The organism is Kitasatospora sp. NPDC001309, from assembly GCF_042896295.1.
Lineage (GTDB): Bacteria > Actinomycetota > Actinomycetes > Streptomycetales > Streptomycetaceae > Kitasatospora.
Window position 1 is genome coordinate 1 of the sequence record NZ_JBIAXC010000046.1, and the last position, 55,769, is coordinate 55,769.

At 73.9% G+C, this 55,769-nt stretch carries 52 protein-coding genes; 22 read left to right on the forward strand and 30 right to left on the reverse strand.

Annotation, left to right across the window (positions count from 1 at the left end; genetic code table 11):
- Positions 1-450 precede the first annotated feature (450 nt).
- From ACFY2K_RS34100 to ACFY2K_RS34110, 3 genes are all read right to left on the reverse strand, one after another.
- Positions 451-1,440, reverse strand: a complete 990-nt coding sequence (locus ACFY2K_RS34100; RefSeq protein ID WP_387716503.1) for a phospholipase — start codon at positions 1,438-1,440, stop codon at positions 451-453.
- Between the two features lie 191 nt (positions 1,441-1,631).
- Positions 1,632-1,910, reverse strand: a complete 279-nt coding sequence (locus ACFY2K_RS34105; RefSeq protein ID WP_375893569.1) for a hypothetical protein — start codon at positions 1,908-1,910, stop codon at positions 1,632-1,634.
- 204 nt (positions 1,911-2,114) lie between these two features.
- On the reverse strand, positions 2,115-3,173 hold the full coding sequence (locus tag ACFY2K_RS34110; protein WP_380644427.1) for a helix-turn-helix domain-containing protein: 1,059 nt from the start codon (positions 3,171-3,173) through the stop codon (positions 2,115-2,117).
- Positions 3,174-3,422: 249 nt separating this feature from the next.
- Here ACFY2K_RS34110 and ACFY2K_RS34115 point away from each other — a divergent pair, with 249 nt between their 5' ends.
- Both ACFY2K_RS34115 and ACFY2K_RS34120 read left to right on the forward strand, forming a co-directional pair.
- Positions 3,423-4,142 (forward strand): hypothetical protein, encoded by a 720-nt coding sequence (locus ACFY2K_RS34115; RefSeq protein WP_380530606.1) that lies wholly within the window; start codon positions 3,423-3,425, stop codon positions 4,140-4,142.
- Between the two features lie 27 nt (positions 4,143-4,169).
- Entirely contained in the window at positions 4,170-4,784 is a 615-nt protein-coding gene (locus tag ACFY2K_RS34120; RefSeq protein WP_380409308.1) for a TetR/AcrR family transcriptional regulator, read from the forward strand.
- Between the two features lie 73 nt (positions 4,785-4,857).
- Here the strand turns inward: ACFY2K_RS34120 and ACFY2K_RS34125 are convergent, their stop codons facing one another.
- Together ACFY2K_RS34125 and ACFY2K_RS34130 are read right to left on the reverse strand one after the other, a co-directional pair.
- Positions 4,858-6,066 carry a cytochrome P450 gene (locus tag ACFY2K_RS34125; RefSeq protein ID WP_375893562.1) on the reverse strand — a complete coding sequence of 403 codons (1,209 nt, stop codon included), beginning with the start codon at positions 6,064-6,066 and terminating at the stop codon, positions 4,858-4,860.
- Between the two features lie 136 nt (positions 6,067-6,202).
- Complete coding sequence (locus ACFY2K_RS34130; RefSeq protein ID WP_387716506.1) at positions 6,203-6,544, reverse strand: hypothetical protein; 342 nt, start codon at positions 6,542-6,544, stop codon at positions 6,203-6,205.
- Positions 6,545-6,654: 110 nt separating this feature from the next.
- Between ACFY2K_RS34130 and ACFY2K_RS34135 the strand changes: the two genes are divergently transcribed.
- The 3 genes from ACFY2K_RS34135 (at position 6,655) to ACFY2K_RS34145 (ending at position 11,451) form a co-directional block, all read left to right on the forward strand.
- Entirely contained in the window at positions 6,655-10,137 is a 3,483-nt protein-coding gene (locus ACFY2K_RS34135; protein WP_387716508.1) for an NACHT domain-containing protein, read from the forward strand.
- 107 nt (positions 10,138-10,244) lie between these two features.
- Positions 10,245-10,826 (forward strand): hypothetical protein, encoded by a 582-nt coding sequence (locus ACFY2K_RS34140; protein ID WP_387716510.1) that lies wholly within the window; start codon positions 10,245-10,247, stop codon positions 10,824-10,826.
- Positions 10,827-10,863: 37 nt separating this feature from the next.
- Entirely contained in the window at positions 10,864-11,451 is a 588-nt protein-coding gene (locus ACFY2K_RS34145; RefSeq protein WP_380530588.1) for an SMI1/KNR4 family protein, read from the forward strand.
- Positions 11,452-11,470: 19 nt separating this feature from the next.
- Here ACFY2K_RS34145 and ACFY2K_RS34150 read toward each other — a convergent pair whose 3' ends face one another.
- On the reverse strand, positions 11,471-12,205 hold the full coding sequence (locus tag ACFY2K_RS34150) for a hypothetical protein (protein WP_380530585.1): 735 nt from the start codon (positions 12,203-12,205) through the stop codon (positions 11,471-11,473).
- A 96-nt stretch (positions 12,206-12,301) separates the two neighbouring features.
- On the reverse strand, positions 12,302-12,715 hold the full coding sequence (locus ACFY2K_RS34155; protein ID WP_380530581.1) for a hypothetical protein: 414 nt from the start codon (positions 12,713-12,715) through the stop codon (positions 12,302-12,304).
- 166 nt (positions 12,716-12,881) lie between these two features.
- Here ACFY2K_RS34155 and ACFY2K_RS34160 point away from each other — a divergent pair, with 166 nt between their 5' ends.
- Positions 12,882-14,477, forward strand: coding sequence for a phytoene desaturase family protein (locus ACFY2K_RS34160; protein ID WP_387716512.1), 1,596 nt, complete (start codon positions 12,882-12,884; stop codon positions 14,475-14,477).
- A gap of 49 nt (positions 14,478-14,526) precedes the next feature.
- On the opposite strand, the gene ACFY2K_RS34165 is transcribed toward ACFY2K_RS34160, so the two are convergent.
- Entirely contained in the window at positions 14,527-15,213 is a 687-nt protein-coding gene (locus tag ACFY2K_RS34165; RefSeq protein WP_380644420.1) for a hypothetical protein, read from the reverse strand.
- A gap of 312 nt (positions 15,214-15,525) precedes the next feature.
- Here ACFY2K_RS34165 and ACFY2K_RS34170 point away from each other — a divergent pair, with 312 nt between their 5' ends.
- The 4 genes from ACFY2K_RS34170 to ACFY2K_RS34185 all read left to right on the forward strand — a co-directional run bounded on the left by ACFY2K_RS34170 (position 15,526) and on the right by ACFY2K_RS34185 (position 18,858).
- A complete protein-coding gene (locus ACFY2K_RS34170) occupies positions 15,526-16,080 on the forward strand; it encodes a TetR/AcrR family transcriptional regulator (RefSeq protein WP_375893548.1) in 555 nt (184 codons plus the stop codon).
- Positions 16,081-16,358: 278 nt separating this feature from the next.
- Positions 16,359-17,135 (forward strand): hypothetical protein, encoded by a 777-nt coding sequence (locus tag ACFY2K_RS34175; RefSeq protein ID WP_380530569.1) that lies wholly within the window; start codon positions 16,359-16,361, stop codon positions 17,133-17,135.
- Positions 17,136-17,150: 15 nt separating this feature from the next.
- Entirely contained in the window at positions 17,151-17,828 is a 678-nt protein-coding gene (locus tag ACFY2K_RS34180) for a class F sortase (RefSeq protein WP_380530567.1), read from the forward strand.
- Positions 17,829-17,883: 55 nt separating this feature from the next.
- A complete protein-coding gene (locus ACFY2K_RS34185; RefSeq protein WP_387716515.1) occupies positions 17,884-18,858 on the forward strand; it encodes a hypothetical protein in 975 nt (324 codons plus the stop codon).
- 7 nt (positions 18,859-18,865) lie between these two features.
- Here the strand turns inward: ACFY2K_RS34185 and ACFY2K_RS34190 are convergent, their stop codons facing one another.
- The 4 genes from ACFY2K_RS34190 to ACFY2K_RS34205 all read right to left on the reverse strand — a co-directional run bounded on the left by ACFY2K_RS34190 (position 18,866) and on the right by ACFY2K_RS34205 (position 23,042).
- The gene (locus ACFY2K_RS34190) at positions 18,866-19,780 is read right to left on the reverse strand and encodes a DUF4436 family protein (RefSeq protein WP_380593689.1); all 915 of its coding nucleotides are present in this window, start codon (positions 19,778-19,780) and stop codon (positions 18,866-18,868) included.
- Positions 19,777-21,009: an agmatine deiminase family protein gene (locus ACFY2K_RS34195; RefSeq protein ID WP_380593688.1), complete on the reverse strand. Its 1,233-nt coding sequence runs from the start codon at positions 21,007-21,009 to the stop codon at positions 19,777-19,779. The genes ACFY2K_RS34190 and ACFY2K_RS34195 overlap by 4 nt, the downstream gene beginning before the upstream one ends.
- A 223-nt stretch (positions 21,010-21,232) precedes the next feature.
- On the reverse strand, positions 21,233-22,030 hold the full coding sequence (locus ACFY2K_RS34200; protein ID WP_375893537.1) for an ABC transporter ATP-binding protein: 798 nt from the start codon (positions 22,028-22,030) through the stop codon (positions 21,233-21,235).
- Positions 22,023-23,042 carry an ABC transporter ATP-binding protein gene (locus tag ACFY2K_RS34205; RefSeq protein ID WP_380644417.1) on the reverse strand — a complete coding sequence of 340 codons (1,020 nt, stop codon included), beginning with the start codon at positions 23,040-23,042 and terminating at the stop codon, positions 22,023-22,025. Before ACFY2K_RS34205 ends, ACFY2K_RS34200 begins: the two co-directional genes overlap by 8 nt.
- A 134-nt stretch (positions 23,043-23,176) precedes the next feature.
- Between ACFY2K_RS34205 and ACFY2K_RS34210 the strand changes: the two genes are divergently transcribed.
- A complete protein-coding gene (locus ACFY2K_RS34210; protein WP_387716518.1) occupies positions 23,177-24,430 on the forward strand; it encodes an RNA-guided endonuclease InsQ/TnpB family protein in 1,254 nt (417 codons plus the stop codon).
- Between the two features lie 46 nt (positions 24,431-24,476).
- Here ACFY2K_RS34210 and ACFY2K_RS34215 read toward each other — a convergent pair whose 3' ends face one another.
- The 5 genes from ACFY2K_RS34215 to ACFY2K_RS34235 all read right to left on the reverse strand — a co-directional run bounded on the left by ACFY2K_RS34215 (position 24,477) and on the right by ACFY2K_RS34235 (position 30,458).
- Complete coding sequence (locus tag ACFY2K_RS34215; RefSeq protein ID WP_380522735.1) at positions 24,477-25,349, reverse strand: ABC transporter permease; 873 nt, start codon at positions 25,347-25,349, stop codon at positions 24,477-24,479.
- The gene (locus tag ACFY2K_RS34220; protein WP_387716520.1) at positions 25,346-26,305 is read right to left on the reverse strand and encodes an ABC transporter permease; all 960 of its coding nucleotides are present in this window, start codon (positions 26,303-26,305) and stop codon (positions 25,346-25,348) included. Before ACFY2K_RS34220 ends, ACFY2K_RS34215 begins: the two co-directional genes overlap by 4 nt.
- Positions 26,302-27,951, reverse strand: a complete 1,650-nt coding sequence (locus tag ACFY2K_RS34225) for an ABC transporter substrate-binding protein (RefSeq protein WP_375893529.1) — start codon at positions 27,949-27,951, stop codon at positions 26,302-26,304. The genes ACFY2K_RS34220 and ACFY2K_RS34225 overlap by 4 nt, the downstream gene beginning before the upstream one ends.
- 148 nt (positions 27,952-28,099) lie before the next feature.
- A complete protein-coding gene (locus ACFY2K_RS34230; RefSeq protein ID WP_375893527.1) occupies positions 28,100-29,104 on the reverse strand; it encodes an agmatine/peptidylarginine deiminase in 1,005 nt (334 codons plus the stop codon).
- 151 nt (positions 29,105-29,255) lie between these two features.
- The gene (locus ACFY2K_RS34235) at positions 29,256-30,458 is read right to left on the reverse strand and encodes an agmatine deiminase family protein (RefSeq protein WP_375893526.1); all 1,203 of its coding nucleotides are present in this window, start codon (positions 30,456-30,458) and stop codon (positions 29,256-29,258) included.
- 263 nt (positions 30,459-30,721) lie between these two features.
- On the opposite strand from ACFY2K_RS34235, the gene ACFY2K_RS34240 reads away from it, so the two are divergent.
- The gene (locus tag ACFY2K_RS34240) at positions 30,722-31,294 is read left to right on the forward strand and encodes a TetR/AcrR family transcriptional regulator (RefSeq protein ID WP_380593684.1); all 573 of its coding nucleotides are present in this window, start codon (positions 30,722-30,724) and stop codon (positions 31,292-31,294) included.
- Between the two features lie 46 nt (positions 31,295-31,340).
- Here the strand turns inward: ACFY2K_RS34240 and ACFY2K_RS34245 are convergent, their stop codons facing one another.
- Entirely contained in the window at positions 31,341-31,505 is a 165-nt protein-coding gene (locus tag ACFY2K_RS34245) for an FCD domain-containing protein (protein ID WP_380593683.1), read from the reverse strand.
- 14 nt (positions 31,506-31,519) lie between these two features.
- Here ACFY2K_RS34245 and ACFY2K_RS34250 point away from each other — a divergent pair, with 14 nt between their 5' ends.
- The 5 genes from ACFY2K_RS34250 to ACFY2K_RS34270 all read left to right on the forward strand — a co-directional run bounded on the left by ACFY2K_RS34250 (position 31,520) and on the right by ACFY2K_RS34270 (position 36,659).
- Positions 31,520-32,737, forward strand: a complete 1,218-nt coding sequence (locus ACFY2K_RS34250) for an agmatine deiminase family protein (protein ID WP_380593682.1) — start codon at positions 31,520-31,522, stop codon at positions 32,735-32,737.
- 103 nt (positions 32,738-32,840) lie between these two features.
- The gene (locus ACFY2K_RS34255) at positions 32,841-33,419 is read left to right on the forward strand and encodes a TetR/AcrR family transcriptional regulator (protein WP_387716523.1); all 579 of its coding nucleotides are present in this window, start codon (positions 32,841-32,843) and stop codon (positions 33,417-33,419) included.
- Between the two features lie 339 nt (positions 33,420-33,758).
- Entirely contained in the window at positions 33,759-34,796 is a 1,038-nt protein-coding gene (locus tag ACFY2K_RS34260) for an agmatine/peptidylarginine deiminase (RefSeq protein ID WP_375893511.1), read from the forward strand.
- 64 nt (positions 34,797-34,860) lie between these two features.
- Positions 34,861-36,054, forward strand: a complete 1,194-nt coding sequence (locus tag ACFY2K_RS34265) for an agmatine deiminase family protein (protein WP_375893509.1) — start codon at positions 34,861-34,863, stop codon at positions 36,052-36,054.
- A gap of 158 nt (positions 36,055-36,212) precedes the next feature.
- Positions 36,213-36,659: a hypothetical protein gene (locus tag ACFY2K_RS34270; RefSeq protein WP_380528728.1), complete on the forward strand. Its 447-nt coding sequence runs from the start codon at positions 36,213-36,215 to the stop codon at positions 36,657-36,659.
- A 158-nt stretch (positions 36,660-36,817) separates the two neighbouring features.
- Here ACFY2K_RS34270 and ACFY2K_RS34275 read toward each other — a convergent pair whose 3' ends face one another.
- Positions 36,818-38,026, reverse strand: a complete 1,209-nt coding sequence (locus ACFY2K_RS34275; RefSeq protein WP_387716525.1) for an agmatine/peptidylarginine deiminase — start codon at positions 38,024-38,026, stop codon at positions 36,818-36,820.
- Positions 38,027-38,190: 164 nt separating this feature from the next.
- Here ACFY2K_RS34275 and ACFY2K_RS34280 point away from each other — a divergent pair, with 164 nt between their 5' ends.
- Positions 38,191-38,829: a TetR/AcrR family transcriptional regulator gene (locus ACFY2K_RS34280; RefSeq protein ID WP_380405135.1), complete on the forward strand. Its 639-nt coding sequence runs from the start codon at positions 38,191-38,193 to the stop codon at positions 38,827-38,829.
- Between the two features lie 102 nt (positions 38,830-38,931).
- Here the strand turns inward: ACFY2K_RS34280 and ACFY2K_RS34285 are convergent, their stop codons facing one another.
- On the reverse strand, positions 38,932-39,858 hold the full coding sequence (locus ACFY2K_RS34285; RefSeq protein WP_387716527.1) for a DUF4436 family protein: 927 nt from the start codon (positions 39,856-39,858) through the stop codon (positions 38,932-38,934).
- Positions 39,859-40,144: 286 nt separating this feature from the next.
- Here ACFY2K_RS34285 and ACFY2K_RS34290 point away from each other — a divergent pair, with 286 nt between their 5' ends.
- Positions 40,145-41,896, forward strand: coding sequence for a protein kinase (locus ACFY2K_RS34290; RefSeq protein WP_387716529.1), 1,752 nt, complete (start codon positions 40,145-40,147; stop codon positions 41,894-41,896).
- A gap of 85 nt (positions 41,897-41,981) precedes the next feature.
- On the opposite strand, the gene tatA is transcribed toward ACFY2K_RS34290, so the two are convergent.
- Positions 41,982-42,263, reverse strand: coding sequence for a Sec-independent protein translocase subunit TatA (gene tatA, locus ACFY2K_RS34295; protein ID WP_380528736.1), 282 nt, complete (start codon positions 42,261-42,263; stop codon positions 41,982-41,984).
- A 243-nt stretch (positions 42,264-42,506) separates the two neighbouring features.
- Here tatA and ACFY2K_RS34300 point away from each other — a divergent pair, with 243 nt between their 5' ends.
- From ACFY2K_RS34300 to ACFY2K_RS34310, 3 genes are all read left to right on the forward strand, one after another.
- Entirely contained in the window at positions 42,507-43,709 is a 1,203-nt protein-coding gene (locus tag ACFY2K_RS34300) for an agmatine/peptidylarginine deiminase (protein WP_380528738.1), read from the forward strand.
- 94 nt (positions 43,710-43,803) lie between these two features.
- Complete coding sequence (gene ureA, locus ACFY2K_RS34305; protein WP_387716532.1) at positions 43,804-44,562, forward strand: urease subunit gamma; 759 nt, start codon at positions 43,804-43,806, stop codon at positions 44,560-44,562.
- A complete protein-coding gene (locus ACFY2K_RS34310; RefSeq protein ID WP_387716534.1) occupies positions 44,559-46,283 on the forward strand; it encodes an urease subunit alpha in 1,725 nt (574 codons plus the stop codon). Before ureA ends, ACFY2K_RS34310 begins: the two co-directional genes overlap by 4 nt.
- A gap of 25 nt (positions 46,284-46,308) precedes the next feature.
- Here the strand turns inward: ACFY2K_RS34310 and ACFY2K_RS34315 are convergent, their stop codons facing one another.
- The 9 genes from ACFY2K_RS34315 to ACFY2K_RS34355 form a co-directional block, all read right to left on the reverse strand.
- Entirely contained in the window at positions 46,309-47,682 is a 1,374-nt protein-coding gene (locus ACFY2K_RS34315; RefSeq protein ID WP_380644019.1) for an NADase-type glycan-binding domain-containing protein, read from the reverse strand.
- A gap of 3 nt (positions 47,683-47,685) precedes the next feature.
- Entirely contained in the window at positions 47,686-48,252 is a 567-nt protein-coding gene (locus ACFY2K_RS34320; protein WP_380528746.1) for a phage tail protein I, read from the reverse strand.
- Positions 48,249-50,210, reverse strand: coding sequence for a putative baseplate assembly protein (locus ACFY2K_RS34325; protein WP_387716536.1), 1,962 nt, complete (start codon positions 50,208-50,210; stop codon positions 48,249-48,251). Before ACFY2K_RS34325 ends, ACFY2K_RS34320 begins: the two co-directional genes overlap by 4 nt.
- Positions 50,210-50,662: a GPW/gp25 family protein gene (locus tag ACFY2K_RS34330; RefSeq protein ID WP_380528750.1), complete on the reverse strand. Its 453-nt coding sequence runs from the start codon at positions 50,660-50,662 to the stop codon at positions 50,210-50,212. Before ACFY2K_RS34330 ends, ACFY2K_RS34325 begins: the two co-directional genes overlap by 1 nt.
- Positions 50,659-50,970, reverse strand: a complete 312-nt coding sequence (locus ACFY2K_RS34335) for a PAAR domain-containing protein (protein WP_380405161.1) — start codon at positions 50,968-50,970, stop codon at positions 50,659-50,661. The genes ACFY2K_RS34330 and ACFY2K_RS34335 overlap by 4 nt, the downstream gene beginning before the upstream one ends.
- A gap of 89 nt (positions 50,971-51,059) precedes the next feature.
- Positions 51,060-52,838, reverse strand: a complete 1,779-nt coding sequence (locus ACFY2K_RS34340) for a VgrG-related protein (RefSeq protein ID WP_380593508.1) — start codon at positions 52,836-52,838, stop codon at positions 51,060-51,062.
- On the reverse strand, positions 52,835-53,557 hold the full coding sequence (locus ACFY2K_RS34345; RefSeq protein WP_360244219.1) for a LysM peptidoglycan-binding domain-containing protein: 723 nt from the start codon (positions 53,555-53,557) through the stop codon (positions 52,835-52,837). The genes ACFY2K_RS34340 and ACFY2K_RS34345 overlap by 4 nt, the downstream gene beginning before the upstream one ends.
- 50 nt (positions 53,558-53,607) lie before the next feature.
- Positions 53,608-54,033, reverse strand: coding sequence for a phage tail protein (locus ACFY2K_RS34350; RefSeq protein WP_375893480.1), 426 nt, complete (start codon positions 54,031-54,033; stop codon positions 53,608-53,610).
- An 80-nt stretch (positions 54,034-54,113) separates the two neighbouring features.
- Positions 54,114-54,452 carry a hypothetical protein gene (locus tag ACFY2K_RS34355; protein ID WP_380593509.1) on the reverse strand — a complete coding sequence of 113 codons (339 nt, stop codon included), beginning with the start codon at positions 54,450-54,452 and terminating at the stop codon, positions 54,114-54,116.
- Between the last annotated feature and the right edge of the window lie 1,317 nt (positions 54,453-55,769).

Here is a 55,769-nt window from a genome sequence, read left to right on the forward strand (position 1 = left end):
CCTGAGGCCGGGGATGTCAACATATCTGGCGTTGACTTTTGGCACGCTGTTGAGTTCTCAAGGAACGGACGCTTCCTTCGGACCGCCTTCCAGCGTTCCCTCCGGGCGCTTCGTTCTTTCGTGTTTCAAGCTTATCAGATGTTTTCCGCTCCGTTTTCCGGGGCTTCGTCATCCAACTCGCCGGTGCCTTCCGGGGTTTGATGCCCCGTTCGACGTTTCAAACTCTAGCCGAGCCCCGCTCCGAAAAGCGAATCCGGCCGCAATCCCGATAACCAGGCATGCCGAAGTCGGCCTGTGCTGTTTCTCGTGGATTGGCCACCCCGGAACCGTCCGCGCCATCGCGTGTCCGGTGCTCCCTGTCGGGCGACTGGGAGACAGTACCCCTACTTCTCGCCCGAAACAAATGCCCGGCCCCGGGCCGCGCGGGAGCGGTCCGGGGCTGACGGTCCCCTACTTGAAGAGGCGGTCACCGCTGTTGGCCATCCGGTGGGTGCCGCTGTGGCGGTTGACCCAGTCGCGGACGAGGTTGATCGCGTTGGCGCACTGCCAGGTGTCGTCGTACTCCCGCACGCCCGTGAAGGCGCCGTAGCCCGCGATGATGCCGTCGACCTGGGCGTCGCCGAGGAGCTTGTCCACGTACCAGGGGTCGTTGTAGGTGGTCGTCCAGGACAGCGTGGCGGCGAGTCGGCCGGCTGCCCGGTCGGCCGCTCCCTTCTTCAGTTCCGCGCAGGTGTTCCAGGTGGCCTCGGTGCAGTTGCCGAACCCGTTCTTGATGTCGGTGTCGCCGTAGTCCATCGCCCGGCGGCCGACCGGGATGCCGGCACCGGAGCTGTTGAAGGCGCCGACGACCTTGTCACGGGCCCCGGTGGTGGTCATGCCCTCCAGACGGCCGAGCTTGCCCTCCAGGCTCTTCCAGCCGCGGCCGCCGACGTCGGGGGTGTTGCCGCCGTGGTACTCGAAGAAGCCGTAGAGGACCTGGATGCCGGCGGCGGTCAGCCGCTGTGCCTTGTCGTGGAGGCCCGCGACGCTGCAGGTGCGGTTGGGCTCCTCGCCGCAGTAGTTGGGGTCCTTGATGTCCAGCCAGACCAGCGACAGCCGGCGGCCCGCGTTGGCGTTGGAGAGGATGCGGTCGATCATGCTGTCGAAGCTGGGGCCGAGCCGGTTCTCCCCGGCCGAGGAACAGTCGTGGTAGGCGCGCCACTCGTTCGGGTTCCACCAGGCGCAGACGTCGATCTCGATGCCGTTGGCGCCGTGCTTGAGCGCCGCGTCCACGCCGTCCAGGGTGTCGACCCGGTGGGCGATGGCGTAGATCGGGTGGCGCTGGTCGGCCGCGGCGGCCGGGGAGGTTCCGAGCGCGGTGCCGCCGATGATCCCGCACAGCGTCGCGGCCAGCGCGGGAACCATCCGCACGCGGGCGCCGGTCCTGAGGTGAGTGGTCAAGAAAGGCACTCCTTCTCGTCCGTGTTCTGAGGTGAACATGACCGAACGTGCCAACTGTACGTCGTCGAACGGTGGATGGGGCCTGAACCCGATCACCGGCGGTTCGGCCTCCACCGTCCGCAGACACCACCGAGCCCCGGAGTACTTCTCCGGGGCTCGGCGGGACCTCACGGCGCGGGCGGTCGCAGCTCCTAGACCGGGGCGAACGCGTACCACTTGGTCAGGGCGTACTCGCAGTCGAAGACGCCGAGCTTGTTGATGCTCCCCACCCAGGAGATGCACTCCTGGGCGGATCCGAACGGGCCCCAGGAATCGATCGCGACGTGGCCGGCGTTCGGGCTGAACGCGTACCAGTTGTGCTGGGCGTACTCGCAGTCCCAGAAGCCCAAGTTGCCGTAGTCCGCGACGTACTGCGTGCACTCCTGAGCGGATCCGAACGGGCCGTAGGAGCCGATGGGGTTGGCGGCCACAGCGGCAGCATGCGCAGGGGCCGGCGCCGGGGCCGGGGCCGGGGTCGCCGCGCCGGCGCTCGCGGCGCCTCCGACCAGGGTGGCCACGGTCAGGACCCCCGTGGCGGTGAGTGTGGCGATTGCCCTCTTCATCGATGACCTCCAGGTCGTGGCTGATCTGATCCGGTGACACGGGCATTCCGGGCGGGGCTCCCCGTGCACGTCTCACGCTAGGTCGGCGGTCCGGTGGTGGAATGCGCGACGAGTCTCCGACCCTGTGCGCAGCGTCTCCTCGACCGTCGGCCCGGGTAGGGCCCGGCGGCGCTGTTCGCGTGGGGAGAGGCCGTACGCGGCTTTGAACGCGCGGCTGAACTCGGAGGGGTTGGGGATGCCGCAGCGGGCGCCGATGGCGTGGACCGGCACGGCCATCAGGGCCGGGTCGACGAGGTCGCGGTGGGCCTTCCTCAGCCGCTGGCGGCGGATGAACCCGCTCACGGTCTCCGCCTGGGAGTGGCGCGCGAAGAGGCGGTGCAGGTGGCTGACGGAGATGTGGTGGGCGGCGGCGACCACGGGCGGGGTGAGTCCGGGGTCGTGCAGGTTGGCCCGGACGAATGCGCGGATGGTCTCCACCAGGGCCTGCTGCCGGGCCTCCAGGGGCAGCGTGCGCTCGGCGTCGAGCTCCCCGGCGATCCAGGCCGACATCAGGTCGAGCACCACCGTGCCGAGGCGGGACGCCTCCGCGGGCTGGAGGGCGGCGGCCTGGCGCTCCAGCCCGAGGAGGAACTGCGCCAGCAGCGCCCCTGTGCCCTCCCGGCCGGAGAGCCTGCGGCCGAGCAGGTCACGCATCCGGTGCGGGGGCACCGGCAGCAGCGACACGGGCAGGTCGATCCCCACCCCGACGACGTCCGGACCGCTCCCGCCCGGGGCCCGGTCCCCGAACATCCGCGCATCGTGCGGGGTGGAGCTGTCGACGAGGGAGAAGTCCCCGGCGCCGAACGTCTCCGCCTGGTCCCGCCCCCGCCGGAGCGCGTGGGTTCCGGAGGTCAGCAGCGTCAGGTAGCACAGCTCCTGATCCGAACGCCGGATCATCCGCTCCGTACGCCAGAACCGCGCCGACGGGAACGACGAGCCCACCAGCACCACCGGTCCCAGCTCGAAGAGCCGCACCTGCCAGGTGAAGTCGTGTGCGTGAGCACTCGTCGCCTCGCACTCCCTCCTCCTGGCCAGCCCGTCCCGCCAGCACTCGAAACCGTCCTTCGCCGACAAACCCTCACCCTGGAGCATGCTCGTCCCTTGCGCGAACATCCCGTCCCTTCCAGACATGCCTGACATGCCTCCCCTGTCGAATCGGCGAGGCCCTCCCCGGTGCATTGTCACGCCACCGTCAAGATGAGGCGCTGCCGCGTCCCACCGCCTCGTTTGACCTCGAACGGGCCGGGCCGCGAGCATGACCGTGACCGCCGGGGAGGGACCGTGACACAAGACACCGCAGGACAGTTGACGAACCGTCGACGACGGAACCGCCTGACCGCCGTGGCAGTCGTGGCCGTCCTCGGCGGCGGCGTCGCGATCGCGATCAACGCGTGGATGGATCGGGGCCCGGAAACCCGGGTCAGCCAAGGCCCCGTGGCCGGCTACCCGCTGCTGGTCAGCTCCGACGGCCTGACCCTGACGCTCAACATCGGCTGGGGGTGCGAGGAACGGCCGGAGCTCGTGGCCCACGAGTCCACCGGCACGGTGACGGTCTCCCTGCGGCACACGGTCCGTCCGGGGTTCTGCGACCCGGGCGGCGCCGCGCAGATCACCACCCGCCTGAGCGAACCCCTCGGGACGAGAACGCTCGACGACGCCACGGGCAAGCCCGCCGTCCACTTCGACGAGCGCAAGCTCCTCCGGCCCGCGTTCCTCCCGGAGAACTACTACCCCGCCCCCGCGGGCAGGATGGTCTACCTGCCCGGCCTGGCAGCAGTCCCGACCGACACCCCGGCCTGGGCCGTCCGGTACACCCTGGGCACGGAGCCCGACACACAAGGGAGCCTGATCATCGGCCAGACCCTCCGGAGCAGCACACCACCGCCCGGCAAGGCCGCCACCGTCAAGGGCCTCCCGGCGAGCATCACGCACGCGGACTCCCCAGGTGGCCCCCATTCACTGACCTGGTCCGACGGCACCTACACCTTCGTCGTCACCACCGGCGGCCCCCCGCGGCTCACGGACGAGGAACTCGTCCGCGTGGCGGAGGGCCTCGGGTAGCGGCCGCTGCGGCGATAGGGTGCCGGGATGGTCCCCGACGCTCCCCGGCTGCTGCGCGCCGACGCCGCCCGCAACGCGGAGAAGATCATCCGGGCTGCCCGGGAGGTCTTCGCCGAGCAGGGCCCCGACGCCCACCTCGACGACGTGGCGCGCCGGGCCGGCCTCGGGGCCGCCACGCTCTTCCGCCGCTTCCCCGACAAGGCCGCGCTCCTGCGGGCCGTGCTGGACCAGCGCTTCGACGAGCACGTCCGGCCCGTCATCCAGGCCGCCGCCCACGATCCCGATCCCGCGGGCGGGCTGGCCCGCGTGCTGGCGGCGGCTCTGGAGTCGGTGGCCGGCGACTACAACGTGCTGGCCGCCGCCCGCGCCGCCGGCGTGCTGACCCCGGCGACCGGTGAGGAGTTCTTCGCCGCCCTCGACGTCCTCCTCGCGCGCGGTCAGGCAGCGGGCGTGCTCCGCACCGACCTCGTGCCCGACGACCTGCACCGCGTCGTCGTCATGCTGGTCTCGGTGCTGTGGACGGTGGACCCGGGTGAGGGCGGCTGGCGCCGGTACCTGGCCCTGGTCCTCGACGGCCTCTCCCCCACCGGGGCCCGCCCACTGCCCTGCCCCGCCCCCGCGCTGCGCACCCGCACGCCCTGACGGCTTACGGCTGAGGGCTGAGGGCTGACGTCAGACCTCGGACGTCAGAGGTCAGACGTCAGACGGCCCCCGTTCACCACAGCACCGGCACCTCGCCGATGCCGCCCGCCAGCCGTTCGGAGTGGTCGCGCAGGCTGCGCGCGTCCACCGCCAGCCGGAGGCCGGGGAAGCGTCGGACCAGCGCGGTCAGCGCGATCTGCATCTCGGTGCGGGCCAGCGCGTTGCCGATGCAGTAGTGGCCGCCGTGCCCGAAGGCCAGGTGGGCGTTGGGGGAACGCGACGGGTCGAAGGTGTCCGGCTCCTCGAACGCCCGCCCGTCCCGGTTCGCGGCGTTGATCGCCACCAGCACCGCCTCGCCCCGCGCGATCGCCGTCCCCGCGACGGTGACCTCCTCGCGGGCGTAGCGGGTCAGGCCCAGGGCACCGGGCGCGGCCATCCGCAGGACCTCCTCCACGGTGGCGCGGGCCGATCCGTCGGGGTCGGCGGCGAAGCGGTCGCGCCGGGCGGTGTCGCTCAGCAGGAACAGGACTCCGAGGTCGATCCGGGTCGACGTCGTCTCGTGGCCCGCGAACAGCAGTCCCACCGCCAGGCGGGTCATCTCCTCCTCGGTGAAGGACGGGTCCTGTGCCTGGACGGCCAGGATGTCGCTGATCACGTCCTGTCCCGGCCGCTTGCGCTTGTCCTCGGCGACCGCGGCCACGTACGCCTCGAACTCGGCCATGGCCGCGGCCCCGTCGGCCCCGCCGTACAGCGCGGCGATCCGCTCCGACCAGCCGCGCAGCAGCTCCCGGTCCGCGACGGGCACGCCCAGCAGCTCGCAGATCACCATCACGGGCAGCGGGAAGGACAGGTGGCCGTGCAGGTCGACGGCGCGGCGCGGATCCCCTGCGCGCTCCTCCTCCATCCCGTCCAGGCAGGACGCGGCGAGTTCCCCGATCCGCTCGCCCAGCCGCCGCATCCGCGGCGCGCTGAACGCGGGTGCCAGCATCCGCCGCATCCGGGCGTGCTCGCGGTCCTCCTCCTCGGGCGTGGGGGCGGGGCGGGTGTGCAGGGCCGAGGCCGAGATCCTCGGGGAGTCCGCGGTGTCGGGGCGCAGCCGGGAGAACCGGGTGTCGCTCAGGATCTCCCGGGCTTCCTCGTAGCGGGTCACCAGCCAGGCCGGGTCCCCGGCGGGTGTCGTCACCCGGGTGATCGGCCCTTCCTCGCGCAGCCGCGCGAGCAGCGGCGCCAGGTCCAGGGCGTTGGGACGTTCGAAGGGTAACTGCGGTGCGGGCGCGTTCATGGTCTCTCCTCACGAACACTCTGCGGAGCGGCTCTCTCCTGCCCACTCGGGGCCGGGGTGGACGAACGAGGCCCGGACCCAACAAGTGAGAGTCAGCTCTCTCTTGTGGCGAGCGTAACACCGCCGGTACGCACAGTCAGCCTCCCCGCCGCCCTTTCAGCCGCTCCGACGTCGGCCGATCCGAACCCGACCGCTCCGACGTCGGCCGCTCCGACGTCGGCCGATCCGACGTCGAACGGTGCCCGTCGTGCGTCCGCGGCGGTTCCCGGAGCCACGCGCTCGCCGCCATCACCGCGGCCCGGTGCCGTGACTCCGTCCCCGCGACGGCCGTCTCGACCTGCCGGGTGCGCTCCGCCTCCCGCCGCACGGCCTCCCGGTAGCGCAGCCAGCGGCGCGCCACCGCGGCGATCACCACCGGAACCGTCACGGCTGCCGCCCGGGCACCGTCCAGACCGTTCACCACCGCGTCGAACACCATCGCGCCGCTCCCCCGTCACTCGTCGAAACCGATGCGACAAACCCTCCACCTGCGGCGGGATTTCCCTCTAGCGTGAGGAAACTCTGCGGAAACCCATGGAGAGCGGGCTGATGGCGAACGGACGGCCGAGGAAGACCGAGCAGCGCGAGCGGCCCGAACTGGCCGAACTCGCCGAGTGGTTCCGCTCGGCGCTGCGAGCCGCCGGACACGTCAGCGTCCACGCCTTCCTCAAGGCCCCCCGTGCGCCCGGCGCCCCGGTGGCTCCCGACAAGAACACCGTGTACGACGTCCTGGGCGCCCGCCGCCTCTGCCGACGGCAGGCGGCCGAGCAGCTCGCCGCGGCGCTCGGCCACCCCGCGGAGGCCGTCGCCTCCCTGTGGAGTCGCGCCGAACGGCAGTCGAGGCTGGCGGAGCGCGCCCGGCGCCACGCGACGCGCGGGGCAGGCGTCAGGAACGTGGAGTGGACGGACATCCCCCTGCCCGACCCGTGGCTGGAGGACCTGCTGCGCAGCCAGGCCGCCGCCGCCGAGCAGTTCCCCTACGACCTGCTCGGCGTCGTCAGACCGCCGCTGTCCGAGGTCTACGTCGAGCAGGACGTCCAGCCCCTGCCGCAGGGCCCCGAGAAACCGGGGCAGGAGGCCGCCCGGCGGCCCCACCCGTCGGCCTCGACCCTCGCCGAGGCCCTGGCGACGCACGACCACCTCTTCATCACGGGCGGTCCGGGCACCGGCAAGACCACCCTGGGCCGGCACCTCGTGCGGCAGGTGGCCAGGTACTGGCTGTGCGAGGACGAGGACGGCGGGGCACAGCCCTGGTACCCGAGCGCCGTGGTCGCCGTCCGGATCGCCTCGGCGGACCTCCATCTCCCCCAGGCCTGGTACCGGCAGTTGAGCGAGGCGGTGAACCGCAGCGGCACCCAGACCGAGCCCGTGCACCACGAGCGGTTCGCGAGCCGCCCGCACGGCGTCCGGTGGCTCGTCGTCGTCGACGGCCTGGACGAGGTGTCCTCACCGGTCATCCGGCACAACGCCCTGCGGAAGCTCGCCGAACAGATGCCGCCCGGCGGGCACTTCCGGTTCGTCATCACCTCCCGCCCCCTCCCGCAGGGCGAGCTCGAACCCTTCGAGGACCTGCCGGGCATCGGCTTCTACACCCTCAAGGGATTCGACACCGACCAGCAACTCGCCTTCGCCGAGCGCTGGTTCCGGGCCCAGGGATCGGACGACGCCGCCGTCCACGCCCGGCGGTTCCTGGACGAGGTCGACGAGGCCGGTCTGCAGGAGGTGCTCCGGGTGCCGCTGCTGGCGACCATCGCGGCCGCCTTCCGCAGCCGCAACCCGCGCGCTCCGCTGCCCCGCGGCCGGGTCGACCTGTACGAGGCGTTCCTGGACCAGCTCAGGACCGCCCGGGAGGGGAACCGAGCGGTCACGAAGCGGTTCGTCGAACGCTGGGAGCAGCGGGAGCTGGGCCCCATGGCCGCGTGGCTGCTGGAGCACCGCGACCGGTTGGTGACCCACCTCGCCTGGGCGCGGCTCAAGGGGTCGCCGGAGACCTCGCTCGTCGGCGAGGCCCGGACGTGGCTGGCGGACCGACTCCCCTCCGGCCTGCGCTGGCCCGAGGGCGCTGACGGTGAACTCGGGCAGTTCCTGGCGCAGAGCGGTGTGCTCTCCTTCGACGGCACCGAGTTGTCCTTCCTCCACCAGTCGTTCGCCGAGTTCCTCGCCGCCCGGGACGAGGCGCCGGGGATCCCCTCCGACTTCCCCGGCCTCGGCCCCTGGGCCGCCGCCGCCACCAGCGCCGGCGCCCGCAACCAGATGCTGTTCACCTGTGCCCTCTGGGCGCGGCGGCCCGGCAACGACGTCGGCCTGATCGTCCGCCACCTGCTCGCCGGCGAGCTGCAGCACCGGGTCATGGCACTGCGCCTGGTCACGGCGGGCGTACCCCTGGGCGAGGCGCTCGAACAGTCGGTGATCGACCGCCTGACGGACTTCGCCGGTGACGAGAGGTCGCGGTTCGCCACGTCCGACGCCGAGGTCCTCGCCGAGCTGTCCCAGCTGCGCGGGAACCGCCGGCTCGCCGCCCGCCTTCGCACCGTCGCGCAGGCGGAGGGCCTCCCGCCGTCCCTGCGCACCGGGGCGGCCGCCGCGCTCGCGAACGTCGCCTCCCTCCGGGACGGCATCACCGCCCTGGAGGGCCTGGCCTCGACCGGGACGCCGGAGACCGTGCTGCTGTGCTGCCGGCACCTCGCCTCGCTCGACCCCTCGGGCGGGCCGTTCCGGACCGAGGCCCTGAGGCGTCTGCTCACCGCTCCGCGCGTCTCCGTCTGGGACCGGCTGACCGCCGGGGACCTGCTCCTCGCCGAGGGCAGCACCGAGGGCCTGGTGGACCTCGCCCGGTCCGTCCTGACCGGCCCCGAGCACAACGACCAGCGCCTGGAGAGGGCCGGCGAACTCTGGTTCGACGTCGACGGGGCGGACGCCGCCGAGGAGGTCGCCCGGATCATCGGAGCCCGGAACGACTCCCAGATCTGGTCGGCCCGGGGCCTGATCCTCACCCTGCTCCGGTTCGGGCGCACCGACGAGGCCGCCCCGCTCACCCGACGCTTCCTCGACGAATCGATCAGCAGCGACGACAACAGCGACGTCGTGACGGCGTGGGTCGAGACGGAGGGCGCCGCCGGAGCCGACCGCATCGTCGGGTTCCTGCGCGAGGCCTCGGTGTGGAACGCGGACGAGCGCCCGAGCATCGCCCACGACCTGCTGCGCGAGGGATTCGCCGCGCAGGCACTCGAACTGGTCCGGACGGGCCTCGGTGCCACGACCCGGCGGAGGTACAGCCTCCAGCTGGAGTTCATGGTCCTCGTCAGGGCCCTCGGCCCGGACGCGGCGGACGAGGTGCGGCACTGGCTGGAGAGACTCGACGGGAAGCCCGAGGACCACGCGACCGCCCTCGGGCTGCTGCTCGAAGCCGGTGCGGCGCCCGCCGCCGTCCTGCCGCTCGCCCTCCGCGTGCTCCGGCAACCCGGCAGCAGCACCAAGGCGTTCGTGAACGCCGCCCGCGTCGTGCTGCGCCACGACGGCGCGTCGGCCTGCGAGGAGGTCCTGGACGCCCTGGAGGCCCGCCCGTACGGCGGGGCGGCGCTGCGCACGGAGCTCCTGCCCGTCCTGGTCGAACACGGACAGGACAAGGCCGTCATGGAGCTGGGGCGCCGGCTGCTCGACGACCCCGGTCTGACCGGTCCGGAGCTCCGGGCCGTCGTCCGGTCGTGGGCGGCCGTGGCCGGCGCGGGGGGCGTTCGGGAGGTCCTCGGCCGCGTGTCGGCCTCCCTCGGCACGATCGGCCGGGTCGCCGAGACCGCCTCCCTCCTGGCCGGCGCAGGACTCGCCCAGGAGGCCGTCCCCCTGTGGTGCCGCGTCTGCACGACGCCGGGCGCCGCCGACGAGACCCGGTGGCGGGCCCTGCAGTCACTGATCGCCGCGGGAGCCCACGACGCGGCCGACCGGGCACTGCGTCAGGCACTGACCGCGCCCGCCTCCCCGGCGGAAACCCTCGCCCTGCGCCGACTCCACGCCTGGCTGACGGCCACGGAATGAGCGGAGCGGGGGAGCTACCGGAGCCTTCGCCCCGGACCCGGGCGGCGCGGCATCCCGTTGTCGGAGGGGCGTGACACCATCACGGCAACACGACAAGGGGGCCACCGATGAGTTTCCTGGGCATGTGGTGTCTGGTCCCCGTACGGCCCGACACCGTCGCGCGGTACGCGCCGGAACTCGCTCCCGTCATCGAGGCGGAGGCCGCGCTCCAGGCGTCCACGGACCTCCTCCGGTGGTGGCGGGCCGGCGGCAGCACCCCGGAGGCGCTGGACCGCTTCATCGATCTCACCGCACCGTCCGCACTGGACGAGCGGATCTGCACCGTCTACGAGGCCTGGGAACAGGGCTACGACAAGTCCCTGCCGCACGTCGTGGCCTCCGCCCGCAAGGCCTACCCGGCCTCCGCCATGGCCTTCGCCCTCGGCCCGCAGCGCTTCGCGCGCCTGCCCGGCTGGTTCGGCGACCTCCTCCTCACCCCGGAACAGGTCGTGCAGACCCTTCCCGCCGTCGAACGCGCCTACGACTGGACCCCGCAGAGCCGGCACCAGGCCGAACTGCTCCTCACCGCCGCCCTCCACGACGAGGGCGGCCGGGACGACATCACCGCCCTGCTCGACGGCGTACCCCCGGTCTGGCGCGCGGCGGCGAACGCCGGCCACGGCCTGCTCGGAGCGCAGTTCATCCCCTGACACGCTCTAGGGTGACGGGGACGAGAGAAGACCCACCATGGACCCCCGCATACCCCGTCTGCGGCGCAAGCTGGCCGCGATCCCGTTCCAGCCGCTGCGCAGCCACTCCTTCGGGGAGGAGCAGCACAGGTTCCGCCTCGGACCGAAGGTGTCGGAAGCGCGGATCGCTGCGTTCGAGGCCGAGCACGGCGTCGCCCTGCACAGCGCCCACCGGCAGTTCCTCAGGTACCTCGGCGGCTCCGGCGCGGCACCGTTCTACGGCCTCGTTCCACTGGAGCGGTGCTCCCTGCTGGTCATGGAGCCGCGCGGAGAGCCGGGGACGCCCCGGGGCTTCGACCGCCCGGCGGCCGGGTCGCACGATCGCGACCTCTTCCTCCACATCATCGAGATGGGCTGCACCGACGTGTGCGTCATCGCGGTGACCGGGCCCCTCACCGGCCGAGTCCTCGTCGGCAACGGCGACGGGCACTGGGGGCCCAACGTCTCCTCCGCCGCCGACTTCCTCGACTGGTACGAGCGCTGGCTAGACCAGATGAGCGCCGGGCTCGACAACCGGGCGCTGGAACTCACCTCGCCCCGGCTTCGCGGCCATCCACACCGGCATCGGATGGCCCCGGAGCTGTGACTCCCCGCAACGGCCGAGGTCAGTGCTGGTCCAGCTCCGGGTAGTAGCCGCGTTGGTAGGTGGACAGTCCGTAGATGCTCAGCTGGCCGCCGCCCCTGCAGATGACGCAGACCTTCCTGGCCTGGCATTCGCCGCAGCGGCGCTTGCCCTCGGGCAGGCGGGGCCGCCAGCCGCGGCCGCGGCAGAGGAGGCAGAGGCCGAGGCCGTCGCACTCGTAGCAGAGGACGTAGCCGGGTGTCAGGGTCTCGGGCGTGCGCACCGGCTCCGGGTCGGGTTCCGGGTCGGGTTCCGGGTCGGGTTCCGGCTGGGGCTCCGGCACCGGGTGCGGCGCCGGTTGCGGGGTGTGCAGGGCCAGGTCCGCCGTCTGTCCGCGGAAGACCACCGCTGGGGTGTCGTCGCTCGTCAGGACGCGGATGGTGCTGCCGTCCCGGCGGGCGAGGACGACCGTCCAGACCCTCCCGTCGTCGTCCAGCCGTGACGTCGTGACGTCCCAGCCGGCCGCGTCGAGGAGGGAGACCGCCCGGTCGGACGTCTCGGCGGCGGTGGCGGCCTTCGGACGGTTGCCCTGGTACGCCAGCGCGTGGTGGTGGCGCAGCGGATCGGGCCGGTCCGTGATCTCCGGCTCCGGCTCGCCGAGTGCGAGTCGGCGGAGGTGAGCACGAACGGTCAAGTCCTTGACCAGTATGACCAGTTGCCCGTGCAGGGACCGACCCAGCCGGTCCAGTTCCTCACGTGCCGTCGACGTCTCGTCCATGTCGCCCCCTTGGTCCCGGAACGTACCACGGGGCCGGATCCCGTGATCATGGCGGCCTTGCGTCGGTCGGCAGGTCGACCGCCCTCGGGACCGCCCTCAGGCCGGACCGCCGGGACGGGCGTACGCGGTGTGCAGAGCTCCGACCTGGCCGCTCCAGAACGTGTCCTTCTCCGCCCTGGAGGCGCCGAGCGACAGGAGCCCGAGCTCCTGCGCCAGACCGTAGAACCCGGGGCCGGCGTCGTTCATGCCCTCGTACCGGACCAATGCGGACAGCATCGGTTCCTGCCCGGTCCGGCCGTCCGTGGTGACGCGCCACAGCAGGTACCCGACCGCTGCCCGGTGGTCCGCCCGGGAGAAGTCGAACCCGGGCTGCCCCGTCCGCTCCACCAGGGCCGCGCTCAGCTTGGTGTACGTCGTCAGGCCACCGGCCCTGGCGACCTCGGCCAGGTGGTCGTGAGCGGCCTCCGCCAACTCGTTCCACTCGAGCTCGGTCCGGCCGTAACCCTGCATCGGAGCACCACCAATCGTCGCGCGGACAGCGGGTGTTGAGCCTAGCGGAGCACCAGGTGCGGTGCCGACGAGGCCGCTGGGGGCACCGGTGGGTCCGGGCGCGGCGCCCGGACCCACCGGCGTCGTGCGGGTTCCCCGCACGGGTGTGGTGTCGTACCGTGACCGGATGACCACGAAGGTGTCAACCCGGTACGACGTCGTGATCGTCGGCGGCGGGCACAACGGACTGGTGGCCGCGGCCTACCTGGCGCGGGCCGGGCGGCGGGTGCTGGTCCTCGAACGGCTGGCGCGGGTGGGCGGGGCCGCCGTCTCCGCCCGGGTGTTCCCCGGCGTGGACGCCCGGTTGTCGCGCTACTCCTACCTCGTCAGCCTGCTGCCCCGGCAGGTGGTGCGGGACCTCGGGCTGCGGCTCGACCTGCGCCGCCGCCGGATCTCCTCCTACACCCCCACGCTGCGGGACGGGAAGCCCACCGGGCTGCTGGTGGACGCGGCCGACCCGGACCGCACCCGGGAGTCGTTCCGGAGCCTGACCGGCGGCGACCGGGAGTGGCAGGCCTGGCAGCGCTTCTACGGGATGACGGCGGAGGTCGCCCGGCGGGTGTTCCCCACCCTCACCGAACCGCTGCGCACCCGCACCGAGTTCCGTCGGCTGGTCGACGACGAGGCCGCCTGGACGGCCCTGTTCGAGCGGCCGCTCGGCGAGGTGGTCGAAGGCAGCTTCACGGACGACCTGGTGCGCGGGGTGGTCCTGACGGACGCGCTGATCGGCACCTTCACCCACGCCCACGACCCCGCGCTGCGGCAGAACCGCTGCTTCCTCTACCACGTCATCGGCAACGGGACCGGCGACTGGGACGTGCCGGTCGGCGGGATGGGCGCGGTGACGGACGCCCTGGCCGGGGCCGCGCGGGCGGCCGGGGCGGAGCTCCGGACCGGCTGCGAGGTGACGGCCGTCGCCACCGACGGCCGGGGCGACGCCGAGGTGACGTACCGGCACCGGGACGGCGAGGCGACGGTGGCGGGGCACCGGGTGCTGGTGAACACCGCACCGGCCACCCTGGCCCGGCTGCTCGGCGAGGACCCGGGGCCCGCCCCGGAGGGCTCCCAGCTCAAGGTCAACATGGTGCTGCGCCGGCTGCCCCGACTGCGGGACGCCGCCGCCGACCCGCGCGAGGCCTTCGCCGGGACCTTCCACATCGCCGAGGGCTACCGGCAGTTGGAGACCGCGTACACCGAGGCGCTGGCCGGCCGACTGCCTTCGGCGCCGCCGTCCGAGATCTACTGCCACTCCCTCACCGACCCGTCCGTCCTCGGGCCGGAGGCCGTCCGGCAGGGGTACCAGACCCTGACGCTCTTCGGACTGCACATGCCCGCCCGGCTGTTCGGCGACCCGGCGGCCGAGGGGCGCGCGCTGGCCGCGAGCCTGGCGCAGCTGGACGCGGTGCTGGCCGAGCCGATCGCCGACTGCCTGGCCGTGGACGCGGACGGACGGCCCTGCGTGGAGGCCCGGACGCCGCCGGCGCTGGAGCGGGAGCTCGGGCTGCCGGGCGGGCACATCTTCCATCGCGACCTCGCCTTCCCCTTCACGGAGGACCGGGACGGCGGCGGGGAGGAGCGGGCGGACCCCGCCGCCCGCTGGGGCGTGGCCACCGCCCACCCGAACGTGCTGCTCTGCGGGGCGGGCGCCGTCCGCGGCGGCGGGGTCAGCGGGATCCCGGGGCACAACGCGGCGCAGGCCGTCCTGGCCGAACCGGCCCCGTAACGACTGGGGACCGGGCCGGCCGGGACGGGGCCGGCCCGGTGGCGGTGCGTCAGGCGCGGGCGAGGGCCCAGCCGCCGAGGCCGTCGCAGGCGCCGGCGTTGTACTGGGTGGCCCGGAAGCCGGCCGGGACGGGCGAGCCGGGGCAGGTCCACAGGCCGACGCGGGCGATGTTGTGGCGCCAGGAGCCGGCGCCGTCGCAGCCCGCCACCTGGTGGCCGGTGATCACGTAGCCGGCCACCACCGGGGAGCCGGAGCAGGTCCAGATGCCGTCGTGCGGGAGGCTGTGCTGCCAGTTGCCGATGCCGCCGCAGCCGCTGCGGAAGTGGTTGCTGATGACGTAGCCGGGCACGACGGGCGAGCCGGAACAGGTCCAGATGCCGTCGTGGACGAGGCTGTGCCGCCAGGAGCCCATGCCCCGGCAGCCGGTGGTCTGGTGGTCGGTGATGACGTAGCCGGCCACCACCGGGGAGCCGGAGCAGGTCCAGATGCCGTCCTTGGCCGGCTGCTGGTACCAGGAGCCGGCGCCGCTGCAGCCGCTGGGGTCGTGGTCGGTGATGACGTTCCCGGCGGCGACGGGCTGCCCGGAGCAGCTCCACTTGCCTCCGTTGCCCCAGCCCGCCGTCCGGGCCTCGGCCGTGGACATGCCGGAGACGGTGCCGCCCAGGGCGACGGCCGCGATCAGGGCGATCGACGCCACGGCGGCGCCGGCGCCCCGTCCGACCGCCAGGGTCCTCACGCGCTTCACTATCTGACGCAGGATCATGTCCGGTGTGCTCCTGGGGTGTTGAGGAGGATGAGGTGCCCCCGTTGCGCCGGTCCACCCGGCGGTCGAACGAGAGCCACCCTAGGTGGTGGAGGCGTGAAAGTTCAGCGGAGGACCGGAGAATTCCGCCCCCGGGGCGCAGCTTGTCCGAAAGTCGTCAGGACGTGCGGTCCTCGACCGGCATCCGCCCGGCGTCCCACCTGACGGGACTTTCAGCATACGGAGTGATCTTGGCGCGCCCCGCGGGTAAGGTGGTGGACCGTGGCCAGTAGGAAAACGTCGATCATGGAAGCTGCGGCGCGGGTGATCGCGCGGCGCGGGGTACGCGGGTTGCGGGTGGAGGAGCTCGCCGCCGAGGCGGGCGTGTCCACCGCGCTCATCTACTACCACTTCAAGGACCGCACCGGGATCCTCCGGCAGACGCTGGAGTTCATCAACGACCGGGCCGAGCGCTACACGACCGAACGCGCCGCCGACGCACCGCCGTTGACGGCCCGCGAGGAGCTGGAGCAGACGCTGCTGCTGGAGCTCCAGGACAGCGTCGAGGTCCGGGAGAACAGCACCGCCTGGGGCGAGCTGCGCGCCAGCGCCGTCTTCGACGAGACCCTGCGCGAGGACCTCGCCCGCGCCACCCGGGTCTGGGTCCAGGAGATCGCCGAACTGCTGGGCGGCGTGCAGCCGATGTCCTCGGCGGTCGCGCTGGCCGGTGCGGCGGAGCGGCTCACCGCGCTGCTCGAAGGCCTCAGCACCCGCTGGCTGAGCGGCAGCCTGCCGCTGGCGCACGCCCGGATGCTGATGGCCGACGCGATCGACGCCGAACTGGTCCGGCTCGGCTCCTGAACGATCTCCTCGCCGGGAACGGGGAGTTCCCGCGCCGGCAGACCCCTTCCGCACGATGATCCGCCGGACCGACCCATCCGGCACACCGCCCGCCACGAATCCCTGGTGAACCGACCCGACGCCCGCACCGCTCGGTGCACGGCGTCCCCACCCCGCCCCGGGCAGCACCGGGGCGAGGGTGCCCACCCCCAGGAGCGGCGACCACGCCGCCAGTCCGAACGGGCTGCGTCCGACCGGTTCCCACCCGGCCGGGCCGCCCCGACGAGCGGACGATCATCATGCGCAAAGCCATCTACTGCCTGGCCGCCGCCGGCGCGCTGGGCCTGACCGCGGGCGTACCCGCGACAGCCCTCGCCGCCGGCTCGTCGAGTCCCCCCGGCTACCAGGCCGGACTCCAGCCCGTCCCCACCAACAACGTCACCGGTTCCGGCAGCGCGACGCTCTCACTGAGCGGCGACCAGGCCACCGTCACCGTCGACACCACCGGCCTGCTGGCCGGGGTCCCGCACGCGATGCACATCCACGTCGACGGCATGGGCGTGTGCCCGACCGCCGCGGCGGCCACCAACCTCAACGGCCACACCGCGATCAGTACCAGTGACGGCCACCCCTCCTACGGAATGATCGGCACCTCCCTGACCACCAGCGGTGACACCAGCCCCGCCAGCGGCCTGGCCGTCGACCGCTTCCCCACCGGAAGCTCCTTCCACTACGCACGCACCGTGACGGTCACCGACGACGTGGCGAACAACATCCGCTCCGGCAAGGCCGTCATCGTGGTGCACGGCCTCGACTACAACGGCAGCGGCAAGTTCACCGACGTCCTGGGCCCGAGCGACCTGGACCCGACCCTGCCGCAGACCGCCACCGCACCCGCCCTGTGCGGCACCCTCCAGGCCATGCCCACCGGCGGCGCGGCCACCGGCTCGGGGGCCACCCAGCACCGTCCCGACGACGCGGCCCTGGTCACGGGCGGCAGCTTCCTGCTGGTCGCGGCCGCCGGAGGAGCCTGGGTGCTGCGCCGCCGCCGGCCGGTCGGCGACGACCGTTCCTGACCCCCCGGCCCCGCCATGCCCGGCAACCACCCGACCGTGTCCGGCGCCCGCCGACGCCTCGCGGTGCTCGCCGCCACCGGCCTGCTGGCCGGTGGCGGAGCGAGCACCCTCGCCCTGGCCGCCACCGACCACGCCGAGCCGCCGCCCCGACCGAATGCCGCGGCCGCCCTCCCGGCCGCGCCCCTCCCGGCCGAACGAACGCCCGGCGGCGCCGCGCTGCCGCCCGGTCCGCTGCCCGCCTCGCCCCCGACCGAACTCGACATCCCGTCGATCCACGTCCACACCTCGCTGCTGCGACTCGGCCTGAACCAGGACGGCACCGTCCAGGTGCCCCAACAGCCCCTCCAGGCAGGCTGGTTCACCGGATCGGTGAGCCCGGGCCAGGTCGGGGCCTCGGTCATCCTGGGCCACGTCGACTCCGCCCGGACCGGGCCGGCGGTCTTCTACCGGCTCGGTGCCCTCAGGCCCGGGGACCAGGTGTCGGTGACCCTGGCCGACGGTGCCACCGTCCCCTTCCGCGTCGACACGGTGCGGGAGTACCCCAAGGACGCGTTCCCGACCCTCGCCGTCTACGGATCCGCCGACGCCCTGCCCCACCTGAGGCTGATCACCTGCGGCGACTGGGACCAGGCCACCCACTCCTACCGCGGCAACACCGTCGCCGACGCCGACCCGACCGGCCCGCTCCCCTGAGCGCGCCCGGCGCCCCAGCGGTGCCGGGCGGGCTCCCCCTCCCGCTGGAGACGCCATGCGCATCACCCGCCGCCGGGCCCAGGTGACCCTGGGTCTGCTGTGGCTCCTCGCCGGAGCGCTGCAGCTGCAGCCCTTCATGTTCACCACCGGCTTCGCCCACCGGATCATCGCCCCGGCCGGCGACCAGCAGCCCGCCGTCGTCGCGGGCCCGGTGCACTGGGCGGCCCGGCTGATCGCCACCGCACCACTCCCCCTCGACCTGTTGTTCGCCGCCACCCAACTCCTGCTCGGCGCCGCGCTGGTCCTCGCGCACTCGGCCCGCCGGGTCCGCCTCGCGCTCGGCGCCTCGATCGCCTGGGCGCTCGCCGTCTGGTGGCTGGGCGAGGGCCTCGGCGGCCTGACGAGTGCGCACGCGCTGATGCTCACCGGCGGACCGGGCGCCGTCGTGCTGTACGCGGTCGTCGCGCTCGCCCTGTGGCCGGCCCGGCCACCGGCGTCCGGAGGCCTTCCCGGCGACGCCGCCGTCCGGACCGAACCGGCCGACGGACTGCGGACGGGATGGCTCACCTGGTCCTGGGTGGTGCTGTGGGTCGGCGCGGCCGTGCTCCAGGCGCTGCCCGGGAACGGCGCCCTCCAGGCCGTCGCCGGGAGCGCGGACAGTGCTCCCGCCTGGCTCCGCCCGGCCGGCGCGCACACCGTGTCGGCCCTGGCCGCCGGTGGCACCGCCGTCACCATCGCCCTGGTCGCGGCGCAGGCCCTGATCGGGCTCGCGGCGCTGCGACCACGCCTGCGGCCGCCGGCCGCCGGTGCCGCCGTCGCCCTCTCCCTCGTGTTCTGGGTGCTCGGGCAGAGCCTCGGCGGCCTGTCCACCGGCCAGGCGACCGACCCCAACGCCGCCCCGCTCTACGTCCTGCTCGCCCTCCTGCTCGCCGCCACCGCCCCGCGCGCCGCGCGTGCGGCCCCCGGCGTCCCGGCGGGCCGGGAGGCGGCGGTCGCACGGCCGGTGGCCCCGGCCCATCGGAGCGGCTGACGGACCATCAGGGTCCGGCGGGATCGGCCGCCGGGCCCGCCGAAGGCTCCGCGGCCGCTTCCTCCGCGCGGCGTTTGCGGTGCTCGACCCGGACCCCGGCGATGACGGTGAAGGCCAGGCTCGCGGCGATGATCCCCTCGGCCCAGAAGAAGGACACGTAGTCCATCAGCGAGCCGACCGGTGGCGAGCCCGGTGCCGCGTTGCGCATGCCGATGAGCGCGAAGAGGGTCGCCGCCATCCAGCCGAGCGAGGGCCAGACCAGCCCCTGGCCGCCGCGGTAGAGCACCTCCGCGCCGCCCAGCACGGCCAGGGCGAGCGCCCACATCGCGGCGATCATGAACCAGGCCAGGATGAAGGTGCTGCGCGCCCGGCTGACCCGGCCGTCCAGGACGGTCACGCCGGAGGTGTGCGGGGTGCTGGTGGGCCGCACCACGAAGAACGGGTCGGCGTCCGCGAAGACCAGGCCGACCGGCACCGCGCCGGCGCTGTCCGTGGCCGAGAAGCCCAGTTCGAAGTGGTAGCGGTCGAAGGGGTAGTCGGACTCGGTGCCGTCGTAGAGGTTGGCCTGGACGGACCGGGCGGTGACGGTCTCCCCCGCCGCGGCCCGCAGGTCGGTGCTGGCCGCGGAGTGGACGGTGATGTCGACCTGCCGGGTGAACACGGCGGAGTCCGGACCGTCGGCGAGGCTGCCGTGCGGGACGGCCGCCACGTAGAGGCCGAGGTCGCCCGACCCGGGGTCGATCTCCTGGGCGGTGAGGTCGAGTTCGATCCAGTCCGCCGCCGTCGGCAGGGCCAGTTCCCGGGTCTGCTGCCGGGTGTCGCGCTCGTTGAAGTACAGCGCGATGCCGGCCGAGCAGAGTACGGCGAGCAGCAGCAGGGCGAGGGCGAAGCGGTTGCCGCGCAGTCGGCCGCGGCCCCTCACGACGAGGCGGCGGGCGAGGCCGGGCCGGACGGCGCTCCGGCCGACGCGCCCGACGCGCCCGCCGCGGCGACCGGCTGCTGCTGGGTGGCGCAGTGGATGCCGCCGCCGCCCGCGGCGATGTGGTTGATGGAGACCTGGGTGACCTTGCGGCCGGGGTGGAGGTCGCCGATGATGCCGGCCGCCTTGTCGTCGGCGGCCTGGTCGCCGAACTTCGGGACGATCACGCCGCCGTTGCAGACGTAGTAGTTGATGTAGGTGGCGAGGAAGTTCTTGCCCGCGCCCTGGATCAGGTCGAAGTCGGGCTCGGGGAGGTCGACCACCTTGAGCGTGCGGCCCTTGGCGTCGGTCGCGGTCTGGAGCACCTGGACGGCCTGGTTGGAGGCGGTGGTCCAGACGTCCGGCGGGGTGTCGGCGGCGGGGCGGTGCAGGACGACGGTGCCGGGCTCGGCGAAGCGGGCGAGCGCGTCGACGTGGCAGTCGGTGATGTCCTGTCCGGCGACGCCCTTGAACCAGATCACCTTCCGGACGCCGAGCAGGTCCTTGAAGTCCGCCTCGATCTGGTCCCGGCTCTTGCCGGGGTTGCGGTTGTCGTTGACCCAGGAGCTCTCGCAGGCCATCAGGGTGCCCTCGCCGTCGACCTCGATGCCGCCGCCCTCGCCGGTGATCGGCGCCTGGATGCGGGTGATGCCGTAGTGGTCGAGGAGGTTGCGGGCGACCTGGCCGTCGTTGGCGTGGGTCTGCTTGCCGCCCCAGCCGTTGAAGTTGAAGTCGACGCCGGCCAGGCCCTGGGCGCCGGTGACGAAGGTCGGGCCGGTGTCCCGGGCCCACAGGTCGTCGACCATCAGCTCCAGCACCTCGACGGAGGAGCCGCAGGCCTGGCGGGCCTGGTCGGCCTGGTCGGGGCGGGCCAGCAGGACGACCGGTTCGAAGCCCGCGACGGCCTGGGCGAGCGAGGCGATGTCCTGCCGGACGCCGGGGAGTTGGTCGCCCCAGACCTCCTCCAGGGCCGGCCAGGCCATGAAGGTGCGGGTGTGCGGGCCCGACTCGGCGGGCATCGCCCGGGCGGCGGCCTGGCTGCCCGACGGGGCCGGGGTGCCTGCGGCCGGGCTGCTCGGTCCGGGCTGCTCGTCCGCCGTGCTGTCGGAGGAGCAGCCGCCGGCCAGGGCCAGGGCGGCGAACGCGGCCCCGGACTGCAGGAGCGCACGGCGGGACGGCCGGGAGGGAGCCATGGGGCCTCGTTCCGGTAGGTGTCGGGTTCGGCTCCGCAGGCTACTGAAAGGTGCGTCAGGTTCCGGCGCGGCGCGGCTCCGCCGTTCGAGGGAATCCCCGCCCCGCCCTGACCCGCCCCGCCCTGGCCCGCCCCACCCTGGCCACGGCCGCGGAACGACGGCGGACCGCGCCGTCCCCCACCCGGGACCGGCAGGTCCCACCACCTGCCGGTCCCGGGTCGCGCTACAGCGCGCGGCGCGCGGCGGCGATCCCGTCGGGATCCCAGCCGGGCCGGGGGACGGACTCCAGCAGCAGCGCCGTGTAGGCGTGCTGCGGGTCGTCGAGGACCTGGGCGGTCGGTCCGGCCTCGACGATCCTTCCGTTCCGCATCACCACGACCTCGTCGGTGACGCAGCGGACCACGCCGAGGTCGTGGGTGATGAAGAGGTAGCCGATGCCGGTCTCCTCGCGGATGTCGGCGAGCAGGTTGAGCACCTGGGCCTGGACGGACACGTCCAGGGCGGCGACCGCCTCGTCCAGTACCAGGACGGCCGGCCGCACGGCCAGCGCCCGGGCGATGGCGACGCGTTGGCGCTGGCCCCCGGAGAGCTGGCGGGGCAGCGCTTCGGCGGCCCTGGTGCCGAGCCCGACCTGGTCGAGGAGTTCCTTGATCCGGGCCTGGTGGTCGGTCTCCGGGAAGTGCAGCCGCAGGGTCTCCCGGAGCACGGCCTCGACGCTGGTGCGCGGGTCCAGCGAGAGGTACGGGTCCTGGAAGACCATCTGCACCTCGCGGGCGCGGGCCAGCCGCTCGGCCCTGCCCCGGGCGCGGCCGGTCCGCGGCCGGCCGTGGACGGTGACCCGCCCCTCGTCGGCCTGTTCGAGGCCGACGATGATCCGCGCGGTGGTGGTCTTTCCGGAGCCGGACTCGCCGACGATGCCGAGCGAGGCGCCGGCGTCGAGGGTGAAGGAGACGTCGTCCACCGCCCGGACGCTGCCGAAGGTCCGGTGCAGTCCGGTGACCTGGAGTACAGGCTCAGGCATCGGCGCGGCTCCCTTCGAGCGGGCCGTCCCCGGCCGGGGTGTCCCCGAACGGGCCGTCCCCGAGCGGGTGGTGGCAGGCGACCAGGTGCTCCTCCGGAGTGGGAGCCTCCCCGGCCAGCTCGGGGGTCTGCTCCCGGCACACCTCGGTGGCGAAGGAGCACCGGGCGGCGAACGCGCAGCCGTTCAACTCCTGCCGCAGGTCGGGCGGTTGGCCGTCGATGGCGGCGAGCCGGCCGGCCGGGGCGTCCAGTCGGGGGGTGGAGGCGAGCAGGGCGGCCGTGTAGGGGTGGCGGGGCCGGGCGAAGAGTTCGGCGGCGGGGCCGGTCTCGGCGATCCGTCCGGCGTACATGACGTAGACCCGGTCGCTGATCGCGGCGGCGAGGCCGAGGTCGTGGGTGACGAACAGCAGCCCGGTGCCGAAGCGTTCGCGCAGCCGGCCGAGCAGGGCGACCACCTCGGCCTGGCTGGTGACGTCGAGCGCCGTGGTGGGCTCGTCGGCGAGCAGCAGGATCGGGTCGCCCATCAGGGCGGCGGCGATCATCACGCGCTGGAGCATGCCGCCGGACAGCTGCCCGGGGTAGCGGCTCAGCAGTTCCGGGCCGAGGCCGACGGCGTCGAGGAGTTCGACGGCCCGCCGGTCGGCGTCGGCGGCGCTCATGGCGCCGGTGAGGCGCACGCTCTCGGTGAGGAAGTCGCCGATCCGGCGCAGCGGGTTGATGGCGGCCCGGGGGTCCTGGAAGATCATCGCGGCCTGGCCGGTGCGCAGGGCGCGCAGCCGGGCGGGCGCCATGGTCAGGACGTCCTCGCCGTCGACCAGGACGGTGCCCTCCGGTGCGGCGCCGGACGGCAGCAGGCCGAGGGCGGTGCGGGAGGTGAGGGTCTTGCCGGAGCCGGACTCGCCGACCAGGGCGACGGTCTCGCCGGGGGCGACGGTGAGGTCGACCCCGTCGAGGACGGGCCGGGCGGTGCCGGGCAGTTGGAGCCGGAGGCCCTGGATGTCGAGGGCGTTCACCTTTGATCTCCTAGGATGCCCTGGCCATCAGGCCGGGGAGGAATAGGTCTTTGGCTCGGAGCCGCGAAGCGGCGGAATGGTCTTCGGATGTTCTGGCATGAGCCGTTGTCAGTGCGTGTCGGTAGGTTGCTCTCGTGCACCTCAGGTACTCCTATCGCGTCTACCCGACGGCAGGTCAGCGCGCTGCGCTGGCCAAGACGTTCGGGTGTGCCCGGGTGGTGTACAACGACGGTCTCGCGGCGCGAAAGGAAGCCCGGAAAACCGGGCGGCCATACCCGAAGGCCACGGATCTGCAGAAGTCCGTGATCACTGCGGCGAAGAAGACCCCCGAACGCGCGTGGCTCGCCTCGGTGGGTGTGGATCCGCTGATCCAGTCCCTGCGGGATCTGGACACGGCGTACCGGAACTTCTTCGACTTGGTGTCCGGAAAGCGCGACGGTCGGCCGGTTGGTCTGCCCCGGTTCAAGTCGAAGCGTGATGCCCGGCAGTCGCTTCGGTTCACGCGCAACGGGTTCCGCATCCGTTCCAACGGGAAGCTGAATCTGGCGAAGATCGGCGATGTGCGGGTGAAGTGGTCGCGGGCGCTGCCCGCTGACCCGTCGTCGGTGACGGTCGTGCTGGACGCGGCCGGGCGGTATCACGCCAGCATCGTCGTGGACGTGGAGCTCGAGCACTTGCCCGAGGTCGATGCCGAGGTGGGCATCGACCTCGGGCTGACCACCTACGCCGTCCTCTCCGACGGCAGCGTGATCGACAACCCCCGCTTCCTCCGCAAGGCGGAGAAGAAACTCAAGGCCGCGCAGCGGGAGCTGTCCCGCAAGGCCAAGGGCAGCAGGAACCGGTCCAAGGCCCGCCGCAAGGTAGCCAGGGCGCACGCCAAGGTTGCCGACACCCGCAAGGACTGGCTGCACCAACAGACCACCAAGTTGATCCGCGAGAACCAAGCGGTGTACCTGGAGGACCTGAACGTGCGCGGCCTCGCCCGAGGCCGACTCGCCAAGTCCGTCCACGACGCCGGATGGGCCACCTTCCGGCGCCTGCTCGAAGAGAAAGCAGCCCGGTACGGACGTGTCATCGGGATCGTGCCCCGCGCGTTCCCGTCCTCCCAGCTCTGTTCGGCGTGCGGGCACCGCGACGGACCCAAACCCCTGCGGGTGAGGGAGTGGGCGTGTGGTGCATGTGGTGTGCTGCATGACCGTGACCTCAACGCTGCTCGAAATATCCTGGCCGCCGGGCAGGCGGACAGGCTAAACGCCCCTGGAGGGCCGGTGAGACCCGGTGTGGCGATCCCACGCCGGGCACGGCCCGTTGAACGGGGAACCCACCTCGGCGACCTGCGGACCACGGGCATCCGTGCCACAGGCGCGGGAGGAATCCCCACCCGATAAGGGCAGGGAGGATGTCAAGGGGTCCTTCCAGTGGTGCGGTGGTCGTTCATGCGGACCTCCGGGCGACCCGGTCGGCCCAGCGCTCGCCGACCACGTTGAAGGCGACGACGGTGAGCACGATCAGGGCGCAGGGCAGGATCGCGGAGAGCGGGTAGCCGTGCTGGATCGCGGTCTGGCCGTCGAAGACCATCCGGCCCCAGTCGGGGGTGAGGGCGGGGACGCCGAGGCCGAGGAAGGACAGGCCGGCGAGGTCCATCAGGGCGTAGCCGAAGTTGACGGCGGACTGGGCGAGGACGACCGGCGCGATGTTGGGCAGGACGTGCCGCAGGCAGATCTGCAGGGCGGAGTGGCCCTGGACCTGGTAGGCGGAGACGTACGGCCGGGTCCGTTCGGCCAGCACCAGGGAGCGGGTGAGCCGGGAGACGTAGGGCAGGTAGGCGATCGCCAGGGCGACGACGGGGGCGAGCAGGCCCTCGCCGTAGACCGAGACGATCAGGATGGCGAGCAGCATGCCGGGGAAGGCGAAGACCAGTTCGGTGCTGCGGGAGAGGACGGAGTCGAGCCAGCCGCCGCGCCAGCCGGCCGCGAGGCCGACGGCGATGCCGGCGACGGTGGAGAAGACGACCACGCCGAGCGGGCCGAGCAGCGAGGTGCGGGCGCCGATCAGCAGCCGGGAGAGGGTGTCGCGCCCGGCCGTGTCGACGCCGAGCAGGTGGTCGGGCGAGGGCCCGGCCAGGGCGTTGCCCAGGTCGACGGCGTTCGGGTCGTACGGCGACAGCAGGGGGGCGAGCAGGGCGGCGAGCACCACCAGTACGGCGAAGCCGAGGCAGGCCAGGTAGAGCGGGGCGCGGGCGGCCTTGATCCGGCCGAGGCCGGGCCGGCGGGTGAGGCCCGACCGTTCGGTGAGACCGGCACTCATGCGTCGGACCTCCTGGAGCCGAGGGTGACCCGGGGGTCGACCAGTGGGTGGAGCAGGTCGACGACCAGGTTCACCGTCATGAACAGGGCGACGATGATCAGCGAGATGGCCTGGACGGTCGGGAAGTCCTTGGTGGTGGTGGACAGTTCGAGGAGCTGGCCGATGCCGCCGATGCTGAACGCGGACTCCACCAGGATGGTGCAGACCAGCAGGGTGGAGACGATCAGGCCGCCGGTGGTCAGCACGGTGCCCAGCGAGTTGCGGAACACGTGGCGGCGGATCACCTCGCGCTCGGGGACGCCGCGGCTGCGGGCCACGGTGACGTGCTCGCCCTCCAGGGCCTCCAGCATGGCGGCGCGGGTGACCCGGGCGAGCATGCCGATGAGGTAGAGCGCGAGGGCGAGCGCCGGCAGGGTGAGGTGCCAGAGCATGTCGCCGAGGCCGTCGCCGACGCCGCCGACCGGGAACCAGCCGAGCTTGACCGCGAAGAGGCCCTGGAGCAGCACGGCGGCGACGAAGGACGGCGTGCCGAGGGCGATCGTGGTGGTGACCAGGATGGTGGAGTCGGTGGCGCCGCCGCGCACCGCCCCGAGCCTGCCGAGGGCCAGGCCGATGACGACCACGATCACCAGGGCCATGCCGACCAGCAGCAGGGTGGCGGGGAGCCGGTCGGCGAGCAGCTTGGACACGTCGGTGCGGTAGGTGATGGAGCGGCCGAAGTCGCCCTGGAGCACCTGGCCGAGCCAGCGGAAGTACCGCACCAGGAAGGGGTCGTCGAGGTGGTACTGCTCGTTGATCGCCTGGAGGGCGGCCGGCGAGGCCGACCGGCCCGACAGGAGGAAGCTCGCGGGGCTGCCCGGCGCCAGGTACATGGCCCCGAAGACCACGAACGAGGCGCCGAACAGGGTCACCGCCATCTCGACCAGCCGCCGGGCGGCGAATCGGAGGAAGCTCACCGTGCGGCCCCCACATCGGCGGCCCACGGGTAGTACATGTACGAGATGGTGGTCGGGGCGCCGGTGATCCGCTTGTTGAGGAACACGGCGGTGGGCCACTCGGCGACCGGGATCCACAGCAGCTGCTGGGAGGCGGCCTGCTGGAGCTTGGCCTCGATCGCGCCGCGCTTGGCCGGGTCGTACTCGGCGGTGGCCTGGTCGATCAGGTCGTCGTAGGCCTTGTCGCTGTAGCCGGCGAAGTTCTGGTAGGCGCCGGTGCGGAAGTTGACGAGCAGGTCGAGCGGGTCGGTGATGGAGTCGTAGTACGTCTCCGGGAACATGTCGATGCCCTCGCGCGCCTTGGCGTCGGTGAACAGCGCGGTGAAGGCGTTCGGGGCGATCGTCTTGAGCTGGATGTCGAGGCCGATCTTCGTCCCGGCGGCCTGGACGGCGGTGGCGAGCAGGGAGACGTCCTGGCCGATGGTGCTGGTGGCCATGACGAGCGTCTTGCCGCTCGCGCCGGCCTCCTTGACCAGGGCCTTGGCCTTGTCGATGTCCTGGGTGGTGGGGGTGAGGCCGTCGAAGGCGCTCTTGCGGACGTCGTCGGGGGCGGAGGCCCAGGCGGCCCTGGTGGTGAGGGAGCCGGTGACGGTGCCGGAGCCGGCCAGGCCGGTCTTGACGAAGCCGGAGCGGTCCAGGGCCAGCGACAGCGCCTGGCGCACCCGGACGTCGCCGAGCGCGCCCTGCATGTTGGTGACGTTGACGTTGACGGTGCTCAGGCCCTCGCCGAAGTAGAGGGTGCCCGGGCCGCTCTTCTTGAGGCGGTCGTAGCTCTCGGTGGGGATGAGGTAGCCGCCGTCGACGTCGCCGGTCAGCATCGCGTTGGTGCGGGCCGAGGAGTCGGTGAGGAAGCTGAACACGACCTTCTTCGACTTGGCCTTGGTGCCCCAGTAGTCGTCGAAGCGCTGGAGTTCGAGCGACTGGCCCTTGGCCCAGGTGCCGAGCTTGAAGGGGCCGGTGCAGTCCAGGCTGCCGGTGGTGCCGTAGTCCTTGCCCGCGGCCTCGATGCCGGCCTTGGCGGCGACGACGCCGGCGGCGGTGGCCATGTACTGCGGGAACTGGGAGTCGGCCTGCTTGAGCTTGACGGTGACCTGGAGCGGGCCGGTCTTGGTGATGGAGTCGACGTTCTGGAAGGTCTGGGCCCAGGCCGCCGCGTTGTTGGGGTCGGTCTGCCGGCCGAGGCTGTACACGACGTCGTCGGCGGTCATCACCGTGCCGTCGTGGAAGTGCACCCCCGAGCGCAGGTCGTAGACCCAGGTGGTCGGGTCCGGGTTGGTGGCCTTCTCGGCCAGGCCGGGAGCCAGGGTGAGCTGGGGGGTCCAGCGCATCAGGCTCTCGCACACGTTGGAGAGGATCGTGTTCTGCGGGTAGTCGAAGGCCTGGATGTAGTCGAGGGTCGGCGGCTCGGCGTAGGTGGCCCAGGTGAAGGAGTCGATCTCGCCCTTGGCGGGCGGGGTGGAGGCGGAGAGCTGGAAGCCGGCCTGGCCGGAGTCCCCGCCGCGCGGGGGGCCGGAGCAGGCGGCGACCATGGTCGCGGCCGAGAGCAGGGCGGTGGCGAGGGCGAGCCGGCCGCGCTTGGTGGCGCGTCTCGCGGGTGCGAGCGTCATGAGGGTGGTCTTCCGATCGGTGCGGAACGGGAGGTGCGGAGCGGTACGGGGTGCGGGCCGTACCGGTCCGCGGGGGACGCGCCGGTGGGGCGGTCGCGTCCGTGGGCCGGACGGGGGCCGGATGGGGGCCGGCCCGGGCGGCCGGGGGTCAGGCCCGGGCGGCCGGGATCTGCTGGGTGATGCAGTGGACGCCGCCGCCGCCGTAGGCGATCACCCGGGCGCGCACGCCGACCACCTTGCGGTCGGGGTAGGCCGCAGCGAGGACGGCGAGCGCGCCCGCGTCCTCGGGGTGGTCGGCGACCGGGACGACGACGCCGCCGTTGGCCAGGTAGAAGTTGAGGTAGCCGACCTCGACCCGGTTGCCGTCGACCTCGACGAAGGCGGCCTGCGGGACGTCGACGATCTCGAAGGGCCGGCCCTGGGCGTCGGTGGAGTGCTCCAGCACGGTGCGGTTGGCGCGCATCCGCACGTAGTCCGGGTGCTCGGGGTCGGCGGGCAGCTGCACGACGACCTTGCCGGGGGCGACGAAGGCGCAGACGCCGTCGACGTGGCCGTCGGTCTCGGTGTCCAGCGCGCCGCCGTAGGGCAGCCAGATCACCTTGGTGACGCCGAGGCGGGCCTTGAGCTCGTCCTCGATCTCCTCCCGGCTCAGGTCCGGGTTGCGGTTGGGGTGGAGCAGGCACTGCTCGGTGGTGATCAGGGTGCCCTCGCCGTCGACGGTGATGGCGCCGCCTTCGAGGATCATCTCGGAGCGGACGGCGGGGACGCCCAGGTGGTCCAGCAGCAGGGCGCTGATCCGGTCGTCGGTGTCCCAGGGGTGGTGCTTGCGGCCCCAGGCGTTGAAGCGGAAGTCGACGCCGGCCCGCCGGCCCTCGCCGTCCAGCACGAAGATCGGCGCGCTGTCGCGGAACCAGGAGTCGTCCAGCGGGAGTTCGACGACGGTGGTGCCCTCGCCGCAGAGCTCGCGCGCCTCGTCGCCGTGGCCGGGCGGCGCCACCATGGTGACCGGCTCGAACTCGGCGATGGCGCGGGCGACCGTCGCGTACTCGCGCTTCACCTCGTCCAGGGTGTCGCCCCAGAGGTCCGGCCGTACGGGCCAGGCCATCAGGCAGCCCTCGTGCTCGGTCCACTCGGCGGGCATTCGGAACGTCACGGGTTTCCTCTTCCGTTCGGAACTGGTGCGGTGCTGTGGTGCGGGCTCGGCGCCGGGGCCCGGCGGGATCCGCCGGGCCGGCCCCGGGGCCGAGGCCTCGGCGGCCCGCCGCCGTGGGGTACCGGGCGGGCCGCCGAGGGGTTGGAGGGGCCTAGACCGCCGGTACGGCGGGCTGGGACTGGGTGGCGCAGTGGATGCCGCCACCGCCGGAGGCGATGTTGTCGATGTTGATCTGGACGACGTCGCGGCCGGGGAACTCGGCCTGGAGGATGGTGTAGGCCAGGCCGTCGGCGTAGCCGTCGCCGAACTGGGGCACGAACACCGACCCGTTGGCGACGTAGAAGTTGGTGTAGCTGGACAGGAAGTCCTTGCCGCGGCCGCGGATCAGGGTGCGGTCCGGGCCGGGCAGTTCCACCACGGTCAGGGCGCGGCCCTGGGCGTCGGTCGCGCTCTGCAGGACCTGCTTGGCCTGCTGGTAGACGTCGATCCAGACCTGGTCGGTGCCGGGGCCGGGCTTGTCGAGGACGACCCGGCCCGCGGAGGTGAAGCGGGCCAGGCAGTCGATGTGGTCGTCGGTGATGTCCTGGCCGGCCAGACCGGCCAGCCAGATCACCTTGTCCAGGCCGAGACTGGTCTTCAAGGCCTGTTCGACCTGGTCCTGGGTCATGCCCGGGTTGCGGTTCGGGTTGACCAGCGAGCTGACGGTGGCCAGCAGGGTGCCCTGGCCGTCCGTCTCCAGGGCGCCGCCCTCGCCGGTGAAGGAGGCGCTGACGCGGCTGACGCCGTACTCGGCGAGCAGGCTCGCCGCGACCGCGGCGTCCTCGGCGAAGGGCTGGTAGTAGGGGGTACCGGTCTTGCCCCAGCCGTTGAAGTGGGTGTCGACCCCGGCGACGGTGCCGGGCGCGACCGTGAAGGTCGGGCCGAAGTCGCGGATCCACAGGTCGTCGTTGGGGATCTCGACGACGGTGATGCCGTAGGTGCTGCCGGGGCCGCACCAGTACCGGGCGCTCGCGGCCTGGGCGGGGCGCGCGACCAGGACGACCGGCTCGTAGCGGGAGATCTCGTAGGCGACCCGGGCGATGTCGTCGCGGACCGCGGAGAGCTTGTTGCCCCAGATCGAGGAGAGGGCGGGCCAGGCCATGAAGGTGCGGTCGTGCCGGTCGCTCTCGGCCGGCATCCGCAGCCGCGGGGTGGCGGTGGCCGATCCCGTGGCCGATTCCGTCGCCGTGGCCGTGGCCGCCTGGGCGTCGTCGGCCCGGGCGGCGGCCGGGAAGGCCGCGGTGAGGGCGGCCAGCGGCACGGCGGCCGCGCCGAAGCGGAGCAGGCTTCTTCTTGAGGGGGTGGGGGTGTTCAAGAAACGCTCCCTGCATGAGGTGGGAGGTGTGGGGGTTGCCCCGCATCCTTCACCGCACTGAAAATTCAGTCAAGCCCCTGGGGGACAGTTACCTTTCGGTCACCTTCGGAACACCCCGGCCGACCCCGGACCACCGGTCTACACCAGGGCAGTGCGGCGCGCTGACCAGGGAGCCGGTCTCGGGGAGCCCTCGGAAGGGAGTCCTGAAATTTTCGTCAGGATTGTGTAACGAGCCGGCCCGAATCCCGGTAGAGTGACCGCTCATGTCGGACCGTCGGACAGCGATACTCGAAGCCGCCACCCGCGTCATCGCCCGACGCGGCATCCGCGGACTGCGCATGGGCGAGCTCGCGGCCGAGGCCGGGGTGTCCACCGCGCTGATCTACTACCACTTCACCGACCGGGCCGGCACCCTGCGCCGGACGCTGGAGTTCATCAGCGACCGCGCCGACCACTACACCGCCGACCAGGAGCCCGCCGCCCGGGCCGAGGACCCGCGCACCGACCTGGAACGGGTCCTGCTGCGCGAACTCCAGGACACCGCCGAGGTCCGCGAGAACAGCACCGCCTGGGGCGAGCTGCGGGCCACCGCCGTCTTCGAACCCGACCTGCGCGAGGAACTCGCCCGCTCCACCCACACCTGGGTGCACGACGTGGCCGAACTGCTCGCCCGCGCCGACCCCACCGGCACCGCCCCCGCCCACGCGGCCGCCGCCGAACGGCTCACCGCCCTGACCGAGGGCCTCAGCGTGCGCTGGCTCAGCGGCTCGCTGAGCCTCGACCACGCCCGCCGACTGCTCCGCGGCGCCGTCGACACGGAGCTGGCCCGGCGATGAACCCCCGCGGGCGGCCGAGCCGACCGCGGCTTTTCAAGGTCGGGGACTAGCCCATTCGCTCGCGCAGCCGCGCGCTCGCCCGGTCCAGGTGGACGGCGAGCGCGCGGTCCGCCTGTTCGGCGTCACCGTCGGTGATCGCCGCGAGGATCGCGTCGTGCTCGTCGGCGATCTCGGCGATGCTGAGCAGCTTGTACGTCTGGACCTGGGCCATTGCGAGAGGCCCAGATGGACCACCCCGCGATCTCCCGCCGCCGACTCCTGCGCTACGGCGCCGCGGCCGCACCCCTGGCGGCCTTCGGCCCGCTCCTGGCCGGCACCGCCCGAGCCGCCGACGGCTCCGCCACCGCCGCCGCCCCCGACGCCTCCGGCGCTGCCGCCGCCCCCGGCGCCGCGCCGACGCTGCGGATGCCCGCCGAGACCGACCCGCACGCCCGGACCTTCCTGGCCTGGCCCGAACCGACCTCCGCCTGGGGCGCCCAACTCCCCGCCGTCCAGGCGGACATCGCGAACCTCGCCAAGGAGGTCTCCCGCTTCGAGCCGGTCGTGATGGTGATCAACCCGGAGTCGGTGGCCGCTGCCACCCCGCTCTGCAACACCGCCTCGATCCCCTTCTCCCACGGCATCACCTTCCTCCCGGTCTCCAACGACGACCTGTGGATCCGGGACTTCGGCCCGACCTTCCTGGTCGGCCCGGGCGCCGTCGCCGGCCTGGACACCAACTTCAACGGCTGGGGCAAGACCGGCACCAAGTACGAGCAGGCCTTCGCCAACGACGCCAAGGCGGCCGCCGCGCTGCTCGCCCACTACCGGATCGACCGCGTGCAGGCGCCCTTCACCGGCGAGGGCGGCTCACTGGAGACCGACGGCCAGGGCACCCTGCTCGCCACCGTCAGCTCACTGGTCAACCCCAACCGCAACCCGGGGCTGAGCCAGGGCGACGTCGAGCAGCGGCTCAAGTCCTCGCTCGGTGTGGAGAAGGTGATCTGGGTGGCCGGCCTGGCGGGCCAGGACATCACGGACAGCCACATCGACTGCGTGGCCCGGTTCAGCGCGCCCGGCCGGGTCATCCTCGACAAGCCCGGGCCGGGCTCCGCCCCGCTCTGGGTCAACGTCTACCAGCAGGCCAAGCAGGTGCTGCAGAGCGCCACCGACGCCAAGGGCCGTCCGCTGACGATCGTCGAGCTGCCCGGCCCCGACCACCAGAAGATCGACGGGACCGGCTCGTCCTTCCTGGCCAGCTACACCAACCACTACACCGCCAACGGCGCCGTGCTGATGCCCCAGTTCGGGGACGCCGCGGCCGACGACGCGGCCCGCGCGGTCCTGGCGGCGGAGTACCCCGGCCGCACCGTCGTCCCGGTGCGGATCAACGCCATCGCGGCGGGCGGCGGCGGCATCCACTGCGCGACCCAGTCCCAGCCCGTCGTGCCGCCGGCGGCCTGAGCCGCGCCACGGGCACCGGCACCCACCCGGGTTCGGCCGCCCGGCTGACCGATCGGGCAGCCGGGCGGCCGCCCGACCCTACGCCCGGGTAGGGTGGCGACCCATGGCCAGTCGTAGAACGTCGATCCTGCAAGCAGCCGCCCGCGTCATCGCCCGGCGCGGCGTGCGCGGGCTGCGGGTGGAGGAGCTCGCCGCCGAGGCGGGCGTGTCCACCGCGCTCATCTACTACCACTTCAAGGACCGCACCGGCATCCTGCGGAGCACCCTGGAGTTCATCAGCGACCGGGCCGAGGGCTACACCACCGACCGCCCCGCGGACGCCCCGCCGCCGACCGCGCGGGAGGAGCTGGAGCAGACCCTGCTGCTGGAGCTCCAGGACAGCGTCGAGGTCCGGGAGAACAGCACCGCCTGGGGCGAGCTGCGCGCCAGCGCCGTCTTCGACGAGACCCTGCGCGAGGACCTCGCGCGCGCCACCCGCCTCTGGGTCCAGGAGACCGCCGGGCTGCTCGGCGTGATCCGGCCGACGGCCTCCGCGCTGGCGCTGGCGGGCGCCGCCGAGCGGCTCACCGCGCTGCTGGAGGGCCTCAGCACCCGCTGGCTCAGCGGCAGCCTGCCGGTCGCCCACGCCCGCGCCCTGATGACCGAGGCGATCGACACCGAGATCGCCCGGCTCGACGCCTGAACCGCCCGGTCCCGGGAACCGTCCGATCCGCCCCTGGCGTCAGAGCCGTCGGAGCCACCCGGGCCGGGCTCCGAAACGGCCCGCCACCGGTGCGCTCCGTGACCACCTCTGCGGCAGGAGTCACGGCTTTTGCCCGAACTTGACTGACTTTTCAGTCAGTGCAACGCTGCTGATGACAGCAGGCGCTGCCCGCCCCTTCCGTCCGGTCCGTCCCGCTGTGCGTCGACGCGCCACGACACGGAGAGTGGAGACGGCGACGGGCCCACGCCCCCCGGGGCGGCCCCGGCCCACGGGCCCCCGGACGGCACCTGCGCACCCCCGCACGATCAGGAGACCACCGTGAGCTACTACCACGACGACCACTCCGGCGAGTCGGGCCCCTGGGTGCCTGCCGACGACGTCCCGCACGCGCGGACCTGGATGTCCTGGCCCTCCCGCCGGGGCGTGTGGGGGCTGCGCCTGGGCGGCGTCCAGGAGGACATCGCCCTGATCGCCCGCACCATCGCCCAGTTCGAGCCGGTGGTCATGTGCGCCCCGGACGACTACACCGCGGACAAGGCCCGCTCCTGGTGCGGCCCCTCCGTCGAGGTGATCACCGCGATCCCCACCGACGACCTGTGGATGCGCGACATCGCCCCGGTGTTCCGCCGGGACGGCCACGGCGGGCTGGAGGCCGTGGTCCTCAACTTCAACGGCTGGGGCAACAAGCAGGTCCACTACGACGACGCCCGGGCCGCCGAGCGGATCGCCGCCCACCGCGGCCTGCGCCACTCCTACGCGGACTTCGTCGGCGAGGGCGGTGCGGTCGAGACCGACGGCGACGGCACCGTGATGGCCACCGAGAGCAGCCTGGTCAACAAGAACCGCAACCGCGGCATGAGCCGGGACGAGATCGAGGACGCCGTCCTGGAGGCCTACGGCGCGGACAAGATGATCTGGCTGCCCGGCATCAAGGGCGAGGACATCACCGACGACCACGTCGACGTCACCTCCCGGTTCATCCGCCCCGGGGTGGTGATGGTCCAGCTGCCGCCGGCCGACCGCAACGACTCCTGGGCGCGCGACGCCCGCGAGCAGTTCGCCATCCTCTCCGCCGCGACCGACGCCCGCGGCCGCCGGCTCCAGGTCATCCCCGTGCACGGCCCGGACACCGTCCGCTCCCGCAGCTCCAAGTTCGTCGACTCCTACCTCAACTTCGTCCTCGTCAACGGCGGGGTCATCACCGCCCAGTTCGGCGACGCCTACAAGGACGCCGCCGCCCGGGACGCGCTCGCCGCGGCCTTCCCCGGCCGCCACGTCGTCCAGCTCGACGTCGACCGGCTGATGACCGGGGGCGGCGGCATCCACTGCTCGACCATGCACGAGCCGCTGCCGTAGCCGGAGCGCGAGCCGCCCCCGTTCTCCTTCCCGGACCACCCTCGAACCTGCCCGGAGAGCCCGTATGACCAACGCCCGCACGCCCGACGCCCGTACGCCCGACGCCCTGTCCCGCCGCGGCATGATCCGTTCCATCGCCGGCATCGGCGCCGGAGTCGGCGTCCTCACCCTCGGCCTGACCGCCTGCGACCCGAACGACCTCGGCGACCTCGACGGCGCCGTGCCGCCGTCCCAGCAGCCCGGCACCCCCGGCGCCCGCCGCTTCGGCGCCGAGTGGGAGAAGCACCAGCGCACCGTGATGTCCTGGCCCGCCTCCGAGACCGTCTGGGGCGAGCAGCTCCCGGACGTCCGCAAGGACATCGCCGGCCTCGCCCAGGCCATCGCCGCCCGCGAACCCGTCGTCCTGATGGCCCGCCCGGAGCAGAAGGAGGCCGCCCAGAAGGCCTGCGGCGCCGCCGTCGAGGTCGTGCCGGTGGCCGTCGACGACCTGTGGGCCCGCGACACCCTGCCGGTGTTCGTCGAGGAGGGCGGCAAGGTCAAGGGCGTCGACTTCAACTTCAACGGCTGGGGCAACAAGCAGCAGCACGCCAACGACTCCAAGATCGCCCGGACGGTGCTGACCAAGTTCGGCGTCGAGCGCGTCGAGACCCCGCTGGTCGCCGAGGGCGGCTCCTTCGAGACCGACGGCCAGGGCACCCTGATGGTCACCGAGAGCTCCGTCGTCAACGAGAACCGCAACCCGGGGATGAGCCGGGACCAGGTCGAGGCCGAGCTCAAGAAGGCGCTCGGCGTGACCAAGGTGATCTGGCTGGCCGGCGTCAAGGGCAAGGACATCACCGACGCCCACGTCGACTGCCTGGCCCGCTTCGTCGCCCCCGGCGTCGTCCTGCTCGACCAGTCCTTCCCCGGCGGCCCGGCGGACGTCTGGTCCCGCGCGGCCGAGCAGGCCCGCGGCGTGCTCAGGAACGCCACCGACGCGACCGGCAAGAAGCTCCAGGTGATCGAGCTCCAGCAGCCGGACCCGGACAAGATCACCGGGCGCGGCGACGCCTTCGTCTCCTCGTACATGAACTTCTACGTCGGCTCCAAGGGCGTCTACCTGCCCAAGTTCGGCGACACCCGGGCCGACGAGCGCGCCCAGCAGGTCCTCAAGCAGTACTTCCCGGGCCGGGAGATCGTCCCCGTGAAGATCGACGCGATCGCGGCCGGCGGCGGCGGTATCCACTGCGCCACCCACGACATCCCGGCCGTCGGCTGACCGGGTACGGGCTGCCGCGCGGCGCCGCGCCCGGCGCGCGGGGAGGCCGCTTCGCCCGGCTCACGGCCGTCCTGCGGGGCCGGCCGGCCCGGCCGGCGGTCGGGGGCGAGGCGGCCGCGGGCGAGGCCCCCGGTGAACTCCCGTACGGCTGGGCGACGGTGACGACCGCCGTGGCCCGGGCCGTGGCCGGCGTACCGCCGCAGGCGCTGACCGTGCGGTCGGCGCAGCGGCTGCCGGCCGTGCCCGCCGTCCAGGAGCACCTGGACGCGGTGCTGGTCGCGATGGTGGAGTCCGCCCTGCGGCGCAGCCCGCCGGGGGCACGGGTACTGGTCCGCACCGAGCTGACCGCCGGCCGGCCCGGAACGCCCGACCGGATCCGGGTCCAGGTGGCCGACCGCGGGCCGGACCTGGCCGGCGAGGCGCGCCACCGGCTGCCCGCGGTCCCCTCCGGATCCCCCGGCACGCACCGCGCGACGGCCGAACTGGCCTGTGCTGCAGCCCGGTTGAGCGCGGCGGGCGGCGGCGCCCTGTCCGCCGGGGCCAATCCGGGCGGCGGGCTGCTGCTGACCCTCGCCCTCACCACCGCGGCCCGCCCGGGCTGGTGAGGCCCGGGGCCGCCGCTTCCGCCGGGCGCTGGAGTGCCCCCGCCCGGATCGACCGGGCGGGGGCACTCCGTCGTTGCGTCGACCGCTGTCCCGGCCGGGGTGGCGGACCGGGCCTCGACGGCTCTACCGGGTTGACGGGTTCTGCCGGGGTGGTGGGTTCAGACGGCGGGCTGCTGCTGGGTGACGCAGTGGATGCCGCCGCCGCCCGCGCCGAGGTAGTCGATGTTGAGCTGCTCGACGGTCCGGCCGGGGAAGAGCCGCGCGAGCGCGGCCTTGGCGGCGGCGTCGGCCGAGGTGTCGCCGAACTGGGCGGAGATCACCGCGTTGTTGCAGAGGTAGTAGTTGGCGTAGGAGCCGACGAAGTTGGGGTCGGTCGAGCGGATCAGGTTGTAGTCGGGTCCCTGGATCTTGCTGACCGCGATCCTGACCCCCTGCGCGCTCGTCGCGCCCGAGAGGATCTGGTACTGCTGGCGCTCGTCGTTGGACCAGACGTCGGTGTCCCCGGACAGCGGCATCTGGACGGCGGCCGCACCGGCGCCGAGGAACCGCGAGGTCGCGTCGACGTGGTCGTCGGTGATGTCCTGGCCCTGGATGCCGGGGAACCAGATCATCTTCGAGGCGCCGTAGGCGGCGTACAGCGCGGACTCGATCTGGGTCTGGGACAGGCCGGGGTTGCGGTTGGAGTTGACGATGCTGCTGCTGGTCGCCATCAGGGTGCCGGCGCCGTCGGTCTCGACGGCACCGCCCTCGGCGACGAGTCCGGCGGCCGTGAACGGGATCCCGAGGTAGGCGGCGACGCGCTGGGCCACCAGGGCGTCGTTGGCGTGCGTCTGCTTGTTGCCCCAGCCGTTGAAGTTGAGGCCCACCGTGTCCAGGCCGCCCGCGCCGTTGGTGCGGAAGACCGGGCCGGTGTCGCGCATCCAGCAGTCGTCGACGGGGATGGTGCCGATGACGGTGACCCGCGAGCCGCACATCGACTGCGCCTTGGCGACGCTGGCGGGGTTGGCGCACACGGTGACCGGCTCGTACTTGGCGATGGTCTTGGCGATCAGGGCGATGTTGGCCTGGACGCCGCTGAGCTTGTTGCGCCAGATGCCGGTGCTGTCCGGCCAGGCCATCCAGGTCCGGGTGTGCGGGACGGTGTCGACCGGGACGGCGTAGCCGGTGGTGGCGGGCGCCCTGCCTCCGGATGCCGTCCCGCCGGGTGCCGTGCGGCCGGGTGCCGTGCCGCGGGCGGCGGCCTGCGGCGCGTTCAGCCCGGTCAGCGCGGCGCCGGCGGCGGTCAGCCCGGCGGCTGCCAGGAACCCGCGCCGGCCGAGGCGCCCGAGGGGCGCCGGGTCGGGTCTGTGGTGATCGCGATCGTCCACTTCTACCTCCGTGTCAGTTCCGGCCGACGGCCGTGGAGTTGCCCAGAAGGTAGAACTGGCCAAGCGCTCGGTCAATATCTCGCGCACGGATCGGGTGGGGATCCCTCCGAATCGTTTTCCGGCCCGCCCCTCCCGCGGCCGCCCCGCTCGTTACAGTGGCGGCCATGGCGACACGGGCGACAGGAACAGCGCGGGAGGCGTCCTCCGCGCCGGGCGGCACCGGCCGGGCACGGGCCTCCGCCAAGGGCGAGCAGACCCGGGCCCGGCTGATCGCGGCGGCCCGGACGCTGCTCGCGGGCGGCGACGCCGGGCGGTTCACCACCCGCAACGTGGCCGCGCTGTCCGGGGTTTCGCACGGGATGTGCCACTACCACTTCGCCGACCGCACCGAACTGATCGTCGCGGTGGTCGCCGACATCCGGCCCGAGTGGATCACCCCGCTGGAGGAGGCGGTGGACGGCCCGGGCGGCTACGCCGAGCGGGCGGAGCGGGTGCTCGCCCTGCTCACCCGGCCGGAGAGCCCCGACCTGGCCCGGCTGCACGCGGCGCTGCACTGGCTGGCGCTCAACGACGAGCGGGTCCGGGCCAGTCTGGAGGCGGAGTACGCACGCTGGCGGTCCTGCTTCGTGCGCCTGTTCCGGACGCTGGCGGACGAGCGCGGCGACGGCTCCGACCCCCGCCCGCTGGGCGAGGCCTTCGCCGCCGCCGTGGACGGGCTGGCCGCGATCGGCTCGCTGGACGGGACGGTGGACGCGGGGCGGGTGCTGCGCAGGCTGATGGCCGCGCTGTCCGCGAGCGGGTGACCGGCCGAACCGCTGACCCGCTGACCCGCTGACCCGCTGACCTGCTGACCGGCTGACCGGCAGACCCGCCCGGGCCCGTGGGGGCCGGGCGGGTGGGTGCGGTCAGGCGCCCTCGGCCTCGGCCTCCTTCTCCCGGCGCAGCCGGTGCTCGGTGCGGATGCCGCACCAGGCGGTGCAGGCCAGGCTCGCGGCGATGATCCCCTCCGCCCAGAAGAACGCCACGTAGTCCATCAGCGATCCGATCGGCGGCGCGCCGGGGGCCGCGTTGCGCATGCCGATCAGGGCGAACAGGCTGGCCGCCATCCAGCCCAGGGAGGGCCAGACCAGGCCCTCGCGCTTGCGGTAGAGCACCTCGGCGGCGCCGAGGACGGCCAGGGCGATGGCCCACATCGCCGCGATCATGAACCAGGAGAGGATGAAGGTGCTACGGGAGCGGGTGATCCTGGTGTCCAGGGCCACCGCGCCGTTGCTCGCGGTGGTGGCCTGCGGGCGCAGCACGAAGAACGGGTCGGTGTCGGTGAGGACCACGCCGACCGGCACGGCCGTGCCTCCGCTGGTGGCGGCGAAGCCCACCTCCATGCGGTAGCGGTCGAAGGGGTAGTCGGTCTTGGTGCCGTCGTAGATCCCCACCTGGACGAGCTGGGAGGGCGCGCTCTCCCCCTCGGCGGCCTTGACGGTCACCTTGGGGGTGCCGGTGACGCTGATCTCGACCGGGCGGGCGAAGGTCTGGGAGCCCGGGCCGGCGGCGAAGCGGCCGTGCGGGACGGGCGTGACGTAGAGCGTCAGCTGCTGGGCCGTCGGGTCCACGTCCTGCGCGGTGACGTCGAGTTCGATCCAGTCGGCGGCCGAGGGGACGGCCAGCTCGCGGGTCTGCTCGCGGGTGTTGCGTTCGTTCAGGTAGAGGCCGATGCCGCTGCCGCAGAGGGCGACGACCATCGCCAGGAGCACGGCGAAGCGCCAGCTGCGGCGGCGGGGGGCTCGGGGCGGCGTGGCGGGGGGTGCGCCGGTCTCGTCGATGGTGGCCTGCACGGTGGTCCTTCCTGGAGCGCGCGTCGGACGCGGGGCAGGATCGCTGCCGTCCGGGCTGCCGCGCACCGGTGTCTCGTCCGGGGCTTTCCGCTGGGTTGCCCCGCATCCTCCATTGAACTGAAAATTCAGTCAAATGCCCGAATCGCTCCCGTTGCCCCGACCGCTCTACCAGCCCTTCACCGGCCCTGCGCCGGGCCCGCTGCGCCATCCCCTGAGGGAACCTCTAAACTTCGCGGCGATGCCATCCGTGCCCCACCCCTCCTTGTCCGCCGAGAGAGGCCGCCCCATGTCCGCTGACCGATCCCCCTTCGCCCTCCAGCCGGTCTTCCAGGCACTGACCGCGGACGACCCGCGCGAGGTCGGCGGCCACCGGCTGTACGCGCGGCTCGGCGCCGGCGGCATGGGCCGGGTCTACCTCGCGTACACCCCGGGCGGCCGCCCGGTGGCGCTCAAGGTGGTGCGCCCCGAGCTGGCCGGGGACCCGGACTTCCGGGCCCGGTTCGCCCAGGAGGTGGCCAGCGCCCGGCTCATCCACGGACTGTTCACCGCCCAGCTGGTCGACGCCGGGCCGGACGCCGCCACCCCGTGGCTGGCCACCACCTACGTGCCCGGCCCCTCGCTCCAGCAGGTGGTGCAGCGGTTCGGCCCGCTCCCCGAGCGCACCGTCCTGCTGCTGATGGCCGGGATCGCCGAGGCGCTCCAGGCCATCCACGCCAGCGGGGTGGTCCACCGCGACCTCAAGCCGGGCAACGTGCTGATCGCCGCCGACGGCCCCCGGGTGATCGACTTCGGCATCGCCCGGGCGGCCGACGCCGTCGCCCTGACCGGCACCGGACTGCAGATCGGCTCCCCCGCCTACATGGCCCCCGAGCAGGCCATGGGGCAGTCCGCGACCGCGGCCACCGACGTCTGGGCGCTCGGCGCCCTCGCCGTCCACGTCGCGGCCGGCGCCCCGCCGTTCGGCGACGGCCCGCACCCGGCCACGCTCTACCGGACCGTCCACGAGGAACCCGACCTCGCCCGGGTGCCGGAGGGCCTGCGCGAGCTGCTCCGGCGCTGCCTGGCCAAGCGCCCCGAGGACCGGCCGACCACCGCCGAGGTGATCGCCGCCGCGGCCGGCCACCCCGCGGTGGGCGGGCAGCTGCGGTTCGGCGAGGACTGGCTGCCGCAGCCGCTGACCAGCCAGATCACCCGGCACACCGAGCTGCCGCAGACGCCCGCCGAGGCCGCCGGGACCGGCGGGACCGGCGGGACCGGCCTGAACGCGGCCCCGACGATGCTGGCGCCTGCGGCGATGCCGACTCCGACCCCGACTCCGACGCCGACCGTGCTCGCCACCGCCGCGGCGGCGCCGGGCGGCCCCGAGCTGCCGGGCGTAGGCGCCACCCCGTCCGGGCCCGCGTCGACCGCTCGGCCGAAGCGGTTGCGCGGGCGCACCGCGCTGGTCGCCGTGGTCGCCCTGGCCGTCGGCGCCGCGGCGACGGTGTTCGTGCTCGACGACCCGGACCCGGTGGAGGCGGCGACGGCCGACACCCCGGTGGCCGGCTCCCCCGGGCCCGGCACGCCCGCCGCCTCGTCGGCACCCGGCGGCCCGTCGGGCCCCGCCCGCACGCCCGCCGCCACCACCGCGCCGAGCCGCTCGACGCCGCCCGCCCCTGCCGCCGACTTCACCCCGGACTACCGGGCGGTGGAGCTCACCTCGGCGGATCCGAACTACGAGTTCGACCTGGCCGCGGGCACGGTGGTGCCGGTCGAGACCGTGAACTGGTACGTGGGGCGCACCGACAGCGAGTTCCTGATCCCGGAGACCGCCGACTCCTACATCGGCCGGGACTCCGGCCTCGGCCCGGCCGAGTGCCTCCAGGGGCTCGGCAGCCGTCCGACCGCCCGGGTGCCGTTCAGCGCCGTCGGGCCGCGCGGCGCCTTCTGCGTCCGGTCCGCGGACGGCAAGGAGCTGGCGATCGTCCGGGTGCTGTCGACGGCGGGCGCGGACGGGGCGGTCAAGGTCTCGCTGGACCACTACCGCCGCAACGGCTGACACCCCCGGGAACGGCCGAGAGCCCGTCGCCGCCCACGGCACGGGTGGGAGCGACGGGCTCTCGGCGCTGATCGGCGGCCCGGGGTCAGACCGGGCGCCGGGCCGGGTCGGCGGCGCCGGGGGCGGGGGTTCCGGGCGCAGGAGCCCCCGGAACGGCAGTCGCGGCCGCAGGAGTCGCGGGCGTGGCGGCCCCCGACGTGGCGGCGGGCTGGTCCTCCTCCCGCATGGCCGCCGTCTCCGCCTTGAGGATGCGCATCGACTTCCCCAGTCCGCGCGCCATGTCGGGCAGCTTCTTGGAACCGAAGAGCAGCACCACGACCGCCAGCACCACCAGCAGGTGCCAGGGCTCCAGTCCATTGCGCAGCATCGTCGCCTCACCCGGCCTTTCGTCGTCGGGACCGGGGCCGCGTGCGGCGACCCGGGTCGTCTCGGGATGGTTTGGGTGCTTTCACCGTAGAGCTTGACTGATTTTTCAGTCAATGCGAGAGTGCAGTTCCGGCGATGCCCGGGCCGCCGTGCCCGCCGCCGATCGGCGCAGCGCGCAGCACTCCCCGGAGGCCCCGCCCGCCGCGCCGGACCGGATCCACCCTCGGCCCCACCGGAGTCCACCGTGTCCCAGTCCTCCCTCGCGCGCCGCACGGTGCTGCGTTCCCTCGCCGGCGCCGGCCTGATCGCGGCCGGCGCGACCGCCTGTGCCTCCGGCGGCGACGACGCGGCCGAGCCCGCGGCCCCGTCCTCCGCCCCCGCCGGGCAGCCGTCCGCGAGCGCCACCGCCGCACCGTCCGCGACGGCGGCCCCCTCCCCCGCCGGCGGACGCCGGCTCGGCGGCGAGTGGGAGAAGCACGAGCGGACCTTCATGGCCTGGCCCGCCTCCGAGAACGTCTGGGGCGAGCAGCTCGGCGGCGTCCGCAAGGACATCGCCTCGGTGGCCCGCGCCATCGGCAGCCGCGAGCCGGTGGTCCTGCTGGTGCGCCCCGGCCAGGAGGATTCCGCCCGCAACGCCTGCGGCAAGGACGTCGAGCTGCTGTCCGTCCCGGTGGACGACCTGTGGGCCCGCGACACCGTGCCGGTGTTCGTCGAGGAGGGCGGCAAGGTCAAGGGCGTCGACTTCAACTTCAGCGGCTGGGGCGGCAAGCAGCAGCACGACAACGACGCCCGGATCGCCCGCGCCGTCCTGGACAAGTACGGGATCGAGCGGGTCGCGACCCAACTGGTCGCCGAGGGCGGCTCCTTCGAGACCGACGGCCAGGGCACCCTGATGGTCACCGAGAGCTCGATCGTCAACGCCAACCGCAACCCGGGCCGCGACCGCGACCAGATCGAGGCCGAGCTCAAGCAGGCCCTCGGCATCACCAAGGTGATCTGGCTGGCCGGCGTCAAGGGCAAGGACATCACCGACGCCCACGTCGACTGCCTGGCCCGCTTCGCCGCCCCCGGCGTGGTCTTCCTCGACCGGGCCTTCCCCGGCATGCCCGCGGACGTCTGGTCCCGCTCGGCCGACCAGGCCCGGGCCGTGCTGGCGGACGCCACCGACGCCACCGGCAAGAAGCTCAAGGTGATCGAGATCAGCCAGCCCGACCCGGACAAGATCACCGGCCGGGGCGACGCCTTCGTCTCCTCGTACATGAACTTCTACATCGGCAACAAGGGCGTCTACCTGCCGCTGTTCGGCGATGCCAAGGCCGACGGGCACGCCCAGGAGGTCTTCAAGGACCAGTTCCCGGACCGCGAGATCGTCCCCGTGCAGATCGACACCATCGCCTCCGGCGGCGGCGGCATCCACTGCTCGACCCACGACCAGCCCGCCGGCTGACCCCCACCACCGGTACCGACGACCGGCCGGCCACACGGCCGGCCGCCCCGCCGCCCGGCACCGCCGCCCGGCACCGAGGGAGAAGGGACCCCTTGTGCAGCTGACCCCCACCGAACGCGACCGGCTGCTGATCTTCACCGCCGCCGAACTCGCCCGTGCCCGCCGCGCCCGCGGCCTGCGGCTGAACGTCCCCGAGGCCACCGCGCTGATCTCGGACACCGTCTGCGAGGCCGCCCGCGACGGCCTGCGGCTGGCGGAGGCCGTCGCCCGCGGGCGCTCGGTGCTCTCCCCGGAGGACGTCCTGCCCGGCGTCCCCGACCTGGTCACCGAGATCCAGGTCGAGGCGGTGTTCCAGGACGGCACCCGGCTCGCCGTGATCGCCGACCCGTTCGGCGGGGGCGGCCTGGGCGAGGCCGCCCCCGGCGCGGTGCTCCCCGGCCGCGGCGCCGAGCCGGTGCCCGCGCCGGTCCGCACGCTGTCCGTCCGCAACACCGCGGACGTCCCGGTCTCGGTCACCTCGCACTTCCACTTCTTCGAGGCCAACCCGCGGCTGGCCTTCGACCGCGCCGCCGCGTACGGCATGCACCTGGCCGTCCCGGCCGGCTCCTCGGTGCGCTTCGACCCGGGCTCGGACGTCGAGGTCGGGCTGGTGCCGATCGGCGGCGAGCGGGTCGCGACCGGCTTCGCCGGACTGGTGGACGGTCCGCTGGACTCGCCCCGGGTCCGGCGGGAGGCGCTGCGCCGGGCGGCCGAGCAGGGCTACCTCGGCGCCAACGGCCCGAGCAGTGCGGACGGCCCGAGCAGTGCGAGCAGTGCGAGCAGTGACGACGAGGCGGAGGAGAGCCAGCGGTGAGCAGCAGCAGCGGCAGCGCGTCGATCGAGGCGGCCGAGTACGCCGCCGTGCACGGCCCGCGAGCCGGCGACCGGGTCCGGCTCGGCGACAGCGGGCTGGTCGTCCGGGTCGAGTCGGACTCCCAGCGGCCGGGCGACGAGTTCCTCACCGGTTTCGGCAAGACCGCCCGCGACGGCCTCCACCTCAAGGCCGCCGCCGTCCGCGACACCTGCGACCTGGTCATCAGCAACGTCCTGGTGATCGACGCGATCCAGGGCATCCGGAAGACCTCGATCGGCATCCGGGAGGGGCGGATCGCCTCGATCGGGCGGGCCGGCAACCCGGACACCCTGGACGGCGTCGACGTGGTCGTCGGCACCGGGACGGCGATCGTCTCCGGCGAGGGGCTGATCCTGACCGCCGGGGCCATCGACACCCACGTCCACCTGATGTCCCCGCGGATCATGGAGGCCTCGCTGGCCTCCGGCGTCACCACCATCATCGGCCAGGAGTTCGGCCCGGCCTGGGGCGTCGGCGTCAACTCGCCCTGGGCGCTGCGCCACGCCTTCAACGCCTTCGACGCCTGGCCCGTCAACATCGGCTTCCTGGGCCGCGGTTCGTCCTCCCACCCGGCGCCGCTGGTGGAGGCGCTGGCCGAGGGCGGCGCCTGCGGCTTCAAGGTGCACGAGGACATGGGCGCGCACACCCGCGCACTGGACACCGCACTGTCCGTGGCGGAGGTCCACGACGTCCAAGTGGCCCTGCACACCGACGGGTTGAACGAGTGCCTGTCGGTCGAGGACACCCTGCGGGTGCTGGAGGGCCGGACCATCCACGCCTTCCACATCGAGGGCTGCGGCGGCGGACACGTCCCGAACGTGCTCAAGCTGGCCGGCGTGCCGAACGTCATCGGCTCCTCCACCAACCCCACCCTCCCGTACGGGCGGGACGCGATCGCCGAGCACTACGGCATGATCGTCTCCGTCCACGGCCTGAAGACCGACCTGCCCGGCGACGCCGCCATGGCCCGCGACCGCATCCGCGGCGGGACGATGGGCGCCGAGGACGTGCTGCACGACCTCGGGGCGATCGGCATCACCTCCTCCGACGCCCAGGGCATGGGCCGCGCGGGCGAGACGGTGCGCCGCACCTTCGCGATGGCCGGCAAGATGAAGGCCGAACGCGGACCGATGGAGGGCGACGGCCCGTCCGACGACAACGAGCGGGTGCTGCGCTACATCGCCAAGCTCACCGTCAACCCGGCCATCGCGCACGGGCTCTCGCACGAGGTCGGCTCGGTCGAGGTCGGCAAGCTCGCCGACCTGGTGCTGTGGAACCCGGCCTCCTTCGGTGCCAAGCCGTACCTGGTGCTCAAGGCCGGCTTCCCCGCGTACGGCGTCACCGGCGACCCCAACGCCGCCACCGAGAGCTGCCAACCCCTCGTCCTGGGGCCGCTGTTCGGCGCCCACGGCGCCACCCCGGCGGACCTCTCGGTGGCCTTCACCAGCCGCGCCGCCGCCGAGGCGGGCACCGGCGACCGGCCGTACGACCGGATGACCACCCGGCGCCGGCGGGTCGCCGTCCGGCACACCCGCGGCATCGGGCCGGCCGACCTGGTCCGCAACAGCCGGCTCGGGCAGATCATGGTCGACGGGCAGCGGGGCCTGGTCACCCTCGACGGGACGCCGCTGCACTCCGACCCCGCCGAGGAGGTCTCGCTGAACCGCCTCTACTTCCTCTGACCCCGCCGCGGCGGCGGACACCCCTTCACGTCCGCTTGAAGAACTCCACCTCGGCCAGCGCGACGGTGCGGCCCGGGCCGGTGCCCGCCGCCTCGCGGACGGTCAGCTTCACCTGGACGACGTCGCTGATGCCGGTCGCCACCGTCTGCGGGCCCGGCTGGTCGTTGAGCGTGACCTGCTTGCGGTGCACCTCGCCGTCCGAGGCGGTGACCTCCAGGGCGAGCACCAGCGGGCGGGCCTGCTGCCGGAACTGCTCCGGGTCCGCGGAGGCGCCGGTGTGGACGATCAGGTCCACCAGCCGGAACGGGGTGCGGAAGGTGAAGTCGACGGAGTCGCCGATCGCGGGCGCGCCCCAGTAGGTGTTGGAGAGGCCGTCGTCGGCCGCGCTCGCGGGGTGCCCCTCGACCGCGGCCGACGCCGTGGTCAGCGAGGGCGAGACCGGCGCGGTGCTGCCCAGCTTGTCCAGCACGTCCTGGTAGGCGTTCTTGCCGAGCGGGTACAGCAGGACCCCCGCGACCACCAACGCGAGCAGCACGATCAGCGCGATCGTGCGGCGCAGCGCGTTGCCCGAACCGCCGATCCGCACCCGGCGCCGGAACGGCCACCGGGTGCGCCACCAGGGCAGCTCCGGGGCGGCCGCGGTGACGGTCAGCGGGGCCGCGCAGCGCCGGCAGAACCGGCGCTCGGGCAGGTTGGGGGTGCCGCAGCGCGGGCAGGGCGGGCCGTCCTGGGCCTCCTCGACGGCGGAGGCCCGGACGACGGGACGCGGCGCGACGGGCTTGGCGGGCTGCACGGCGACCGGGTCGGTCGGCTCGGTCTGCGGTGCGGCGGGCGGTCGCGGCCTCGGGTCCGGCTCAGGGGCCGGGGCCGGGGCGGGCTCGGATGGCGGGGCGGGAGCCGGTACGGGCCGCGCCCGGGTGGAGGTCGAGCGCGAGGTCTCGGCGGACGGCGGGGACGGCGGCTCCTCGACGGGCCGCTTCTCGACGGGCGGCTTCTCGACGGGCCGTTCCTCGACGGCCGCGGCGGGTTCCGGGACCGCGACCTCCGGGACCGCGACAGGTTCCGGGGCGACGGGCGGTTGGGTGCGCCGACTCCGGCTGGTGACCCGCCGGGAGACGTTCCGCCAGGTCCGCGAGGTGTCGGGGGCGGCCGGCTCGGGCGCAGCAGGCCCGGGCTCGGGCTGGGGCGCAGACTCCGCTTCGGGCTGGGGCCTGGGCTCGGGCGCAGCAGGCTCGGGCTCGGACCCCGTCGAGGCCGGCACGGGCGCGGGCCCGGCCACCGGAGCGGGCGCGGCCCCCGCGGCGGGCGCGCGTCGCGACCACCCCAGGTAGGCGCCGCAGTTGCCGCAGAAGTCGTCGCCCTCCGCGTTGGCCGTGCCGCATTCGGGACACACCGGCATCCGTCAGCCCTCCGCTCGCCCGGGTGGACCGGGCAGGATCTCGACCCGGCAGGTCAGGTGGACCGGGCAGCCGGCCCGGACGACGGCCAGCACCTGGTCCTCGTCCAGCCCCGCGCCGCCCAGCGGCCAGACCCGGACCAGCACCCCGCCGCCGCCCGGTGCGGGCGGCAGGGCGCCGTCGGGGTCGGTGGACCAGGCCGCGCCGCCGCCGTCCGTGATCTCGGCCCCGGCGCCCAGCACCAGGCGCAGCCGCTCGGTGAGCCCGCGCCGGGTGCCGCGCCAGCGGTGCAGTTCCACGGCGCGCCCGATCACCGCCCGGCGCACCTCCTCCGGCCAGGCCGGGTCGACCTCGACCGCGACCCAGGAGGCCAGCCAGTCGAGGAAGTCGGTGGGCGCGAGCTCGGGCCGGAAGTAGGCGGGCAGGTTGTCCAGGGTGGCGAAGACCGGGGCGAGGACGGTGTCCAGGCCGGCCGTGAAGCGCTGGGCGAAGTCGTCGTCGGCGAAGAGCGCGGGCAGCAGTTCGCCGATCGGGTGCGGGCTGGGCAGCCCGGGGACGGCGGCTCTGGTCATGGGGTGCCGTCCTCGGTGACGGCGGTGACCACGACCTGGTGCTGGTGCGAGAAGACCAGGGCGTCCGGCGGGACGTCGACCCGCTCGGCGGGCGCGCCCCGGCGTCCGGTGATCGGGTCGGCCGGGAAGAGCCGCAGCTCCTCGACGCCCGCGACGGCGGCCACCCGCTGGAGCACCGCGAACACCTCGCCGTACTGCACCGCCCGGCCGAACGGCCAGCCGGTGCCGGCGGCGCCGCCGCGCAGCGGGTTGAGGTGGCGGTAGAGCGCGTCCAGCACCGCCTCGCGGACCCGGTCGGGGTCGGCGGCGCGGGTGGTGAGCCGGGCGACCACGGTGACGCCCTGGTAGGCGGGCGGCTGGACGAGGACCCGGGTGCCGATCAGCCGCCGCTCGTCCAGCGCGGCCGCCACCTCGGCCAGCACCTGTTCGTCCGGGATGAGCTGCTCGAAGCGCAGCCGCTCGCCCTCGTCGGCGACGGCCTCCGGCACCACCAGCACCCGCACGGCCCCGGCCTCCCCGCCGGTGACGGGCACGCAGCTGACCCGGGCGGCGGAGGGCGCGGCCTGCCGGGCGATCAGTTCGAAGTCCCCGGCGGTGACGGCGCGTTCCTGCAGCCGCAGCTGGTGCGGGGCGCGCGCCTTGGCGTTCTCGACCGTCTCGCCGTCGACCCCGCCCCGGGCGGCCTCCCGGTTGTCCACCCGGGCGACGTACGGGACGGAGCTGCGCAGCACCGTGACGGTGTTGCGGGCGACGTTGCCCGCGATCCCGCCGCCGGTGCGGTACTGCGGGACGCGCAGCCGGGCGCCCTTGGGCGGCACCGCGCCGAAGGCGCGCAGGCTGCCGTCGGGCTCCCGGACGGCGGGCGGGAACAGGAACTCGCCGTTGGTGGCGTCCAGCACCACGTGCCGGTCGGTCGGCGCGGAGTCGCCGAAGTGCTCGACGACGGTCCAGCGCTGCCAGCCGTCGCCGGCCGAGACCTCGACCGCCGGTGCTCCGCCGTCCAGCAGTACCGGCGGCCGGGCGAGCCGGAAGCGCTGGCCCGCGACGCCCTCCGAGGTGCCCAGCGGCGCGTCGGTGACGGTCCGGGCGTGCACGGCGGTGGCGGTGCCGCCGACGGTGAACACCTCGGCCCGGCGCACGGTCGGGGACTCGGAGTAGAACGGCTGGCCGGGCCGGGGCTCGGTCACCCGGCAGCGCAGCCAGCCGGCCCGCCGCCCGGCCACCACCGAGGCGGTGTGCCCGGCGGGTACGAACACCAGCACCTCGCCGGGCCGGTTGAGGCCGCCGGTGGTGTCGCTGCCGGTCTCGCAGGCGATCCAGCGGGCGCCGTCCCACACCTCCCAGACCAGCGGGGGCTGGCGCGGGTCGACGCCGACGCCCTCCACCCGGCTGTCCAGTCGCACGGCCAGGATGCAGCGCGGCACCACGGCGGGCAGGGCGAACAGCATGGCGTCCCCGGCCGCCGGGCGGGTCTGGAAGCACCGCACGTCCGCGCCGTCCGCCAGCCGGCCGGTGACGTCGGCCTGCTCGCCGGCGGCGGAGACGGTGACCAGCCGCTCCAGCGCGCTGGGGACGACCGGGAGGTCCTCGGCGGTGGCGAAGACCACCGCCTCGTCGGTCTCGGTGCGCAGCGTGGACACCTCGGTGCCGGCGCGCAGCAGGACCGTCTCGGGCTGCGGGGCGGAGAGCCAGAAGTCGACCTCGGCGCGGGCCGCGGCGGGCGGGAAGAGCCGGATGCCCAGCAGGTCCAGGAAGGCGGTGTAGTTCTTCTCGGGCACCCGGTTCAGCCGGTAGAGCAGCTGGTCGACCAGGTAGGCGAAGGTCTCGATCAGGGTGACGCCCGGGTCGGAGACGTTGTGGTCGGTCCACTCCGGGGCGCGCTGCTGCACGTACCGCTTGGCCTCGTCGACGAGTTGCTGGAACCGGCGGTCGTCCAGGTTCGGGGAGGGCAGTGCCATCAGCGGGCACCTCCGTTCGCGGCGGCGGCCCGTTCCGGGTCCGCGGTGTCCGCTTCCGGGGACTCCGGGATCGTGTAGAAGGGGAAGACCAGGTTTCGGCGGTCGTTGGTGGCCCGCACGGTGTAGTGGACGTCGATGTAGAGCGTGCCCTCGTCGACCCGGTCGAAGGCGATCACCACGTCGTCGACGGTGATCCGCGGCTCCCAGCGTTCCAGCGCGATCCGCACCTCGCGGGCGATCCGCCCGGCGGTGGTGCTGTCGCCCGGGGCGAAGACGTACTCGTGGATGCCGCAGCCGAACTCGGGGCGCATCGGCCGCTCGCCGGGGGCGGTGCCGAGGATCAGCCGGATCGCCTCGGCGAGCTCACGGTCCCGCTCCACCATGCCGATCCCGCCGGTGGCGTTCACCCGCAGCGGGAAGGCCCAGCCGCGGCCGATGAAGTCGTTGCTCATATGTCCCCGCCGATCAGCACGTTGAACGCCCCGGCGATGATCTGGGCGCCGCAGGTCGTCTTGTCCCGCATCCGGGCCGCGGGCAGGCCGCCGATCAGCACCACTCCCCTGGTCACCCCGCCGAGGTCGGGCTCGACCAGGTTGGCGGGGCCCATCTCCACGTGCGGGACGCAGGCGTGCACGGTGCCCGCCACCGCGGCGGGGCGGCCGCCGATCAGTACCGTCGCCACCTTGAGGGCACCCGGCGGCGGGGTGGTGAGGACGCCGCCGTGGTCGGTCGGGTCCCCGGTCCGGGCTGCGGGGGGCATGTGCGGTCTCCATTTCCGAGGGCGCCCTGCCGGGCGCTCTTCGTGCTGCGGTTCCTGCGGCGGTTCCTGCTGCGCCTCTTGATGGTCCGTCAGTTGATGCGCACGAAGGCCCCCTTGAGGACGGCCTCGGCCCCGCCGTCCACGGTGACCGCCGTCGTGCCGCGCACGTTCACCGAACCGCCGCGCACGTTCACCTCGCCGGTGCCCGCGTCCAGGGTGATGCCGGAGGAGGTCAGGCGCACCGTGCTGCCCGCCCCGCCGACCCCGCCGTGCACGGTCAGCAGGATCTCCCCGCGCTGCTGGTCCAGCCGGACCTCCAGCTTCCCGTCGCCGCTGGCCAGCCGGACCCCGGAGCTGCCGCCCGGCACGTCCAGCAGTTCCAGCCGGTGGCCCGAACGGGACACCACGGAACGGCGGTTGACCTTGCCGGCGGTCGCGTCGACCAGCGGCACGTCGTGCGGCGAGGGCCGGTCCACGCCGTTGTAGAGCCCGCCCAGCACGTACGGGCTGTCCAGGTCGCCCTGTTCGAAGCCCACCAGCACCTCGTCGTTGACCTCCGGGCTGACCACGCCGCCGCCCCCGTGGCCGCCCCACTGCACGGTGCGCACCCAGTCGGAGACGTAACTGTCGTCCAGCCAGGGGAACTTCAACCGGACCCAGCCGCGCTGGTCGGCGCCCGGCTCCCGGACGTCGGTGACCACGGCGACGGCCAGGCCCGGCATCCGCGGGCCGCGCGGCGGCGCGTTGCCGCCGGTCGCCAGCCCGGCCAGCGACCGGTCCGGCGAGGTGCTGACCACCACCGTGGTGCGGTAGCCGCGGAAGGGCTCCAGCAGGTGCCGGACCCCGGTGGCGGTGTAGCGGCCGGAGAAGGCCGCGCCGACGTTCCCCAGGGCGACGGCGGTGCCCGCCCGCAGCCGCGGGTTCCCCTCGGCCACCACCTCCAGTTCGCCGAAGCCCCCGGCCACCGAGGCGGCCAGCGAACGGGCGACGGCGGCAGTCTCCGCCTGGGTGCGGTACGGGGTGTCGGCGACGGTCAGCCGGGCCCGGCCGGGGAAGGCCGAGGCCACCACCGAGGGGCTCAGCCCCGGCAGCACGGTCGTCGAGGCGACCGACGGCTCGGTGGCGACCAGGGCGCTCTTGGTGGTGACGTTCCAGCCGCGCGCCTCGACCGTGTCCGCCCCGGCCGCGCCGGTCAGCACCCCGCGCAGCTCCAGCAGGTTGCGCCCGTACTCCAGCACCAGCGGGTTCTGCGGCGCGGGCGTGCTCGGCGCCGGCGCCGAGGAGGCGGGCTGCGGCCGGACGAACTCCAGCTTGCCGTCGTCGTCCACCCGCACCTGGGCGCCGCTCTCCTGCGCCAGGAACTGCAGGAACTCCCAGTCCGGCACGTTCGCCTGGGACAGCTGCTGGTGCACCACCGGGAAGGAGTCGACCTGCCCGCAGGCCAGGCCGGCGCCGGCGGCGACCTCGCGCACGATGTCGGCGGTGGTCATGTTCCGGAAGGCCTTCACCCGGCGCCCGCGCATCAGCCGGTGGGTCACCGCCGCCGCCCGCACCACCGTGTACGAGCCCGTGGTGTCCACCTCCAGCTCCAGCGCCGTCACCTCCCCGGTGAACAGCCGCGCCCGGGTGTTGCCCTGGACGGTCACCACGGAGACCCGCAGCTCGGTGCCGATGGTGATCCCGGTCGCGGAGAGGAAGGTGTGGTCGGCGTCCCGGAAGCTCAGCACCGCCGTGTCCGGCAGGCCGACGCTCTCCTCGATGTCGCAGGACACCAGCTGCGCCGCCCACACCGGCGGCAGCGGCCCCGGCGCCTCGACGACGGGATCCGCGGCGAACGGCCGGCCGCCCCGGGCCTCGGGCGTGGTCACGCCGCACCGCCCCGGGTCAGCTCGTCGATGCCCGGCACGATCAGCTCCGCGCCCGGGACCAGCACCAGCGGGTCGTCGATGCCGTTCGCCTCCGCGATGGTCCGCCAGGCCGTCGCGTCCCCGTACGCCCGCCAGGCCAGCAGCGGCAGGCTGTCGCCCGCGATCACCCGGTGGGTGCTGCGGGCCTCCGGGGAGCCGGAGGTCGGGTTCTGCCCGGCCGGGTCCACGCTCGCCTCGTCGATGGAGAGCGAACAGACCGCGCGCAGCGGGTTGCCGTCCACGTCGAAGAGCGTGTACGTGACGGACAGGCCGGTCAGCACCCCGTTGAACGAGGTCGTCTTCAAGGTGCCCCAGTCCAGCCGGATCCACGGGCTGGCCGGGGTCTTGCGCGCCAGGCTCGTCGGGGTCGGCACGCAGGCCGTCATCAGCTGCTCCACCGCCCGCTCCACCGAGTTGTCGTGGGTCGCGGTCGAGTCCAGGAACACGTCCAGGGAGAGCGAGCGCGGGCCGCTGCCGACGAACTCCGGCAGCGCCGACTGGCCCGCCATCCGGGACGGCGTGCGCCGCCACTCGGTGGACTTGCGCAGCACCAGGGTCGCCGGGTTGAACTGGAGCGGGAGCCGCGCGATCGCACCGCCGGGCTGGGCGCCGACGGTGGCCGGCGGCTCCATGATGGTCAGTTGCGCCCGGGTGACGCTCGCGGGGACCGCCGAGGACATCTGGCTGCTCCTTGGGTCTTGGAGAGGGGAAGGGGGGTGAGGGGTGGCGCTCAGGACGGGCGCAGGCCCGCGTGGGCGATCTCCAGGGACTCCATGGCCGGTTGCGAGCTCGACGGGTCGAAGGACGGCCCGTCCCACCGCACCGGGACGATCCCGAGCACCTGCCAGCCGACGATCCGGCTCAGGTCCGGCCGCAGCGCCACGATCTCGCCGTCCTTCGGCTCGACCTTCCGCACGATCTCGTTCAGCCACCGGGCGATCTTGGCGGTGTCCGCGGTGACCGCGCGGCTCAGCGTGATGTTCGTCCAGGTGATGCGGCCCGGCAGTTGCCAGGCGAACCCGTTGTTGCCGCCCTCCGCGTACTGCTCGATCTCGACCTGCGCGCCGAGCCCCGAACAGGTGGTGAACTCGCCCAGGTCGTTCCCGCCGATCGTCAGGCTGAAGAACACACTGCTCGCGAAGATGTTGTCGGTCATCGGCCCCGCCTCCTGCTGTGCTGCTGCTCACGGTCTACGTCGATCCGGTCCCCCAGCGGCCGTCCGGCCCCGGCGCGCGCTCAACGGCGCAGGTCGTACGGCTTCCCGGCCCGCTCCCGGCCCCTGCGCAGCTCGGTGCGCAGCAGGCGGCCGACCGGTTCGACCAGGCGCCGGGCCAGTTCGTCCAGGTCACCGGGTGCGGCGTGGTCGGGCTTGTCGGGGTCCTCGGCCGCCGTGGCGCCCTTCCCCGCACTGCCCGTCCCCGCGCCGCCGGGCGGCCGTTGCCCACCGGGCTGACCGGTGCCCGACGGGGCCGCCTGCACGGTGGTCGGCCGGCGCGCCGGGACGGCGGTCAACGGCACCCCCACCAGCCCCGCCTGCTCGGCCACCCGCTGCAACACCTGTGCCGTACCGGGCATGGAACGGTGGGCGGCGGGCGGCGGGGACTGGACGAACGAGGCGCCCCCGGATCCGACGGACTGCGCGGCCCGGGGCGCTGCACCGGGTGCCACGGACCGGGACACGACCGGCGACCGCACCGCGAGCGGCTGGGTCTGGGGCTTGGCCGGCGGCAGCGGGCCGGGCGCGCCCGGCAGCCGCTGGAGCGAAGGGACCACCGGCAGCGCGGGCGCTGCGGGCGGTGCGGGTCGGACGGGCTGCGCAGGTCGGACGGGCTGTGCGGCGCCCACCGGCGCGGCCGCCCCTTGCGGCGACGACCCGGCTGCCGCCGCAGGCCACTGGGCGCGCTGGACGACCGGCGAGGGCGCGCCGGAGGACAGCGGCGAGGCGGCCCGTGGGAGCGCCTGGACACCCGGCGGCGCGAGGCGGACCACGGGCACCGGCGCCGACGCGGCCGACCGGCCGCCGGCCCACCCGTCGGACCGGGCTCCGGATCGGGCTCCGGACCGGGCACCGGGCTGCGGACGGCCGGACAACGACCGGGCGGCAGCGAGGCGTTGGACAGTCGCAGGACTGTGGCCACCACCTCCCTGCGGCTGCTGCGCCACGGGCACCGCGCCGCGCGGCCGTTCGGACCGGACGGGTGAGGGGCCGTCGGCGGACGCCGCAGTCGGTGCGGCGCCGCCGGGCGCTGAACTCCTCTGCGCGGAAGGGCGATCGACCGCCGCCCGGCCACCCCGGTGTTCGGGTGAACGCCGGGAGCGCAGCCGCTGCACGGCCGTCGCCACCGCGTGCCCGACGCCCCCGCCGGACGGACGACCGGCGGCCACGACACCCTCTCGCGGCTGTGCCACCGGCTGCCCGGCGTCGGCAGTCCGGCCGCCCCCGGGGCTCGTCCCGCGCCGGGGAGCGACAGCCCCCCGGCTCTCCCGCGGCGACGCAGCCGACAGCGACCGTGCCGCGGCCGTCGCATCCTGCTCCGGCTGCGGCCCCGAATCCGTCCGGCGCGCACGGGCGTTGGGCCAGGCCACCGGAACCACCGGCGGGGCGGCGGGTACCGCAGCGGCCCCCGACCGGGCACCGCCGCCGCCCGCGAGGGGCACCGACGCCGCCGCCAGGGCGACCGCCATCGGACGCTCCCCGATCAACCCACGCCTCCGGGCGGTGGATTGGACGGCCCGCTGCACGCCCAGGCCGCCTCCGGCCGGACGGGCCGGAACCACCGGGCCGCCGCCGACACGTCCGGCCGCACGCGGCTCCGCGACGAGGCCGGATCCAGCAGTCGGGGAACCAGTTGACGCTGCGTCAATCATGTTCAAGGAAACTGGCGTTGAGGC

Coding starts and splice junctions, on each gene's coding strand:
- ACFY2K_RS34110 (WP_380644427.1), bottom strand. CDS start 3,173: ATGCTCCAGGGTGAGGGTTTGTCGGCGAAGGACGGTTTCGAGTGCTGG.
- ACFY2K_RS34120 (WP_380409308.1), top strand. CDS start 4,170: ATGGTCCCCGACGCTCCCCGGCTGCTGCGCGCCGACGCCGCCCGCAAC.
- ACFY2K_RS34125 (WP_375893562.1), bottom strand. CDS start 6,066: ATGAACGCGCCCGCACCGCAGTTACCCTTCGAACGTCCCAACGCCCTG.
- ACFY2K_RS34130 (WP_387716506.1), bottom strand. CDS start 6,544: ATGGTGTTCGACGCGGTGGTGAACGGTCTGGACGGTGCCCGGGCGGCA.
- ACFY2K_RS34135 (WP_387716508.1), top strand. CDS start 6,655: ATGGCGAACGGACGGCCGAGGAAGACCGAGCAGCGCGAGCGGCCCGAA.
- ACFY2K_RS34140 (WP_387716510.1), top strand. CDS start 10,245: ATGAGTTTCCTGGGCATGTGGTGTCTGGTCCCCGTACGGCCCGACACC.
- ACFY2K_RS34145 (WP_380530588.1), top strand. CDS start 10,864: ATGGACCCCCGCATACCCCGTCTGCGGCGCAAGCTGGCCGCGATCCCG.
- ACFY2K_RS34150 (WP_380530585.1), bottom strand. CDS start 12,205: ATGGACGAGACGTCGACGGCACGTGAGGAACTGGACCGGCTGGGTCGG.
- ACFY2K_RS34155 (WP_380530581.1), bottom strand. CDS start 12,715: ATGCAGGGTTACGGCCGGACCGAGCTCGAGTGGAACGAGTTGGCGGAG.
- ACFY2K_RS34160 (WP_387716512.1), top strand. CDS start 12,882: ATGACCACGAAGGTGTCAACCCGGTACGACGTCGTGATCGTCGGCGGC.
- ACFY2K_RS34170 (WP_375893548.1), top strand. CDS start 15,526: ATGGAAGCTGCGGCGCGGGTGATCGCGCGGCGCGGGGTACGCGGGTTG.
- ACFY2K_RS34175 (WP_380530569.1), top strand. CDS start 16,359: ATGCGCAAAGCCATCTACTGCCTGGCCGCCGCCGGCGCGCTGGGCCTG.
- ACFY2K_RS34180 (WP_380530567.1), top strand. CDS start 17,151: ATGCCCGGCAACCACCCGACCGTGTCCGGCGCCCGCCGACGCCTCGCG.
- ACFY2K_RS34185 (WP_387716515.1), top strand. CDS start 17,884: ATGCGCATCACCCGCCGCCGGGCCCAGGTGACCCTGGGTCTGCTGTGG.
- ACFY2K_RS34195 (WP_380593688.1), bottom strand. CDS start 21,009: ATGGCTCCCTCCCGGCCGTCCCGCCGTGCGCTCCTGCAGTCCGGGGCC.
- ACFY2K_RS34200 (WP_375893537.1), bottom strand. CDS start 22,030: ATGCCTGAGCCTGTACTCCAGGTCACCGGACTGCACCGGACCTTCGGC.
- ACFY2K_RS34215 (WP_380522735.1), bottom strand. CDS start 25,349: ATGAGTGCCGGTCTCACCGAACGGTCGGGCCTCACCCGCCGGCCCGGC.
- ACFY2K_RS34225 (WP_375893529.1), bottom strand. CDS start 27,951: ATGACGCTCGCACCCGCGAGACGCGCCACCAAGCGCGGCCGGCTCGCC.
- ACFY2K_RS34240 (WP_380593684.1), top strand. CDS start 30,722: ATGTCGGACCGTCGGACAGCGATACTCGAAGCCGCCACCCGCGTCATC.
- ACFY2K_RS34245 (WP_380593683.1), bottom strand. CDS start 31,505: ATGGCCCAGGTCCAGACGTACAAGCTGCTCAGCATCGCCGAGATCGCC.
- ACFY2K_RS34250 (WP_380593682.1), top strand. CDS start 31,520: ATGGACCACCCCGCGATCTCCCGCCGCCGACTCCTGCGCTACGGCGCC.
- ACFY2K_RS34255 (WP_387716523.1), top strand. CDS start 32,841: ATGGCCAGTCGTAGAACGTCGATCCTGCAAGCAGCCGCCCGCGTCATC.
- ACFY2K_RS34265 (WP_375893509.1), top strand. CDS start 34,861: ATGACCAACGCCCGCACGCCCGACGCCCGTACGCCCGACGCCCTGTCC.
- ACFY2K_RS34280 (WP_380405135.1), top strand. CDS start 38,191: ATGGCGACACGGGCGACAGGAACAGCGCGGGAGGCGTCCTCCGCGCCG.
- ACFY2K_RS34290 (WP_387716529.1), top strand. CDS start 40,145: ATGTCCGCTGACCGATCCCCCTTCGCCCTCCAGCCGGTCTTCCAGGCA.
- tatA (WP_380528736.1), bottom strand. CDS start 42,263: ATGCTGCGCAATGGACTGGAGCCCTGGCACCTGCTGGTGGTGCTGGCG.
- ACFY2K_RS34315 (WP_380644019.1), bottom strand. CDS start 47,682: ATGCCGGTGTGTCCCGAATGCGGCACGGCCAACGCGGAGGGCGACGAC.
- ACFY2K_RS34320 (WP_380528746.1), bottom strand. CDS start 48,252: ATGACCAGAGCCGCCGTCCCCGGGCTGCCCAGCCCGCACCCGATCGGC.
- ACFY2K_RS34325 (WP_387716536.1), bottom strand. CDS start 50,210: ATGGCACTGCCCTCCCCGAACCTGGACGACCGCCGGTTCCAGCAACTC.
- ACFY2K_RS34330 (WP_380528750.1), bottom strand. CDS start 50,662: ATGAGCAACGACTTCATCGGCCGCGGCTGGGCCTTCCCGCTGCGGGTG.
- ACFY2K_RS34335 (WP_380405161.1), bottom strand. CDS start 50,970: ATGCCCCCCGCAGCCCGGACCGGGGACCCGACCGACCACGGCGGCGTC.
- ACFY2K_RS34345 (WP_360244219.1), bottom strand. CDS start 53,557: ATGTCCTCGGCGGTCCCCGCGAGCGTCACCCGGGCGCAACTGACCATC.
- ACFY2K_RS34350 (WP_375893480.1), bottom strand. CDS start 54,033: ATGACCGACAACATCTTCGCGAGCAGTGTGTTCTTCAGCCTGACGATC.
- ACFY2K_RS34355 (WP_380593509.1), bottom strand. CDS start 54,452: ATGCCCGGTACGGCACAGGTGTTGCAGCGGGTGGCCGAGCAGGCGGGG.